Raw genomic sequence first — 57,671 nt, forward strand, 5'->3', positions numbered from 1 at the left:
CTCTTTGCCTCCGCTCCGGTCGGTGCGATTAAACGCTTGCTAGAGCGAACCAACTGGTCAATGCAGGATGTTGATCTCTTTGAGATCAATGAGGCCTTTGCCGTGGTGCCCATGGTTGTTATCCGAGACTTGAACGTCGGACATGAGCAATTAAATGTCCACGGTGGGGCATGCGCTTTGGGGCACCCGATTGGCGCGTCAGGCGCGCGCGTTGTTGTTACGTTGGTAAATGCCTTGAGGCAGAACACGCTAAAGCGTGGCATCGCTTCTGTGTGCATTGGTGGCGGCGAGTCGACCGCGATTGCTATCGAACTCCTCTCATAGAGGAGCGTTGACTGGCTGTAACAAGTCTCCCGCTGCGCCTCGAAAATCTTTTTTTGCGCAAAGGATTTGTCTGTGAACTACCGGCCCCTAATAGTTGATCATGTCGAAGGGGCTGGCTTGATCTCGCTTAACCGCCCAGTTGCGCTGAATGCGATCCACGCAACGCCTGGCCAGAAAGAAGGGATGCGAGCATTTGTGGAGAAACGCGCAGCTAAGTTTTGAGCGTCAGTGTCGCGAGTTTAACGCTGCAGAACCCAGGAGATACCGTGGCAGAGAAAGAACTGTATTGGGAAGACCTCACCCCAGGTAGAACTTGGACAGCCAAGCAATCAGTTCCTATCACAACGGAACAAATTATCGCCTTTGCTGCCGAGTACGATCCTCTCGATATTCATATAGATCCTGACCTTGCCCGTTCGAGTCCGCTTGGGGTGCACTGTGCCAGCGGGGTACAAACCTTCGGTATCTCGCAGCGGTTGATGTGTGATGCCCTACTGCTTCAATCAAATGTCGTGGCGGGTGGGAAGATCGATGGTTTCAGGATGGTTGCTCCAGTAGTGCCAGGAGACATTCTCAAGCTCTCAGCTCAAGTCGTTCGATCACTCATCCACGCGGGAAACCATGAACGAGGGTGGGTTGTGTTTAAAGTCGACGTCGCTACGACGGGGGGAAAAACCGTCCTTGTTTATGAGGTGACAGTATTGATACTGCGCAGGAGCGGTCAGGGTGGGTCTGTACCTGGAAGCGTTGGCCAGCATTGATACTCGTGTGGCCCTCTTTTGGCCAGAAGCGCATGGTAGCGCCAGCCAGGCGTTACTCAAGAGACCCAGGAGATGCTTGATCTCTGCGCCGAGAAGAACACCCGCCTCTCTCGAATGAGATACAAGGAGGCCCTTATCGGGCCTTTTTTGTACTCAAACCAAACTCACTTGGTCAGCCAGGATTCGACGGTGTCGGAGCCATATGTCGCTTTCCACTCTTTCAAGGTTCGGTGATCCCCGTCCATTGTCTCAACGACAACATCTCTCGCAACACCTTCAATGCCCGGCCAAATGTTCAAGATCTGCCAGAAAGCGTCCATCTATGCGTTCCCCTGCGGCTCACTGACTGGCGACAACGGCAATGACGCAATTATCTCAGCGTGGCAAACCTCGAGTATTTCATCAGCCAGAGAAGAATCATCTGGGCAGGCGCGCGACAACATGACTGCACCGATTGCATGCGCCAGCATGTCGATCATTTTTGCCCGTACCCCATCCTGCGGCGCCTCTTGCCTCGCTTTGTACTTTACTTCGAGCGCTGCCAGCGTGCTTTCTACCCCGCTGGCAAAGGTGGCTTTCAACTCATCTGATTGACGCGCAGCGTCTCCACAAAGGGCCGCCATGGTGCAACCACTGCCCCTGCCGTCTCGGTGATCCCTCGACACATACAGATCGATGAACTCAGCAACCTCGAGACCTTCGGAACTGGTCAGCGAATGCGAAAGGCTGTTCGCTGCCGCTTCAGCCATCAAATCGGCCTTGGAGCCGAAGTGCTTGTAGAAACCGCCTTGCGTAAATCCGGCTGCTGCCATGAGTTCAGCCACCCCCACGCCATCGTAGCCACGCTCGCGAAACAGCTCTGAAGCCGTCTCAACGATGTGAGCTCTATTGGCGAGTGATTGCGCCTTGGTGATCTTCATTTCCTGCGCCTCTGCATCTCAAAGCAATGCCTCCATCATACTCTGATGTCGATCATAATCAAAAGCATTGACAGCTTTGAGTATGATCGACATCATAAATGTGCCAACGCGAATCTTCCCTGGCACGGCGCACGTCGCCTTTCATTAATCAACGAGTATGGAAACGATATGAACGATAAGACGTTATTTGAGCCGTACACGCTCGGCTCGCTGACACTTTCCAACAGAATCGTGATGGCTCCGCTGACGCGTAACCGTGCGGCAGAAGGCCTCGTCCCGAGCGAGTTCGCTGCAACCTATTACAGCCAGAGAGCCTCTACAGGCCTGTTGATCTCCGAAGCCTCGCAGATCTCGCAGCAGGGACAGGGCTACCAGGACACGCCCGGTATCTACACGCAGGCGCAGATTGATGGCTGGCGCAAGGTCACCGATGCTGTCCACGCAAAAGGCGGACGAATTTTCCTGCAACTGTGGCATGTCGGACGCGTATCGCACGTTGACCTGCAGGAGAACGGTGCCGCTCCGGTAGCACCCTCCGCTCTGCGTCCCGCGACCAAGGTGTTCGTCAACAATAGCTTCGTGGACGTTTCAGAGCCGCGAGCGCTTGATATCAGCGAACTTCCCGGGATCGTTAATGATTTTCGCCAAGCGGCGGCAAACGCCATCGCTGCGGGATTCGATGGCGTAGAGATCCACGGCGCAAACGGCTATTTGCTGGATCAGTTCGTCAAGGACGGTGCCAATATCCGCACCGATGCCTACGGTGGCTCGATTGAAAACCGCGCTCGCCTACTGCTGGAAGTGACGGCGGCGGTAGTAGCCGAGGTCGGTGCCGGACGCACAGGCATCCGTATATCGCCAGTTTCGCCAGCCAATGGTGTCTCCAGCAGCGAACCGCAGGCCCAGTTTGACTACATTGTCGACCAACTCGATGCCTTGGGCATTGTGTACCTCCATGTGGTCGAAGGCGCGACTGGCGGGCCGCGCGATGTTGCGCCCTTCGACTTTGGTTCTTTGCGCCAACGCTTCAAAAACACTTACATCGCCAACAATGGCTACGACGTGAATCTGGCCACCTCTCAACTCAACGATGACAAGGCTGACTTGATCGCCTTTGGGCGTCCCTTCATCGGTAACCCGGACTTGGTGGAGCGCCTTAAAACCGCTGCCTCTTTGTCGACATTCGATCCTGCGACCCTGTATGGCGGCGGTGCAGAAGGCTACATCGACTACCCAACCCTTGCTGAGTCCAGTACCCGGCACGGCTAACAATCACGTCCGTGCACGTCCTCCGGACACCGCGCACGACTCGCCTATCGATATCCGAAACCGAGGATCAATTCATGAGCATCCCTACCACCGTTCTCATTACCGGCGCCTCCACTGGCATCGGCGCCACCTATGCCGAGCGCTTTGCACAGCGCGGGCACGACCTCGTACTGGTTGCCCGCGACAAAGGGCGGCTGGATGCTCTTGCAGCCCGGCTGCGTGAGAAACACAACATCACCATTGATGTTCTCCAGGCTGACCTGACCCAAATCAGCGATTTGACCACGGTCGAGGCTCGCCTGCGCGACGACGCCAGTATTGGCATCCTGGTGAACAATGCAGGCGCCGCACAATCCGGCAGCTTTATCGAACAATCCACCGACAGCGTTGCTCAGTTGGTTACGCTCAACACTACCGCACTGGTACGGCTTGCCAGCGCCATCGCCCCACGGCTGGCACAAGCCGGGGACGGAGCGATTATCAACATAGGCTCGGTCGTTGGCCTGGCACCGGAGTTCGGGATGACGGTCTACGGCGCGACCAAGGCGTTTGTACTGTTTCTCTCTCAAGGTATGAGCCTGGAGCTGACGCCCAAAGGCGTCTACGTGCAAGCCGTCTTGCCAGCAGCCACTCGTACCGAAATCTGGGAGCGAGCGGGCGTCGATATCAATACCCTCAGTGACATCATGGAAGTGGGTGATCTGGTCGATGCGGCGCTGGTCGGTTTTGATCGTCGCGAGCCAGTGACCATTCCACCCTTGCAGGACGCCGCGCGTTGGGATGCCTTGCAGGGTGCACGTCAGGGCTTGCTGTCGCAGATCAGGCAATCCGATGTCGCCGAGCGTTATCAAGCCAAGGCGTAATCATCGTGCAGCAGGCGCTGGTGCGCAGCACTCGATTTAAAAGCGCCTGCAACACAGTCTCACTTGCAGCTTTTCGACCCGCATCACGGGGCCAACATGAATATTCAAGACACAAAACTTCATCCCGGATCGCGCACGCCGTTCGTCAATGCAGCGAACCAATGGATCAAGGTCGAAGGAACAGCGTTCGCTTACCGTGACATCGGCCCCAAGGGTGAGTTGCCGCTCGTTCTGCTTAACCATTGGGGCGCAGTGCTGGACAACTTCGACCCACGGATCATGGATGGGCTCGCAAGCACCAGGCGCATCATCGCCACTGACTATCGGGGAATCGGCGCCTCGGATGGCACCGCCCCTGCAACGGTCAGCGAAATGGCAAACGATGCCATCGCTGTGATTCGTGCGCTGGGGTTTAAAAAGGTCGACCTGCTGGGTTTTTCACTCGGAGGATTCGTGGCCCAGGAAATTGCTCTGAGCGCCCCTGACCTGGTGCGCAGACTGATTCTGACCGGTACGGGGCCTGCTGGCGGTAGTGGCATCGACAAGCTCTGGTCAGTGTCATGGCCATTGATGCTTAAAGGTTTGCTGACGTTGCGCGATCCGAAGACCTACCTATTCTTCACCTCTACGGTCAATGGCCGGCGAGCCGCCAAGGATTTTCTGAATCGCCTGAAGGAGCGCAGGAAAGATCGCGACAAAAATCCAACACCAACCGCTTTTTGGCGGCAGTTGAAAGCCATTCACGCATGGGGCAGACAACCCCCACAAAATCTCGGTCGCATACAGATACCGACGCTGATCGCGAACGGTGACAACGACATCATGGTGCCCACGATGARCTCTACCGACTTGGCAAACCGGATCCCGAATTCACAACTGATCATTTACGAAGACGCAGGGCATGGCGGAATTTTCCAACATCATGCCGACTTCGTGGCGAAAGCAACGGCATTCCTGGATGCCTGAGCGTGTTCTGCCATTCCCATTTGAAACTATGAGAGTTGAATCAACATGAAGGCATTTCTAATCGACCGTTACGGCAAGCATAATGGCCGTTTCGCCGAGGTGCCCGCACCTGAGGTGGGTGCACATGACGTCCTGGTTCAAGTGCATGCCACAAGCGTCAACGTGCTTGATTCAAAGATCAGTACAGGCGAATTCAAACTGATCTTGCCGTACTCATTCCCGTTGATATTGGGCAATGACCTGGCTGGGGTCGTGGTCAGCGTTGGATCCGGTGTGCGGCGCTTCAAGCCAGGTGACGAAGTCTACGCGCGCCCTCCTCAAGAGCGCATAGGCACTTTCGCCGAGCTTATTGCGGTGGAAGAAAATGCACTCGCGTTGAAACCCGAAAATATCAGCATGGAAGAAGCTGCTTCCCTCCCCCTGGTCGCTCTGACGGCCTGGCAGGTGTTGGTTGAAACAGCCAGGTTGCAAAAAGGGCAGAAGGTCTTTATTCACGCCGGTTCCGGCGGTGTTGGCACCATCGCCATCCAGCTCGCCAAGCATCTGGGCGCCTTCGTTGCGACAACCACCAGCACAAACAATGTTGAATGGGTTAAAGCGCTGGGAGCGGACGTCGTCATCGACTACAAGAAGCAAAACTTCGAAAGCGTTTTGCAGGACTACGATGTCGTATTGAACAGCTTGGGCGCGGATGAACTGGAAAAGTCGCTCAGCATTTTGAAGCCTGGTGGCCAGCTCATTTCCATCTCGGGGCCGCCGACGCCGCAATTCGCTGAAGAGCAAAAACTGTTCTGGGGATTGGGTTGGGTGATGCGTTTGTTGAGCAGCGGTATCCGCAGAAAAGCTCGCAAAAAGGATGTCAGCTATGCGTTCGTTTTCATGCGTGCGAGCGGTGCTCAACTGGGTGAAATTACTGCTCTCGTCGAGTCCGGCATTATCAAACCGGTGGTCGACCGATCCTTCCCTTTCGAGTCAACAGCGGATGCTTTGAGCTATGTCGAACAAGGACGATCCAAAGGTAAGGTAATCATTAAGCTCACGGGAAGTTCGCTATCGCCAGGAGTATTGCCGACGGCGCAAACGGGCTGAAAACCGAGCAAAAAAAGGGCCCTTCACTGGCCCTTTTGTACTCAATCCAGATTCACTGGGTCAGCCAGGACTCGACGGTCGCGAAGCCGTGTTCTGCTTTCCATTTTTCAAGCAGGGGTAGCCTGGAGTCACAGTCCAGTCGTTACGCACATGCCCTCTCAAACACCTTCAATGCAGGCTCGCATTTGAACCCGGTGACTCCACTGGGTAGATCAATCGAGGCTCAATTGTTGGCGTATCTATCTCAAGAGGAGCCAGCGCGACTGGAAGCTTGAAGCGTCGTCGGCCCGACTTACCCACGTAGACTGCAGTGCCGACGAAACAATCCTGACCAGATATCAATCCAACTGATGCCGAAAAGGTAAGTCCGGCCCGGTTTTACCGCAGGTCAGGGCAGCGGCGCTGACGGCAAAGGTGAGCATTGCGTCGATCTGTTCACGGCCCAAGCGTTGCAAGCCCTCTACCGAATCCAGCTGCTGCTCGGTCAGCCAAGCGATCAATGCCGCCTGGAAGGTATCGCCGGCGCCCACGGTATCGACCATCACCACGGCACGGGCCGGCACCGACCAAGTGCCATGGCGGCGGCTGAAAACTGTCGCTCCCTGACCGCCACGGGTGAGGAATACCAGTTGGCAGCGGTGTTCCAGCCAGCCCTCGATCACGCTCTGCGCATCACGCTCGGGGTAGAGCAGGTTCAGGTCTTCGTCACTGACCTTGATCAGATCGGCATGTTCGACCAGAGCGCCGATACGTTCGCGCCACAATTCGATATTCGGCTCTGGGTTGAGTCGCACATTGGGGTCAAGGCTGATCAGGCGTTTGCCACTTTCCCGGCAGACCAGAGCCAGCAGGGTATCGGCAATCGGCTGCACCACCAACGAGAACGAGCCGATATGCAGCCCTCGCACCTCAGCGCCCAACTCAGGCAAATGCCCCGGCAACAGCTGACGATCAGCGCAGCCTTCACCGCGAAAGCTGTAATGCGGCGAGCCATCGGCACCAACGGCGACCATGGCAAGGGTGGTCGGTGCGTCGAAATCCTGAAGGTAGTCCAGGCGCACGCCCTCCTCCTGCAATACTTGCTGTAAACGCCGGCCCAGGTAGTCGGTGGACAACCCGGCAAACAGCGCCACGTCGATACCCAGCCGCCGCAGCCCGACGGCGACGTTGAACGGTGAACCGCCGGCAATGGCCTTGTAGTTTATTTTTGAAGCTTGAGCTCCGGGGTCGTTTTCACTAAAGAAATCGAACAGCGCTTCGCCACATACCAGATACATAGTCGTTTGCTCTTTAAAGGTTCGCTACAGGTTGTTGATAGCGTCAATAGGCCTGTTGATAGGCAGCCATGCTGGCTGCGACACTCTCGCTCAAGGAGAAGAAGTGGGTTCTTCATCTGTGATCGTGAAGTCAGCTCTACTGCTGGCCGAAATCACAAATTCGGCATTCGGAAGGTCGTTGCAACGAACTTTTTCATAGGAAGCAGACTCATCGAACCCGAATGATCGCCATCGATCAAGCAGTCGCGTCTCCAGGGTTTTACGGTCAACCTGCAGCATAATGGTGGTATCAAAACAGTCCCTTAAGGACGACCATGGGGCAAGATTCAATAGAAGGTAGTTTCCTTCTACGATGAGATATTTCACATCAGAGGAAACCAATCGTCCTGCGGCACGGGATATCTCCAGGTTACGATCGAATACTGGAACGGCAACCGTTGGTTCGTTGTTCGCACGAAGCCGCAGCAGCAGACTCCTGAAGCCACCCACATCGAATGTATCGGGGGAGCCCTTGCGGTCTAAAAGGTTCAAGGATCCAAGAACCGCGTCATCATAGTGAAAGCCATCCCCGGGAATGACCGCTGCACTCCCCGGCATAATACTATTAAGGGCCTCTACCAAGGCCTCAGAGACGGTGGACTTACCTGCACCAGGCGGCCCCGCTAGCGCAACGACAATTCGATTACCAGACAGAGACGTGACGTAGTCAAGTAGCTCTATGCTTACTATTGTGTTTGCGTTGGAAAACATGCCAGGTTTCTCGTCAGCAAGCGTTGCTCAGCCCCCCATACCGAGATACGTGAAGCTTGAACAATACTCATGGATACATAATGACAACAGGATCAGCAAACCTCTAAGAGGCCAATGACTGTTCGGCTACTGCGAGTACCTCGCAGCAGCCATTACCCGCATTCCAGATGTGGCTGGATACCCCTATGCCACCCGACTAAGCCGCCTATGAGTCATTGGTCAGCTTGCCAGCCTTTGTACTCCATAACATTAGTTCGGGTTACAAGTGAGGGTTGAAGCAGTACCGTTGTGCTTTCCAGGGATTTGCCATTCAGCAGGTCGTTACCCATCGTTACGGCCTGTTGTGCCTGGCCCCAAGGGGACTGAGAGGCAGAAGCCTGGATCTGTGTATCGCTTTTGAGTGCTGTCTCTATATCGGGAGCCCCATCCACCGATGCGATAATGATGCCTTTACGCTTGAGTTGTTTTGCTGCCAGGTCTGCACCTATGGCTTGGGGATCATTGATAGCGAACACCGCGTCGATTTTTGCAAAGCGAGTCAGGTCGCCTTGCATCACGCTGTAGCCACCTTCTCGCGAGCCTTTGGCATCCTGATTATCGGACAGTACCTTAATGTCAGGTGCCTGTGCGAAAACACTCTTACACCCATTGACACGATCCAGGACTGCTGAAGTCTGCGTACCATTCTGGATAATAACGTTACCCTTGCCACCAAGCTGCTCGGCAATGTACTGACAGACTATCTTGCCGGCTTCAACGTTATCTGTCTGTACCGTGGCGTTGGCACCCTGCACCATGACATCAACCCCCACAACCACTATGCCGGCCTTTCTGGCTTTGGCAATCGCAGGTGCAATCGCTACAGGGTCGACGGCATTGACAAGAATCAGGTTTACGCCCGCCGAAATGAAGTTATCGATCTGGGTGAACTGTTTGTTTAGATCGTAGTCGGCCGAAACTGAGGTGAATTTTGCGGCGGGGTTGATCTGCAATGCCTGCGCTTTGGCGCCATTTACCATCGCTACGAAATACGGATTTCCCAGCGAGCCAACGGTTATCCCGACGGATTTCAATTCTTGCGCTTGAGCGGTATTAAATGCCAGGAGTGCACAAGCAGCGGCCAATATTGTTTTTTTCATGAGCACAGTCTCTTATTGTTGGAGTATTAGAGGAGTTTTATAGAGTTCAGGTTCGTGCGCCGGTCTGCCGAAAACGATCGAGTGCTACCGCCCCGATGATGACGACGCCCTTGATGATGTATTGCCAGATATCCGAAACGCCCAGCAATATCAGACCGTTGGAAAGTGTCGCGATGATCAGGGCGCCAATCAGCGTACCGACGATGGTGCCGACGCCGCCGGTGAAACGTGTGCCACCCAGGATGACGGCGGCGATAGCGTCGAGTTCATAGGACTGGCCCATTTGCAGACCGTTGGCCGCCATCAAACGAGCGGAAGTCATGATGGCCCCCACACCTGCCAGCAAACCGGATATGGCGTAAACGAAGAGCAGGACTTTCCAGACCTTGATTCCCGATAACCGCGCGGCCTCAGGATTGCCACCCACTGCGTAAATCTGTACGCCTAAAACCGTCCGACGAAGAATGAGCCACGAAAGAGTCACCACTACCAGCGCGATGACAACCAGCCATGGCACCCCGAACAACGTATCGTTTCCAATGAAGGCAAATGACAAGTCGGGGTTGAACACCGTTTTGTCTTCGCCGATGAGGCGTGCGATCCCACGCATCGCCGTCAATCCGCCCAGTGTGACTATAAACGCAGGCAGCTTGCCAAAAGCGACCAATACGCCATTGACGAGCCCGAGCAACAGGCCGATTCCAAGCCCCGCAGGGATGGCCAGAGAGGACAATCCGGGAACTTGCGATACCAACAGCGCCACTACCGCGGAAACAGCCAGGATCGAACCCACTGAAAGGTCGATGCCCCCGGTCAAAATCACGAAAGTCAGGCCGGATGCCAATACCACATTGATAGAGGCTTGTTGGCTGATGATCGAGAAGTTCTGCGCCGAGAAAAAGCTGTCGCTCATCAGGCTGAAGCCCACACACAGGAGCAACAATACGGGGAGCATGCCCGCTACCCTCATCAGTTGGCGCATTTTTTCCTGTGCGCCAGGTCCGGCAATGTTCCGCGCATTGGGTGTGATGAAGTCACTTGCCACTTTGCGTTGCAGTGGGGAAGTCATTGAACTAAGTCTCCGTTGGCTAGAGTCAAGCTGTCGCTGCCTGTGGCAAACGCGATAATGGTTTCGGGTGTAATATCAACACCGCTGCGGCCACCGAGTTCGGCGACAAGTTTCCCTTCACACATGACCAATACACGGTCAGCGATTCCAACAATCTCTGGCAGTTCACTTGAAATCATCACTACACACACGCCGGAGGCGGCCAATGCATTGATTATTTTATATATCTCTGTTTTGGCTCCAATATCGACACCCGAGGTGGGTTCGTCCAGGAACAGCACTTTGGGCTTCATCTCAAGCAGACGAGCCAGCAAAACCTTTTGTTGGTTGCCTCCAGACAGCGCGCCGACATTGATGTCTGGAGATGCTTTGATATTGAGTGCCTGAATGGCTTGTTCGGTGCGTCCGGTTCCAGCCGTCCGGTCCACAAAACCCGTCAATGAAGCATCATTTCCCAATACACAAACATTGATATTGTCGTGGACACTCATATCGAGAAAGAGGCCCAAGGCTTTACGGTCTTCTGTCAGATAGGCGATACCTGCATTGCCTGCATCGCGAGGGGAGCGTATGGCTACAACTTCGCCGTCCAGTTCAATGTGTCCACCCGAGTATGCATCGACACCTGCAATTAATCGGGCAAGTTCTGTTCTCCCTGAGCCCACCAGCCCTGCAATCCCGAGAATTTCGCCGGCATACAGATCGAAACTGCAATCTCGAATTTTTAAACCGTCAGTAAGTTTGCGGACACGTAGTACCGGTTGCTCGTAAGAACACGTAGCACGCTCATGGGCATAGAAACCGGAAACATCGCGACCCACCATCATCCGGACCAGGGTTTCAGCCGATAACGTGCCACGGTCCAGCGAACCCACGTAACGGCCGTCCCGGAGCACCGAAACGAAATCGGACAATGCGTATATCTCAGCCATTCGATGGCTGATATAGATGATTGCGACACCGTCATCACGTAACTGGCGAATCAACGCAAATAGACTTTCAGTCTCTTTTGAAGACAGCGGCGTTGTAGGCTCATCCATCACCAGGATTCGCGTATCGGCATGAATTGCACGGGCGATTTCAACAAGTTGTTGGTCGGCGATCGACAATGTACCGACCAGCGCGTGCGGATCAAATGTGACGCCAAGTCGCTTTAGTACAACCTGCGCGCCTTCGGTCATTGCCTTGTGGTTTACAACTCCACATCGACGAATTTCCCTACCCAGGTAGATGTTCTCGACCACGCTCATATTCGCGCACAAGCTGAGCTCTTGATAGATAACTGAAATGCCATGGCGCTTCGCATCGTTCAGGCCATAGTTTCGAATATCACATCCATCGATTCGGATAGTGCCACTGTCGGCTATATAGGCTCCCGACAGGATTTTCATCAGCGTGGATTTTCCGGCGCCGTTTTCGCCCATTAACGCGTGGATTTGTCCAGGGAAAATATTGAGATCGATGTCATGCAGGACGCGTACCCCATTGAATGACTTCGAGATGGAGCGCATTTCCAATAGGGCAAGAGGTGGACTTTCAGATCCAGTGCTCAGCATAGCGGTTAACTCCTTATCTACCGATTTGAGAAGCAGTTGAAACCTCTCATCGGTGTTCTTGTTCGAGAAACATAGTCCAAAGGAAAGCGCTTGCGCAAGCGCTTTCCTTTGCGCTCGAAGGAAAGGTGAAAATGTTAGGAAAGCGCTTGCGCAAGCGTTTTCGTCTCGGCTATGCTTTTTTCAACAGCGTCCCTGCGTGCCGTAAACGGTTCGCCATGTGATCGCGACAATAATAAAAAAGGAGTGCCCGGCTATGCTGCATAGCGGATTCCACCATCTCGCCTCAGCCACTTCAGGTGCACAGCGCACCTCGCTGGGTCTCTCTCGAAATTACGGGCCCGTCCCGGCATCAATTCCTGGAGCCTGCGACACATTTTCTCGCCGTGAGCTTTACAATGGCTTACCGCTGGGCATGAGTTCAGCGCTATCCATGAAATCACGTGAGAAAGGAGTGGTGCACAGTGGGCGCAAAGATGAGTGATGTAGCGCGAGCCGCGAACGTATCAATGTCTACGGTATCCCACGTACTCAACGGTACTCGCAAAGTACATCCCGACACCGTCCGTAGCGTGAATCAGGCTGTAGAGTCCGTAGGCTATATTCGAAACTCGCTCGCTCGATCTCTGGCTCGCTCCTCTTCAGGTGCTATAGGGGTGGCGATTGCTACGCTGTCAAACTATTACTTCAGTGAAACAGTACGTGCCATCGAAGCGGCATGTGCGAAAAGCGGCTTGATGATGATTCTGGTCAATACGCAAAAAGATCCTGAACAAGAGCTTAAAGCGGTCAAAGCACTGCATGAGAGACGTGTTGACGGCATTGTACTCGCCTCGGAGCATGATCCAGAAAATAGAGTATTTAATTACTTAAAGGCCAACAAGATACCCACGGTTCTCATCGATCGACTTCTGTCGACGTCTTTCGATCAGGTGGGGGTAGAGAATAAGCAATCATCTCAAGAGTTGATTGCACACTTGATTAAACTTGGACATCGGCGTATCGGGATGGTATCCGGACGGTTGACTCAGTCTTCTTCTCATGAGCGAATTGACGGTTACCGTGCGGCCTTGGTTGAGGCAGGAATCCAGTACGAAGATCAATTAGTTTGCTGTGGTGAATCGGAGATTGCGCCGGCAATGGAGGCGACTCGCCGTCTACTGGCGCTAGAGCACCCGCCTACCGCAATAATGACCGCTAACAACTTGATGACCATTGGTGCTATGCAGGCCCTTCGTGAAGCCCGGCTTGAGGTGCCAAAGGACATCGCACTGGTCGGCTTTGATGACTTCGACTGGGCAGATGCTTTTAGCCCCCGACTGACAGTTATAGCGCAACCTCTCGAGGAGCTCGGAGCCCAGGCTGTGAAGCTTTTATTGAAGCGTATCAAGCAACCTGATGGGAGACGTCAGACTATTCGATTGAAACCCTCATTAATCCAGCGAGATTCTGGCGGCGTTCCCAAATGACTGTACTCAGGGATTTATCCTGAGGATCTAGCGGTTGCAGGCGTGAATTATTTTACTTTTGTCCACGTCTCGCCGCCTGGACAACTTTTAAACTAAATGACCAGCATCTGGTTTCAATTCGTCGTGCACGCATATGTATGTTTGCTTTTTCACTTAAGCGACCGGCTTTCGGTTTTTTTGAGCTTTCAATAATTTCGCCAAAGAGATAAGCGTCTATTTAGATCGCGATTAAAAATCGCTGACCTCGTGGAACGGAGTCCGATAGCCGATTATAACAACAAACCGCAGAACCTGTTTCTGTCGGGGCGTTTCTGCGTGTGCAGATTTACAAAACTCCCAAATTTGAATCGTTGATTGAGACGGCTGAAGCCGTATTGGCAAAGAGAGGCTGAGCATGAATAACTACAACAAAACGAATGATGTGACTGCATTGCCGGCATGGCGCAATCTGCTCGACCATCGGGAGAGCATGAAAAACTTTAGTATGCGCGATGCCTTTCAAGATGACAGTAAACGCTTTCAAGACTTCTCCTTGGCGGGCTGCGGGCTGTTTCTGGATTACTCCAAAAACCTGATCACTCACGAGACGCGCTCATTGCTGGTAAACCTTGCTCGCGAGGCTGGCGTGGAGCAGGCAGCGCATGCCATGTTCAGTGGCGAAAAAATCAACTGTTCCGAGGGGCGTCCTGTGCTGCATACCGCGCTGCGGCGACCAGTGGGGGAACCTTTGATGGTCGATGGCCGCAACTTGATGCGCGATGTGCATGGTGCTCTGGCGCAGATGACTGACGTTGTGAGTCGTATCCATAGCCATCTTTGGCGTGGTTACAACGATAAGGTCATCACTGATGTCGTAAACATTGGTATTGGTGGCTCATTTCTGGGCCCTGAGCTTGTCTCTGAAGCACTCGCGCCTTTCGCTCGGCATGGGGTGCGGTGCCATTACCTGGCTAACATCGACGGCAATGAATTCCGAGAGGTTACAGCCGATCTGAACGTAGAAACAACGCTGTTCATTATCTCAAGCAAAACCTTCGGTACTCTTGAAACGCTGAAGAACGCGCAAGCTTGTCGAAGCTGGTATCTGGCCAAGGGCGGGACGGAAGAGAAGCTGTATCGCCACTTCATTGCTGTGACAAGTAATCGTCAAGCTGCGCTGGATTTCGGCATCCGTGAAGCAAACATTTTTCCTATGTGGGACTGGGTCGGTGGCCGTTACTCACTATGGTCGGCAATTGGCCTGCCGATTGCTCTGGCCATTGGCATCGCTAACTTTAAGGAACTGCTGTCCGGCGCGTACGCTATGGATCAACATTTCCTGAATGAACCATTGGAACAGAACCTTCCCGTTCTTTTAGCAGTACTCGGCGTTTGGTATCACAACTTTTGGGGTGCGCAAAGCTATGCGTTCTTGCCCTATGACCATAACCTGCGCAACTTCGTGAAACATCTGCAGCAGATGGACATGGAGTCCAATGGCAAAAGTGTTCGTCATGACGGCACGTCAGTTTCCTACACCACTGGCCCAGTAATCTGGGGCGGCGTGGGATGTAACGGACAGCACGCTTACCACCAGTTATTGCATCAAGGGACGCCTCTAATTCCAGCCGACTTCATTGTGCCTGTGGTCAGCCACAACCCAGTGGCTGATCATCAGGAATGGCTGTACGCCAATTGCTTGTCTCAAAGCCAAGCGCTGATGCGAGGCAAAACCCGCGCTGAAGCTGAGGCAGAGCTAAAAGCCAAAGGCCTTTCGTCCAGTGAGATTGAACGACTGGCGCCGCATAAGGTGATTCCCGGCAACCGGCCAAGCAATACAGTTGCTCTTGAGATCATCAATCCACATAGCCTTGGTGCGTTGATCGCCCTTTATGAACACAAGGTCTTTGTCCAGGGTGTAATTTGGGGAGTCAATTCGTTTGATCAATGGGGCGTGGAGTTGGGCAAGGAGCTAGGCAACAGCGTCTACAACCTTCTGACTCGCTATGACGCGGAACCGGCAGATGATTCCTCGACGCAGGGCCTTATAGATTTCTTCCGGGGACGTCATCGTGGTTAGAGCCTCATAAGATTGGGTGGGACTAATGCCTTCCAGTCTTGGAGAAAACGAATGCCATGTAGTCGTGCCTCCGCGCATGTATTCACTCCTGTTGTACTTCTGAGGCTACAGGGTGATCGATCGGCCCTGCACCGTGATTAAGGAAGTTTGGGCTTCCAGGTTCGCGGCCTGAAAATACATTCCAAAGGGTAAAACTTACGACGATCAACTAACTCATTGGTTAAGTAATCGCTTGCTTACCGTAGTCACTCCGCACTGGCACTGCCTGGGTTCTTCTCATACTTTGGCTCAGGTAATACGGTGCGCTTTCTATTCGATTTAACCTATTTCCCATTCGGGAACTTGTGCGTGGAGCTAGCTGCGTACCTGGTTACAAAGCGTGCTGACTCGCGTTATCGACCTTGTCCAATAAATATAAAAAACAAAAGGTGTTATGAATGAACGTTAAAACTCTCAGTGCAGTTCTGGGTGTGTCCTTTGCTGTCGGCTTTCTGCCTGTTGACGCGTATTCAACAGACTTCAGTGGTTATTTCAGAACCGGAGTGGGGGATTCTACTCAAGGAGGGAAACAGTCGTGTTTTCAGCTACCGGGCGCGCAGTCCAAATATCGCCTTGGCAACGAATGTGAGCAGTACATAGAGCTGGATTTGCGCCAGGATCTGCTTTCACTGGACGACGGCTCGATGCTTAGCGTTGAAGGCATGGCACAGTTTTACAACGAGTATGGCCATGAACCAAAATTTGACGGAGAGCACGGCTATACGCGGATGAGCCAGCTCTACGCAGAGTGGAGCAAGATGCCGGCATTGAATGGCGGTTCTTTCTGGGCGGGCCGTCGTTACTACAACCGAAACGACATCAATATTTCCGACTACTTCTACTGGAACCAAAGCTCAACGGGCTTTGGGTTCGACCAGGTCGCATTGGGAGATCTGAAATACAGCTACGTGCTTTCACGCAAGGACAACGTCTTCCAAAAGGATTTTGTTACCCGGCATGATTTGACCGTCAGCGGATTCAACACAAATCCCGGTGGCGAGGTTAAGCTGGGCGTCAGTTATCTGGACAAGCCGAGCCGCGAGGATGCTCATCAGGGCTGGTCGGTGGTTGCCCAGCACAAGCAGGTCGCGTTCCTGGGCGGAGTCAACAAGTTCGCTGTTCAATACGGCCGAGGACCAGGCACCGCATTGGGGTATACCGGTGATACCACGCTGGATGAGAGCAACAAGAGCTGGCGGCTCGTGGAGTTTTTCGATTGGCAATTGACTCATGCTTTCAGTGGTCAAGTTGAACTGGTCTATCAAAAAGACACGCGCCCTGGAGGTGATGATCAGAACTGGTTATCCATTGGTGTTCGGCCAATTTATGCGTTCACGGATCAGTTCAAGCTGATCACCGAGGTTGGGCGCGACCAGGTTGAAGCCGCAGACGGTACCCGAAAACTCACTAAGTACACCATCGCGCCGACTTGGTCACCGAACGGCCCGGGATTCTGGGACAGGCCGGAATTTCGTCTGTATTACACCTACGCTACCTGGAACAAGGCTGCGCAACGCGCCGCCAGCTTGCAATCTCCGGGATCGGCTCTGTCTGATACCGGTGCGTTTGGTACAGACCTGCAAGGCTCCAACGTAGGGGTTCAGATCGAGTATTGGTGGAAATAAACTCCCTTGTTGACGCCGATGCCGAATTGAACCACGTGCCGACGCAAGACCGACCCACCTCAAAATCAGCACAAATCCGGCACAGACAACGGTTTGTGAGGAATCAGACGGGGTCAGTGACATCTCGGCAACTGGGTGTATTCGGCATCGGCACCAACAACGCTGACCTCTCCACGGAGCAATCACGATGTCGAATGCAGACCTGCTCCCTTCCCTACTCTTCAAGATCAATCAGAACCAGCTAGCCCTCGAAGCCGCGATCATGGCGCTTGCCCTTTGGGTCGAGCAGCGCAGTTCGGGTGAGGCTGGAGGCAATGTGCGCAGTGCGCTGGCAACGATCAGCACGAACGAAGAGTTGATCAACATGTCGTTAGCGGTGCTCGCGACGCCAGAGTGATCCCACCAACGGTGCTGCTCAATGCATCATCTGATTGCTGAAACGGGTAGGCAGTTGCTCTCTCTGGATATCTGGTGTGGGTCAGTTGATACCCATCGTGCTGCAACGGACACTGTATTTCAGAACTCTTAAGGTTTGCTTAAGGACTTTAAATGTCGCCGGCGGACAGACTTTCCTGAACGATCAGGAGAGCCGCCATGAACCCGCAATCGGTGATATCAAACCATCCATGCACCCTGGTACGGCCGCTGGGTGCCCTGTCCGGCTGGCAGGAGCGCCGCGCCAAGGAGCTGATGCTGCGTGACATGGGCAGCTGCGTTCGCATCAGCGAGATTGCCGAACACTGCAACCTGTCCCGTAGCCATTTTTCCCGGGCGTTCAAAAAGGTTACCGGCCACTCGCCGCAAGGCTGGCTGGTGATGATGAAAATCGAAAAAGCCAAAAGCCTGCTGATCACCTCAATGCCGATCACCGATGTCGTCTATGAATGCGGTTTCGCAGACCACTCGCATTTCACCCGCACCTTCAGCCGCCTGGAAGGGATGACACCCAAGGCATGGCGCCGGGCCTTTGATCATGTAGCGAGCCACCCTGGCCAGCCACCAGTAATTGATCGGGACATACCCGACTGGAGAATTCACGATAGCCTGGTCGACGGCGTGGGACAGTCGCGCGCACAGGAGCTGCACGCGTGAACTGATCGAGGTCGACAAAACGAACGCCTCCCCTTTGGCCGCTCATGCGGCCCTTTTTTATCAAGTGCTGGCCGGTGCCAGTGGCAGGTTGAAGCAAATCCGGGCGCCCTGCTCGCTATCCTGGACCACCAGCGTCCCGCCGTGCGCGCCGATCACCGACCTGCAGATGGCCAGGCCCATTCCCATGCCGCTGCCTTTGGTGGTGTAGAACGCATCGAAGATCTGCTCGCGCTGGTGCGCGTCAATTCCGGGCCCGTTGTCCTGGAAGCAGACCTGGACATGAGCGTCCTTCACCGCTGAGCCGATGATGATGCGTCCATTGGGCAACCCTGCTCCGGCGATGGCCTCCAGCGCATTGGTGATCAGGTTGAACACCACCTGCTGGATCTGTACCGCGTCGACCGACACCGGGCATTGCGCATCGAGCCGGGTTTCCAGGCGCACGTTGCGGTTCGCCAGGTCGGTGGCAGTCAGGCGCACGACCTCACCGATCAAGTGATCGATTTGCATCGGCAACCGTTGCAACGGCGTCTGTTTGGCGAGTGCGCGCAGCGCCTGGACAATGTCGGCGGCGCGGGCGCTGTCCGAGCGAATGTCTTCCAGCCCCTGAATCGCCTCTTCCAGATCGGGCTGATCACGCTTGAGCCAGCGCAGGCTGGCCGAGGCATTGGACACGATGCCCAGCAACGGCTGGCTGATTTCATGGGCAATCGAAGCAGAAAGCTCACCCATGACCTTGAGGTGCGAGCTGCGCGCCAGCTCCGCGCGGGAACTGCGCAAGTCCGCTTCCATCTGCGCGCGTAGCTGGTTGTCCTCGACCAGCTGTTCATACAGCTTGGCGGTTTGCAGTGACACCGCGGCCTGAGAGGCGAGAATTTCCAGCATGGTCAGGCGCTGGGCGCTGAATAGCTTGGGGACCAGGCTGTTTTCCAGATAGACCAGGCCGATCAACGTGCCTTGTTTGAGCAACGGCAGGCATAACACCGACCGCACCTGGCGCTGTTGCAGATCGGCGCTGTAGGCCTCGGGACAATCGGCCCGGGCATCGTCGAGCACCAGGGTCGTGCGCGTGCGCATCGTGGCGTTGAGCACCGAGGCCGGCGCCATCTGTTCGAGCGGTTGCCCGGCGTCCAGAGCGACCCGTACATTGCCGGCTTCGACCGAAGCCGTCGCCGCCAGTTGCAGTTCGGCGCCGCTGACCATCATCAGCACGCCATTGTCGGCACCGGCCTGAATCATCAAGTGATTCATCAGGGTTTCGACCAGTCGTTCGAGCAGAACCTCCTGCGACAGTGCACGCGCCGCTTCGATCCCCACTTCAAGATCGAGGCGGACCTGGGTCACAGGCCGGACCGGCTCGAACGACGGCTCCGCACTCAGAAACGGGTGCAAGGTTTCCAATTGACGCGCCTTGCCTTCGGCGCCCCACAGGTTGTAGCAGTCGCGCGCGACACGCAGGTGGTGGCTGGCACCCGACACCAGCCCGTTGGGTAGGCAGATATCGGCCAGCTGTTCATGGGCCAGCGCCTGCTCATGGATGAAACCGGCCGCCGCCGCCGCGATCTGCGACTGATCGAAACAGCGGATAGCTACCAGTTCCTGACCGCGCAAACGGGCGATGACTCCCTCGATCAGCAGCAATTTGTTGCGGAACGTTGTCGGATTGAGTTCGACCCACGGCAGGAACCGCTGGCGTTGCCGCTCGAGTTTTTCCAGTTTTTCCGCCACCTCGCCCGGCGCTTGCATGCTGCCCAGCGCCAGGCTGTAGAACAGGTGGTAATCGGCGAGATTGATATGCGCCGGAATGGACCAGGCCAGCGCGGCGGCTTCTTCGAAACGTCGCAATGCGTAAGGGATATCGCCGAAATAAAACGCTGACATGCCTGAATACAGCCAGGACCAGAACAGCGTCGGCTGCGACACACGGGTACGGTCGATGGGGCCGAAACGGTCATGTTCGATGCCATCCAGTTCGTCCAACGGCCGATGCAGGCGCCCGTCGCGCAGATCGGTGGCGAATGCCTGTTGCGCCAGCAGGATGCGCTCGATATCGATGTAATGAAATTGCTGCACCCACGCCAACCCATGCTCCAGTTCGTTCAACACCCCTTGCAAGGGTTCGCCCATGAACAGCAGGTCGGAACCGATGTGGTTGCAGGCGTAACAGGACATGCCCAGGTCGCCGCCGGCCTGGCCGCACTCGAATGCGGCGAACGCCTTCTGTCGAGCGTACGCCATCGGTCGGGTCCACGGGCTGACCTGATCGAGCGCCACCAGCGTGCCTGTGCGCCCTGCTTCGTAGCCGTGCTTGTCGGTGAGTTCAAGCGCCACTTCGGCGAAGGCCTGCCCGTCCACATATTCGCCATAGCGCTCGGCAATCATCACGCCAAACCAGGCAAAACCGTAACCGCTGCTTGGCGTGGTGCCATGCAGCAGTGTGAGTTCGACCATTTTCGCCAAATGCAGAAAACGAATGTCGTCGTCGACGAAGAACGAAGAAATCAACGTACTGAGCAACTCCATGGCCGCTTCGACAGACGGGTCTTCGGCCTTGGGCAAATGCACCAGATCGGCGATGCGGCGTGCGCCGACAAGCTCACGAACCTGGGTAAATGCCAGGGTCAAATCGTTCTGTGAGGGCCTGCGCTGAAGGGGAATATCCAGCAAGGCCAGACCGTTCAGCGCCTCGGTGATCGCCCCCTCGTAATCGGAGTGCAGCGTGCGCAAGGTGGCCCGTAACCGATAGGTCTTCGCGCGGTCGAGCACTGTGGTGGCGTGGGTCAGGCAATCGTCGAGGCGGCGCTGGGCGCCTTCCAGATCGGCCAGGAGCATGTCGCACTCGGCAGCCAGCCATTGGGTGGCAAACGTCTGGCTGTAGAGGCTCGACCAACCTGTCTGGTCGAGCAGACTCTCGGCCGTGCGAAGATAGCCCACGGCCTGCTCGACAGCGGCGGTGTCCCGGGCGCGTTCGGCGGCTTCGACCAACAGCTCGACGAACGCGGCGCGGCGATGCGCCTCCAGTTCATCGGCGTCAATGCGCTGGACCTGACTGGCGACTTCGAACACACGCTCATGGATCTGCTCGCCCCAATGATCAAGCATGGTGCCAGCGATACGCGCATGCTCGGCGGCGCGTCCCGCTGGCGCCGCAAGCTGACAGGCCGCCTCAAGCACACGGTCATGGGGAAACACCAGTTGCTCGCGCTCACGCAGCAGAAAACCTGCATCGACCAGGCTTTGCACATCATGGGTGATCTGTTGCGGCTCACACGGCAACAGCCGATGCAGCAGTGATTCATCACAGCGCCCGCCGACGAAGCCGGCCGTGCGCAGCACTTCGCGTTCCATCGGTGACAGGCGTTCGAGTCGCAGTACCATCAAGTCCGCGACGTTGTCGGCGTAGCGATAACCGTCCACCTCCTGTTGATTCCAGACCCAGCGGCGACCCTGCACGTCAAAGCGCACCAGACATTCATCGATCAATGCGCGCAACACCTGGCTGACGAACAGAGGATTGCCGGCCGTCTTGTAATGCACGACTTGCGCGAGCGCCTCAATCTCCTTGGGGTCGGCGTCCAGTTCAGCGGCGATCAGCTCCGCGACCGCGGGCACCGACAATGGCCCCAGCATGACGCTTGCACAGGGCAACGATTGCTCGCGACCCAGCACCTCCAGCACTCCCCCCTCGCGCTCGAGGGCTTGCGACTCGGCCTCGCGATACGCCAGGATCAACACCAGATGCCGGGGCCGCCGGGCGACGAAGGCCTGTAAAAACGACAGCGTCGAATCGTCCGCCCATTGCACGTCATCCACGAACAGCACCAGGGGGCGTCCCGGCTGAGCGAAGACTTCCAATACATCGAGCAGGGTCCGGTTGGCGCGATCGAGCGCATGTCGGGCCGGCATGTTCGGCAGCTCAGGCGTGACCCCGATGACCAGCTCAGCCTCGGGCGCCAGCTCCACCAGAAGCCTGCCCCGCCCCTTAAGCCGTTCGACCAGTTGCTCACCCAGCGTCTGCAACTCCAGAGCCGGCTTGCCCAGCAACTGGGTCATCAGCGACTTGAAGATTTCTGCCAAGGGTGCAAATGGAATTTCCTGCTGCAGCAGATTACTCTTGCCGCTGGCCCAGTAGCCGGGGGCCAGGGGCCGGACACCCTGATGGATCAGCGTCGACTTGCCGGCGCCCGGCGCGCCACCGACCAGCAGAACCCGGGCAATGCCATCGCCGCCCACCTGATGCATCAGCTCGACCAACTGCGTACGTTCGGCCTCTCGACCAAACAGTACATCGCTGCAGGCCAAGGAAGGCAACGCATCGAAAGCGCCCAGGCGGAACGCGTCGATATGCTCATGCTCCAGCCACTGCTGTTGACACCAGGCCAGATCCGCGGCCATTGATTCGGCACTCTGGTAGCGGGTGCCCGGTTCTTTCGCCAGGCCTTTGAGCAGTACTCGGCAGATGCCTTCCGGTAGATCGGTGACATGAATCGCCGGTGATTGCGGCTGGACAGCCGCGTGCACGTGCAGCCATTGGGACGGGTCGCGGGCGGTGAGCGGCAGTCGGCCGGTCAGTGCCTGATAAAGAATTGTGGTCAGCGCATAGATATCACTGCGCGCATCAAAACTGACGGCATCGCGTCGGACCTGCTCGGGGGCCAGATAAGGCCATTGTTCCAGGCCGGGCAGTTCAACCGCGGGCGCCTCCCCGGCATGGCGGTGAAAATTCAGCAGTCTGACCGAGTCGGCAGCATCCACCACCAAGTGGTGGGGTAGCAGACTGGCATGTCGCACACCCATCTTCTGGACGCTCGCCAACGCGTTGGCCGCGGCTACGGCGATGGTCAACAAGCGCGCCAGTGGCAGCCCTGTGTCACTGATCAAATCAGTCAGCGGCACCCCAGACGCGGGATAGATCAACAAAGGCCCCTCGGCCGAGCGGATGAACGCGACAGGGGCAATCGCCAAGGCCGGATCCAGGCGCAGGTGAAAATCGCGCTCCAGCCGCTGGCATATGACAGGCCGCTGAATCGGCGCCCGGGCGGCGAGCCAGCGTGTGCCCGATGCCCGATCCCGGAGCGTGAACCAGGTCAGGTCGTTTTCCCGGCGCAGTATTGTGAAGGTGCAACGCTCCAGCCAGGCTTCATCGTGTACGACATCGAGACTGTGGGAACCGGATGCTGAGAGAGGGTTGCTGGGCATGAACAATCACCGCTGAAGATTCGTTTCGGGCAGAGCCTGGGAGTATACGCAAGGCTCTGGCCCGCGGGCTGCGCTCGAGCAATCCTGTCCGTCATTGGCACCAGAATGGCAGTTGAGGGCCCCCGTCGCCTGTGGTTTTTGCGCACTGAAATCGCCGCGTGTTATCCCTCGGGATAATTGCATTATGCGAGGCCGTCCCCTAGGGTGCGTTCTCAGTTAGTTTTCCCGTGAAAACTAACTGAGAACGCACCCTAGCGTGTAGCCCTGATGAAACGACGTTCCGGCGTCACTCCCCGTCAACGCAGTGCAGAGGAACGTATGATCCGACTCGGCCAAGCCACTATTTCCCTGGAACGGCGTGAAGCCTTTCTTGATGGACGGCCGCTGCGTGTCGGGGGCCGGGCGTTCGAAATCCTCTCGGTGCTGATGCAGGCCGATGGCCGAATCGTCAGCAAAGATGAATTGATCACACAGGTCTGGCCTGACACCGTCGTCGAGGAAAACAATCTGCAGGTGCAGATTTCCTCGCTGCGCAAGTTGCTCGGAGAAAAAGAGCTCATCCAGACGGTCCCGCGCCGAGGTTACCGATTATTGAAAGAACGTGAACCGCCCCTGCCCCTGTTCCATCCTGCGGTCCCGGACCTCTTGGCGTCCGAGGATCCGCAGCGGATCGATCCTGACAGCGTGCCGGTGTTCATCGTGGACGATGAGGCCTCCGTGCGCACAGCGCTGAGCCGACTGCTGCGGGCCGAAGGCATCGTGCACCGGATATTCGCCTCGGCCGAAGAATTGCTCAGCGCTGACCTCGACATCGGCCCCGCTTGCTTGTTGCTGGACGTCAGCCTGCCCGAGGCGACAGGCCTGGAACTGCAATCCACACTCGGGCGGCGCGGACTTCCGTGGCCGGTTATTTTCATGACCGGTTTCGGCACCATCCCGATGTCGGTGCAGGCCATGAAAGCGGGAGCGGTCGAGTTCCTGACCAAGCCTTTCAACGACGGCCAGTTGCTGGACATCCTGCGCACCACCCGTCAGCGTGCAGCGACGGCGTTCGAGCAATGGCAACGCACTCAGAGTGCCCGTCAAAGGGCCGCCCTGTTGACCCCCCGCGAACACGAAGTGCTGCCGCTGATCGTCGCGGGTCTGTCCAACAAGCACATCGCCAACCGATTGGGCACCAGTGAAGTCACAGCCAAAGTCCACCGCAAACACATCATGGAGAAGATGCAGACGCGCTCGCTGGTCAGTCTGGTCAGCCTGTATGGCTTGATCAGCGCCGAGCCGGCGTTTGGCACGCAGGGTTCTTCATGACGATCGACACTGGCTGCACCGCCCCCGGATCATCCGGCAGCGTCATGATCATCGTCTGCATCGTGGACGACGATGCGTCCGTGCGCAAAAGCCTGGCCAACCTGCTTCGGTCGGCCGGATACCGCGCCCGGGTATTCGCCTCGGGCGAGGAATTCCTGGCCCTCGAAAACTTCAATGACATCGCCTGTCTGTTGCTGGATTTGAAAATGAACGGCCTGTCAGGGATAGACGTCATGCACGCACTGACGCTCAAGGACAGAAAACTCCCGGTGATTTGCATGTCGGCACATTGGGATGAAGCGACACTGGCTGAATCCAACCGCTATGAGCCCATCGAATGCTTGCGTAAACCGTTCAGCAGCGATGCCTTGCTGAGCGCCGTCGAGTTAGCGCTTCAATGCGAGCGTTGAACAGTCACGTGTTGGACGGCGATTGCGGCGTATCAGGATTGAGTTGCTGACGCCTGAATTGCCCTGGAGGCTGGCCGTGGATCTGGCGGAAGCGTCGCGAAAAATAAGCCTCGTCAGCGAAACCGCACAACCTCGCCACCTCCCCCACCGGCCGCGTGCCATTGAGCAGATAATTGCGCGCCGCGTGCATCCGGCGTTCGAGCACCAGTTCGGTGAAGGTCTTGCCGATTTCCTTGCGCAACCAGTGCGTCAGGTACGTCGGTGACAGGTAGGTCGCGGCAGCAACCTTGATCAGGTTGAGGTCGGGGTCAGCGATGTTCTTGCGCAAATACTCGGACATTCGGCTCAGTGCGTCGCGTCGGCTGACTTCGGCGGCATTCTCTTCGGCCAGCCGTTTGAGCGGCTCGGCATACAGGGCACAGACGCTCCCCACCAATTGCAGCAGCAGGCCCTTGAGGATCTCGCGGGTGCCGAAGTGACGGTTTTCATCGAGCACGCGCATCTGCTCGATCAAGCCACAGACTTTGCTGAAATCCTCATCGGCCAGAATGAAATCCAGATGCTCCTGAAAGCGGAACGGCGACAACTCCGGCGCCAGCAGAATCGAGACTTCCTCGAGGTCCATCGGGTCGCACTGCAAGTGCGGCAGCAGGAAGGTCTGGGAAAAATTGATCACCATGAAATTGCTGTCGGCCGGATGCGGAATCACGTGCACGCGATGCGGCAGGATGAAGGCGAGTGTATTGCGCGGAAACGGACGTTCGACGCTGCCGATGTGCTGCACGGTATCGCCACCGAGGTTGACCTGGATCTGGAAATACTCATGGCGATGCGGGCTGGTTTCGGCGTGCCGGCCCTTTTTGTCGCGAATGTAGAAGTCCGTCAATTCGCTGCGTTGCTGCATGACGTAGGTGGGTACTCGGCTCGGAGACGACATTTCCTGAGGATCCTCGACAGGTACATGGATAGGTTGTCGTCGCGCCGCGACGCAGGCGGCGACCGCGATGATTGTGAAGGCAGACACCGTTGGCTTCAACACGTCATAGGATGACAACAACATACAGAGAGTTAATTGTATCCATGTGTGATGTGTCGTCTGTCCAAAAAACTACGCGCACACAAAAATAATTAATCATTTAAAAACATATAGTTACTAAACAGATGAGGCAGAACGGTGGAAATGAGCTGATTTGTTTTTTCTTGGACACCTGCATGAATCGCCTTTTTAAGGAGAAAAAACGATCTAACGCCTCCGTTGATTTTGAGAGGTTGTACGACCACTGTGACAACCAATGCAGCCCGACCCGTCCAAAAACAATCAAAAGGTGCGCCCCCATGAATCCGCTTTTTCTCCTCGCGACCCCTCCCCCGAACGCCTCTGACCGAAGGCGTATCTGAGCGCCCGACAGCGGCTGTCCGCGTCTCTCGTTCACGTAGCGATTGCTCTGCCCCGGCACTGGAGGCAACGGCTTCGGCTGCGCGCAAACATCTCGATTCTGCTAACAATAAAAAGGTCTACTCATGTCGAACTCGCAAACCTCCCCGTCCACCGCGCCGTCGGTGAGCGTCGGCGCCCGGGACGCCGCACTGCCTCAGCGCCTGCCAACGCGCCGGCGCTGGTTCATGCTGTCGTTGCTGCTGATTGCGACCATCATCAACTACATCGACCGCGTGAACATCTCGATTGCCGCACCGTTCATGGCCAAGGATCTGGGCCTGGACAAGATCGAAATGGGCCTGATTTTTTCCGCGTTTGCCTGGACCTACGCACTCGCCTTGGTCCCCGCCGGGTTCATCGCCGATCGCTTCGGTTCCCGGTTCACCTACGGGGTGTCGCTGATCAGTTGGTCGACCGTCACCGTGTGCCAGGGCTTTGCCACGGGATTCGCTTCGCTGTTCGGGCTGCGCCTGGCCGTGGGTGCCATGGAAGCTCCGGCATTTCCCGCCAACAGCCGCGCGGTCACGGTGTGGTTCCCGGCCCGCGAACGGGGCATGGCCAGCAGCATCTACGTGTGCGGCCAGTATCTGGGCACCGCGCTGTTTACCGGCGTGCTGTTATGGCTGGCGACGACCTATGACTGGCGCCATGTGTTCTACAGCACCGGGATTCTCGGGATAGTATTCGGTGTGATCTGGCTGTACCTGTACCGCGATCCGCTGAGCTGCAAGAACGTCAGCCAGGAAGAACTGAAGTACATCGAAGCCGGGGGCGGACTGGTCAAGAGCAGTCAGGAACGCACCAGGTTCAACTGGCGGCAGATCGCCGAGCTGTTCAGCTATCGGCAGATCTGGGCGATTTGCATCGGCAAGTTCGCCAGTACCTCGGCGTTGTACTTTTTCCTGACCTGGTTCCCGACGTACCTGATCGAAGAACGCAAGCTGACCATGATCAAGGCCGGGGTCTTCGCGGTGCTGCCGTTCGTGGGCGCAACCGTCGGCATTCTGCTGGCCGGCATCGTCTCCGACTTGCTGATCCGCCGCGGCTATTCGATGTCCTTCGCTCGCAAGTTGCCCTTGGTGGTCGGATCGATGCTGGGCATGTCGATTGTGCTGGTGAATTTCACCGACTCGAACGTGATCTGCATTGCCGTGCTGACCATTGCCTTCTTCGCCCAGGGAATCGCTTCGTCGTCGTGGGCAGCCGTATCGGAAGTCGCGCCCAAGGAGCTGATCGGCCTGACCGGCGGGATCACCAGCCTCGCCGCCAACATCGGCGGGATCGTCACCCCGATCGTGATTGGCGCCATCGTCCACGCGACGGGCTCGTTTGCCTACGCCTTCTGGTTCATTGGCGCCGTGGCGCTGATTGGCACCCTGTCCTATTCGTTGTTGCTCGGTCGCTTGTATCGCATCGAGCTCAAGGCACGCTGAGCCCGGAAAACATGTGCGCAGAAAAGCGTTTTTCTCCAACACGAGGCGGCTTTCGTCCAACTTCGCAAAACGAAGCCGCCGTAGGCTGATGCTTCCAACAGGACCACGACAAAAATGACTATGACCGAATACGTTTTCACTCCGGATTTACCCGTGACCTTGCCAGTTGCCGGCAGCCAGCAGCGTTTCCCCGTTGGCCGGGTATTTTGCGTCGGCCGCAACTACCCTTGGCCAGACACCCAGGGCCAGTCCCGCCAGCCGCCCGTGTTTTTCATGAAGCCGGCGAGCAACGTGGTGGATGCGTTGGGTGAAGTGGCGTTCCCGCCGCTGACCGAAGAGTTTGCCCACGAAATCGAATTGGTCGTCGCCATTGGTGAAGGTGGCGCCAATATTCCGCAGAGTCAGGCGCTGGCCTATGTCTGGGGCTACGCCGTCGGGCTTGACCTGACTCGTCGTGATGTCCAGCGCGCGGCCAAGAGCAATGGCTTGCCGTGGGAAGGTGCCAAGGTGTTCGACGGCGCCGCGCCGATGACCGCCATCGTGCCAGTCACTCGCGCCGGACACCCGGACGGCGATTTGTGGCTGAACGTCAACGGCGAAGAGCGCCAGCGCGACAGCCTCGACAGCCAGATCTGGTCGGTCAGTGAAATCATCAGCCGCATCTCGCAGTCGGTGGCGCTGCGGGCCGGTGACCTGATCATGACCGGCAGCCCGGCAGGCGTCGATGTGCTGCAACCCGGCGACATCATCAACGCCGGGATCGACGGCATCGGCCAACTGGAAATGCGCGTCGGTCAGCGACCTTGAACCCGGGCTACGCCCTCGTGAATTGAAGAAGGAGATAACAACATGAACAGTCCTTTGAAAGTGGCCCTGGTCACCGGCGCCGGTAGCGGAATCGGCCGCGCCGTGGCCCTGGCCCTGATGGCCGACGGCTTCACCCTGGTATTGGCCGGGCGCCGGCCGGAGCCGTTGCAGACATTGGTCGAATTGGCGGTCAGCGAGGGACACGAAGCCTTGGCAGTGCCCACTGATGTGCGCGATCCGGCCAGTGTCGATGCGCTGTTTGCAACCATTGTCGAGGTATACGGACGCCTCGACGTGGTGTTCAACAACGCCGGGGTCAACGCCCCCGCCGTGCCGCTGGATGAGCTGACGTTCGAGCAGTGGCGCAACGTGATCGACACCAACCTCAACGGCGTTTTCCTCTGCGCCCGTGGCGCCTTCGCACTGATGCGCCGACAACAGCCACAGGGCGGACGCATCATCAACAACGGCTCGATCTCGGCCCATACCCCACGCCCGTTCAGCAGCGCCTACACCGCCAGCAAACACGCGGTGTTGGGACTGACCAAATCCCTGGCCCTGGACGGGCGCGAATTCAACATCGCCTGCAGCCAGATCGACATCGGCAACGCCCTCACCGAGATGTCGGTGCGCATGACCAGAGGCGTGCGCCAGGCCAACGGCACCATCGCCGTGGAGCCGATGGTGGACGTCAAGCATGTGGCCGATGCCGTGCGCTACATCGCCGGTCTGCCGCTGGAGGCGAACGTCTTGAACATGACCGTCATGGCCAGCGCCATGCCGTTTGCCGGTCGCGGTTGAACCGGCCTTTTTATTGCGCTACACGAGGTTTACATGAAGCCAGAAGTCTTGCAGCTCAGCCCGATCCTGATCCCTGAAATCAACGCGCGGCTCGATGAGTTGTTTACCGTCAGACGTTACTTCCAGCAGGCCGACAAGTCGGCTTATTTGCAGGCGCACGGCGCGAACATTCGCGGGGTGATCACCGGCGGCCATACCGGTATCAGCCAGGCACTCATGGCGCAACTGCCGAAACTGGAAGTGGTGGCGGTCAATGGCGTGGGCACCGATGCGGTCGATCTGGCTTACGCCAGGGATCGCGGAATTCGCGTGACTGCGACCATCGGTGCGCTGACCGAAGATGTTGCCGACCTGGCCATCGGCTTGTTGATTGCCGTCTGCCGGGGCCTGTGCACCAGCGATCGTTACGTGCGTTCGGGCCAGTGGCCCCATAGCCCGACGCCGTTGGCCCCGCTGCCGTTGGCGCGTCAGGTGTCAGGCATGCGCATCGGCATCGTCGGCATGGGCCGGGTCGGCCGTGCCGTGGCGACCCGGGCCGCAGCGTTCGGCTGCCCGATCAGTTACACCGATTTGCAGCCAATGAGCGATGTGAACCACACCTTCGTTGCCGATCTGAAACAACTCGCGGCCAACAGTGACGCGCTGATTCTCGCCGCCGCTGCCGACAAGGCTGAAGCCATCATCAATGCCGAAGTGCTGCAAGCGTTGGGCACAAGTGGGTATCTGATCAACGTGGCGCGGGGCAAGCTGGTCAACGAGGTCGATCTGGTGGCAGCGCTTGCCGCCGGTGAGATCGCGGGTGCGGCGCTGGATGTGTTTGTCGATGAACCGAACGTGCCCGAGCCACTGTTTGGTAAAGAGAACGTAGTGCTGCAGCCCCATCGCGCGAGTGCGACGCTGCAGACCCGCACGCGGATGGGCGAGATGGTGGTGGCGAGCCTGGTGGACAGTTTCGCCGGGAGAATACCGCAGGGTTCTGTGACTGACTGAAGGGTGGCTACCGAGGGGACCTTGCGTCCCCTCGACGGCTCGATATCAGGTGAACAGATCGACGCCCAACTGGAGGGCATCGGTAATCAGCATCGGGACGCGGTGGTCTTGCCTGAAATACTGGCAAACAGCGTCGCGAATACGCCGATGAAGAATACGTACCAACCGATCGGGCCGAAGAAAATTTCCAGTGCCTTGCCCAGAGTTCATGAAAGGGCTGCAAACCCGCGCTRCAAATCCTCAATCAACGCGTCGACATCCTCCAACCCGATATGCAATCGCAGCACCGGGTTCAACCCTCGATCCTCAGCGCTGTTGCGATCCTGGGTGTCGGCGACGGTGATCAGGCTTTCATAGCCGCCCCAAGAGGCCCCCAGACCAAACAACTGAAGCGCATCGATGAATCGCTCGACGTATCCAGCTTGCGCGCCGCGCAGTTCGAACGAGAGCAAACCGTTGCTGCCATTGAAGTCCCGTCGCCACAAGGCGTGACCGGGATGATCGGGCAAGGCCGGATGAAGTACCCGTTTCACTTGCGGTTGCTCTTGCAGCCAAAGAGCGATTTGCAGGGTTTGCCGCTCGTGCACTTCCAGGCGTGGCGCCAGGGTGCGTGCGCCGCGCAGCACCAGATAGGCATCGTCGGGGCTGACGGTGCTGCCGAAGGTGTCGCTCATGGCCGCCAACGGTTGCCAGACCTCTTGCCGGGTGCAGACACTGCCCATGACCACGTCGCTGTGGCCGCACAGGTATTTGGTCAGCGCCATGATCGAGATGTCCGCGCCCAGGGCCAGCGGCCGGTACAGGTAGCCGGAACCCCAGGTGTTGTCCACGGCCAGCAGAATGCCCCGTGGTTTGCACAGGGCGGCGATCGCCGGCAAGTCACAAAGCTCATAGAGCAGCGACCCCGGCACTTCGGTGTAGACCATTTTGGTGTTGGTTTGCAGCTGCGCTTGCAGGCCACTGCCGTCCGGCGCGAAGTAGCTGACCTGAATGCCGAAAGGTTCGAGAAACTCCCGGGCCAGACGCCGTACCGGCGAATACACCGCGTCGGTGATCAGCACATGATCGCCGGGTCGCAGGTAGGCCAGAAAAGTCTGCGCCACCGCCGCCAGCCCGGTGCCGAACAAGCGGGTGCGATAGCCGCCCTCCAGTTCGGTGACCAGATCTTCCAGAGCGAAGGCCGTCGGGTTGCCCCGGGCGCCATAGCTCAAGACCCGTTCGCAGTCACGACGGGCGCGGGCATCGCGCATCTGTGCAAGATTGTCGAACAACACCGTGCTCAAGCGGGTGACCGGCACGTTGACAGCCCGACCGCCGCTGCCCTGTTCGGTCCGCGCGCAATGGACCAGACGCGTGCGGACCCGCGCATGCCGGCTCGCTTGAGGTTGCGCGTGCAGCGGCTTGAGACTGGCGATTTCGTCTTCATTCATCTGCGCCAGCAAGCCGATTTCCCAGGCCAGGTATTGACGCGCCGCGTCCTTGTTTCCGGAATGGCGATCATGGGTAAAAAACAGAAAATCGATGCATTGCTCATCAGGCGGTGTGTTGGCGTCCTCCTGCACCGCACGACCTGCCGCGCGCCAGGCAGCAAGACCGCCATCCAGCAATCGAGCCTGTGCACGCTGAGCGTCAGGCAATTCCAGCGTCGTGAAAGCGGCCAGCAACGGGTCATCGGCCAGCAACACCAGCGGCCGCTGTTCACCGGCAACCTCGGCCGCCAGCAACGAACGAATCGACCAGCGCGCCTCGGCAATATGACCTTTGCGATAGACCATGCTCGCACGCAAATCAATCAGCGCCACTGCGTCATCCTTCAGCGCATCAGCCAGGGCCTGTGCGGTGATCAACGGCAAAGCCTCGTAAGGCGCAGTCTTCAGCGCGGGCAACGCCAGACCACTGTTCACCCCTCCCGCCAGTACATACGCGTCGTGCCCCAACTGACGCAGCCAACTGGCAACGATTGGCGCACGCACGCCATCGCTGTCGATCAGCACCAACCGTGCCTGACGCACGCCGACGTACAGATCGGTGGATTGAATCAACTGCCCGCCCGGCGTGTGTTGAGCGCCCGGCAGGCTGCCCTCGGCAAACTCCTCGGCGGTCCGCACATCACACAGGAACAGACTGCGCCCGACTTCCCCGGCCCACTGCTCGACCTGAACGGTTTCAACGGTTTCCACCCCGGCCCGTTCCGCCAGTTGCGCGGCCGCCAGACGGCGCGCCGGCAGCGTCCCCGATGACACCTCATCGGCATACCGTCGGGTGCTGCCATGTTCTAGCTGAAAGTCTTCCAGAAACCAGCCCTGAGTTCCGTTTTCCAAAGCGTAGATCGGGTTCTTCAGGCCCAGATTGATCAGCGTCTGGGCGCCGATGATGCTGCGGGTTCGACCGGCGCAGTTGACCACGATCGGTGTGTGCTCGTCCCGCACCAGATCGTGCACTCGATACCCCAGTTCGCCGTTCGGACAGCAGATGGAACCGGGTATGGTCATCTTGCGGTATTCATCGAATGGCCGACCGTCGAGCACCACCAGCGGCTCGCCCCGGGCTAGCCAAACGGCCAGTTGCTGCGCGGTGACATGGGGCGTATGGCTGGCCTGCTCTACCAACTCACCAAAGGCCTTGGACGGTACATGCACGCCGGCAAACAGCTGAAAACCAGCGGCCTGCCAACCCTCGGCGCCGCCGTCGAGAACATGAACGCGGGCATACCCCAAGGCATGAAGACGCTCAGCGGAACGCGACGCGACGCTCCCACCGTCCTGGTCATAAACGACCAGCCGCACCTGTGGATTCGGCGCCAGGCGCCGGGCCTCCAGTTCCAGACGGCTGTAAGGCAAATTCACCCCGAAAAACAGATGCGCTTCGCCATATTGGCCGTGCTCACGCACGTCAAACAGGGCAATTTCCTGCCCGTCGAACAGCCACTGCTGCAGTTGTCCTGGGGTTACGGTCTGGCTCATGGAAGTCCCGTGTGCAAAATAAAATTATTGAAGCGCCAGGGAGCGCTCTTCGGCCGCGACGTCCCGTCCCTTCGTATACGCACGCTGGACGGCCGGGCGTGCCTTGATTCGCTCGCGCCAGGCATGGATGTGCGGATAGATCGCCAAGTCGAGGGCGAACAGGCTCAGCGGCTCGCTTAAGCCCAGTGGCGCAGGGTCGACGATCGCCGCAATCCTCCCGTTGGCGCTGATGCGCTGGAACGCGGCTTGCTTCTGTTCGCCTTCACGGATGTTGATCGCAATGGTGCGGTACGGGAGCGCCAATTCTTCGAGAAGGATGCCGATCTTCAGGCCATTGCCAGTCGGCCAGTAATAAAAATCGATCATGCGTAGGCCTTGATCGACGGTGCCATTTGCGAGGCGTTGTAATTGAGAATGCGCCCGTCAGCCTCGATGCCGTAACGACCGTTGAGGGACTCCAGCGGCAAGCCATATAGATGGAAATGCAGGGTCGGTTGTTCGCCTTCGACCCGAATGCCATGCAGGTCTTCGCCGAGAAACGAGATGGAGGTGCCCGGCTGCACAATCACTTCCTTTTCCAGGTGCAAGCTGGTGAAACCGGGCTCGCGACCCTCGTCATCCCGACGGTAGACGTAGTTGATTTCCTGGCCCTCGACGGCACTGATGATCGCCCAGGTTTCATGGTTGTGAGGGATGGTGTTTTTGCCCGGTAACAGCGAGTTCAGGTACAGCGTCGGGGTATCACCGTCGTCATTGAGACGGTAGCGGAACGCGGTGCTGCCCTGCCCCGGCACGGGGGCCGGGAACTCGTCGAAATTGAACAGATCGCGGCGCTGGGCAAGGGCTTCAAGCAAGGAAACGATTTCTGCCAGCGCGGCACGGTCGACGCCCCGTTGATGGATGACACGGATTTTCTTCAGGAAATCCTCGATGACGGCGGCACGGTTAACGGTACTCATGAACAGGCTCCTCGGTATTAGACGGACAGGCTGTAGCGACTCAGGTTGCTCAACAGATACGGATCATTGGCGATGGGCGGCCGGCGTCCCGAATCACCCAGGGCGTGGCGCAAAAACGCCCGGGTACGTTCGCTGGTGGGCTGCTGGAAGATCTGCACGGCGCTGCCGTGTTCGACGATCACGCCGTTTTCCGTGAAGTAGACGATGTCGCTGATCTCTTCGGCGAAGCGCATCTCGTGGGTCACCAGCACGCAGGTCATGCCCTCTTCGGTCAACTCGCGAATCACCGTCAGCACCTCACCGACCGTTTCCGGGTCGAGGGCCGAGGTCACCTCATCAAACAGAATCAGTTCCGGACGCATCGCCAGGGCGCGGGCAATCGCCACGCGCTGCTGCTGACCGCCCGAGAGTTGGCCCGGATAAGCATCGGCCTTGTGTTCCATACGCACCTTGGCCAACAAGGCGCGGGCGTCTTTCTCGGCCTCGATCCGGTTGCGCCCCAGCACCTTGCGCGGGGCAATCACCAGGTTTTCCAACACCGACAAATGAGGGAACAGGTTGTATTGCTGGAATACAAATCCCACGCGCTTGCGCAACTCGATGCGCTGGGCTTCCTGGGCCAGGGCGTGAACCTCGGTCGTGCCCACGCGGATGGTGCCGCGCTGGGACTGCAACAGGCCGGTGATGCAGCGCAGGATGGTCGATTTGCCCGAGCCGGACGGGCCGATGATCGACACGGCCTGACCGCGATGCACATCGAGATCGATGCCTTTGAGCACCGGGTTATTACCAAACGACAGGTGCAGGTCGCGCAGGCTGATCAAGGGCTCGGCGACGGTTTCAGGAGAAGGCATAACGTCGCTCCAGGCGTTGGGTGAGTCGGGAAATCGGGTAGCAATAGGCAAAGAACAGCACCAACAGGCTCAGGTAAATCACCACGGTGAAGCCGGTCATGTTCACGGTGTTGCTGGCGATCTGAGCGGTGTCGATCACGTCATGCACGCCCACCAGTGACGCCAGCGCCGTGCCCATGGTGATCACCGCATAAAGGTTCATCCACGGCGGCAACATGCGTTTGAAGCACTGCGGCAAGATGATCGAGCGGAAAATCTGCCCGCGAGTGAACGCCAGGGAACGTGCGGCTTCCCATTGGGTGCTGGGGATCGAGGCAATGGCGCCACGGAAAATTTCCGCGACGTTGGCACTCGCCGGCAACGCCAGGCCAATCGTGACCTTGACCCAGTCCGGGAAAGCGACATAGGCGCTGCCGATGTGGATCTCGAACGGGAACACATAGGTGGTGAAATAAATCAGCACCAGCCAGGGTGCGTTACGGAAAACCTGCACCCAGATCCGAGCCGGCAAACGCAGCAGACGCAGGGGCGACAGCGCCAACGCACCGACAAACGACCCCAACACAGACCCCAGGCCGATGGCGACGAGACTGATCAGAATGTTTTGGCCGAAGCCTGCAACCAGTGCCGGCGACCATTGCAGCAAGGCCTTGAGCACCGGGCTTTGCGGGGCGATCCAGATCAGCCAGAACACGGCGAAAATCAACAGCGACAGTTTCCCGACATGCCGACGAGGCCAGGCCACCGGCGCGGTGACGGACGATTCAATGGCCATAGCCGGGCATCCTCAGGCGCGCTTCCAGGTAGCGCCCCACACAATTGACGATAAAACTCAGCAGGCCGAAAAAACTCAGAATCAGAATCATCAGTTCCAGCACGTTGTCGCTCTGGGTCCAGATCATGATCGCCGCGTAAGTGATGTCCCCCACGGCAATGGCCGAGGCCACGGTGGTCATCTTCACCAGGTCGATCAGGTTGTTGATCAGCGACGGCAAGGCGAAGCGCACCGCCAGCGGCAGTTGCACATTCCACAGCAATTGGCGGCTGCTGAACGCAAGGGAACTGGCGGCTTCCAGTGTCACGGTCGGCACCGCTTCGATGCCGGCGCGCAAGGCTTCGGCATGGAACGCGCCCTTGTGCAGCGAGATCACGATCACCACCCAGGCGAACGGCGTCAGCGGGTTCGCCGCGCCGACCGCCTGGGTCAGCAGCATGTTCAGCACCAGGAACGCGCAATACAGCTGCACCAGCGTCGGCGTGTTGCGGGTGACTTCAACGAACACCCGTGCAGGTTTAGCCAGCCAGGGTTTCCCCGAGGTCAACATTGCCGCCAACCCGACACCGGCCAGCAGGCTGCCGACGATGGTGAACAGACATAGCAGCATTGTGGTCAGCGCGCCCTGCTCCAGGGTTGCGCGTTGATAGGCGTCCAGCAGAAAGCTGTAGTTCAGGCCGAACCCGGCGGTCCAGCGGACAAATGTTTCCAGCCAATGAATCATGCATTGCCCCGCAATTGATCACAGGCATGGGCGATCCGGCGCCCCGCTTCCGCGACGCTCTCGGTCGCAGTGGCGATAGACAAGCGAAACCACGGTGACAAGCCATAAGCGCTGCCCGCCACACCGGCCACGCCCTCCTCCAGCAGATAAGCCACGACATCGGCGTCGTTTTCCAGACGCTGACCGTCCGGGCGATAGCGGCCCAACAACCCGGCGCAGCGCACAAACACGAAGAAACCGCCCCGGGGTTCGAGCACTTCAAGGCCGTCCACGTTGCGTAAGGCGCTCATCAGTAAGTCCCGTCGTTGCTGATACGCCGCGACCTGCTCCGGCAAGAAACCCAGGCCACCCTCGAAGGCGGCCAACGCTGCGGCCTGTCCCACCGAGGAAGCTCCCGAAGTGGATTGCGACTGCACGACGGCCATGGCCTGGGTCAGCACCTGCGGCCCGGCACCGAAACCGATGCGCCAGCCCGTCATGGCGTAGGTCTTGGAAACACCGCCCACCAGCAGGCAGCGCGGCTGCAAATCCGGCGCAACGTTGAGCAGGCTCTGGGCCGGCTGACCGTCAAAGCGAATATGTTCATAGAGTTCATCCAGCAGAATCAGCACCTGCGGATGACGACGCAACACCTCGGCCAACCCTTGCAGTTCAGCCATGCTGTACACCGCGCCACTGGGGTTGCCGGGTCCGTTGAGGATCAGCCAGCGAGTGCGCTCGCCAATGTGTTGCGCCAGTTGTTGCGCGGTGAGCTTGCAGCCTTGCGCCAATCCGCATTCGATAAACACCGGCTCGCCGCCATTGAAGCGCACGCTGTCCGGGAAGGACGGCCAGTACGGGGTCGGCACCAGCACTTCATCGCCGTCGTCGAGGGTCGCGGCGAAGGCATTGAAGATGATCTGTTTGGCACCGTTGGCAATCACGATGGATTCCAGCGGATAGTCCAGACGGTTTTCCTGTTGGAGCTTGCGCTGCACAGCGACCCGCAAAGCCTTCACGCCTGGCATCGGGGTGTATTTGGTGGCACCGCCAGCGATGGCGGCATAAGCGGCCTGCTTGATGTGTTCGGGCGTGTCGAAATCCGGCTCGCCGGTGGTCAGGTCGAGAATGTCGCGACCGGCATCACGCAACGCCGTGGCTTGGGACTTCGCGGCAGCATTGGCCGACAGCGAAACACGCTGAACGCGTTTGGACAGGTGAAGATTCATGACTGAGCCACCTCCAATACCTTGCCCGGATTGAGCAGGTTTTTCGGGTCCAGCGCCTGCTTGATGCGGCGCATCAGGTCCAGTTCCACCGGACTTTTGTAGCGCTTGAGCATGTCCCGTTTGCGCTGGCCGGTGCCATGTTCGGCACTGATGGAGCCGCCATGGGCATGGGCGCTGTCATGAACCAGCAAGCTGAGCGCAGCGTAGTGAGCCATATGCGCCTCAACCGTCGAGTCAAGTGGATGAGCGACGTTGTAGTGAAGGTTGCCATCGCCCAAATGGCCGAACGTGAAATGGCGGACACCGGGAAAATGCGTCTGCAACAACGCATCGGTATGAGCGACAAACGCCACGACCTGGGAAATCGGCACTGAAATGTCGTGCTTCATGTTGCGACCGGCGCGTTTTTGCGCCTCGCTCATGTTCTCCCGTAACAGCCACAGGGCTTCGCTCTGGGCCAGACTTTCGGCGATCAACGCATCGGCCAGCAACTCGCGTTCGAAGGCCTCACTCAGCACTTCTTCAAACGCTTGACGGGCATGGCTTTCGCTGTGGTTGTCGGACAGTTCCAACAGTGCAAACCAAGGCTGCCCAGCACCGAGAAAAGGTTGCGGACCTTCTGGAAATTGCTCGCGCAGCAGCGCGAGACAGTTGGCACTGAGCAGTTCGAACGCGGTGAGGCTGGCGCCGAAACCGGCGCGGGCATGGGACAGCAATTGCACCGCCTGAGCCAAAGAATCGAAGGCCAGAAGTGCCGTCGACTGCGCCTTGGGCAAAGGGAAGAGTTTCAGGGTCGCGGCGGTGATAATCCCGAGTGTGCCTTCGCTGCCGATGAAAAGGTCACGCAGGTCGTAGCCGGTGTTGTCCTTGCGCAACCCACGCAGGCCATTCCAGATTTCACCCTCGGCAGTGACCACTTCCAGACCCAGGGTCAGCTCACGGGTATTGCCATAACGCAACACGGCGGTGCCACCGGCATTGGTGCCCAGATTGCCGCCGATGGTGCAACTGCCTTCGGCGCCCAGACTCAGGGGAAACAGCCGGCCGGCGTCACGGGCAACGTCCTGCACGGTTTGTAGAATGCAGCCCGCTTCGGCGGTCAGGGTGTCGTTGTCCGTGTCCACGGCTCGTACGCGATTCATCCGGTCGAGCAGCAGCAACACGGCGCGACCGCTGGCGTCCGGGGTGGCGCCACCCATCAACCCCGTGTTGCCGCCCTGCACCACCACCGGCGTATCGCAGGCCACGCAGGAACGAACCACCGCCGCGACTTCCTCGGTATTTCCCGGGTGCACGGCGGCGATCACCTGCCCCACGTAACGGCCCTGTTTGTCGGTCAGGTACGGCGCAGCCTCTTCGCTGCTCTGCACATGGCTGGCGCCAAGCAGCTGCTGCAAGGCCACAAACAACGGCCGACTCATGGCTGCACGGCCTGCGGCGCGGCGTTACGATATTGCTCGTGCAGGTCACGCAATGCCTGTGATGGCGCCATGCCGGTGCGCTCGCCCAACGCAATCAACCAGCCACTGCGGTGCCAGTCGCGCACAATGGCGTCCAGCTTTGCCTGGATATCGTGCTCGCCTTTACGTAACCAGATCACTGAGTTGGACGGGATCAAATCTCCCGGCAGCGGGATCTCATACCCGGCCCATTCGGCATCCCTCAACAACGCATGCATGGTCGGGCTGACATGCACCGCCGCCACACAACCATTGCCACGCAGTGACAACAAGGATTCGGACTGGCTACGGAAAGCCTTGATCTGTGCGCCGTAGGTTTCCTGCAACGGTTTGATGAAGTTGCTGCCCTGGGACACGCACACAGGCTTGCCCTTGAGGTCGGCCCACTGAGTGATGCCTGCGCCCTTGCGAATCAGCGCGGCACCACCGACTTCCTCATAGGGCGTGGGCACGTAATCGAGAATCTCGCCGCGCTCTTCAGTGAACTGCATGTTGGCGATCAGGATGTCGACCTTGCCCTGCTGCAGAAACTGCACCCGGTTCGGCGCCAGTACCGAGACGGTGTTGACCTCGACGCCCAGCGCCTTGGCGATGCCCTTGGCCAGTTCCACGTTATAGCCCAGATGCTCGCCGGTCTTGGGGTCGATGGTGCCGAACGGCGGACCACTGAGAATCACCCCAACGCTGATCGCGTGACGTTGCTCGATCTTCTCCAGCGTTGCATCGGCCTGGACGAACGTGGCAACCAGCCCGGCACACCCTGCCAGGCACAACGTGGTCAGGGTTCTAGCGGAAAAAACACGATTCATGCGCAGCTACCTTGTACGACCGTCGGGCAAGCGACGGTCTGTGAGAAACGATGGGGGGGCCGGACTCAGGCACCGTTGGCCTGGAATTGCTTTTGCAATTCCACCAAGGCCGGTGACGCGGGCGTAATGCGGTTGCGGGTCTGGGCCTCGATCAACCAGCCGCTGCGGTGCAGTTCCTTGACGATGGGATCGAGTCTGGCCTGAGTGTCGATTTCTCCGCGGCGGGTCCAGATCACCGAAGGCGCCGGGTTGAGTTCCGGTGTGAGCGTGCGATAGCCCTGCCATTCGGTACTGTCGGTGATCAACGGGTTGACCAGCGTGGCGTCATGCACGGCCGCGACGCAGTTGTTGCCGCGTAGCGCCAGCAAGGACTCCGACGAACTTTTGAACGCCTTGATCTCGACACCCAGTTCAGTGAGCGGCTTGATGTAGCTGCTGCCCTGAGAAGTGCAGACGGGTTGATTCTTCAAGTCTTCCCAGCGGGTAATCTTGCTGTCCTTGAGCACCGCTGCGGTGCCGCCCACGCGATAGAACGGCGTCGGCACGAACCCGAGGATCTCGCCGCGTTCGGCCGTCCATTCCATGTTGGCAATCAGCAAATCAACTTTGCCCTGCTGCAGAAACTGCACGCGGTTGGCGGGCAATACCGGCACCAGCTCCACCTCGGCGCCCAGTTGCCGACCCAGTTCCTGCGCGAGGTCGACGTTCAAACCACGTGGCTTCTGGGTTGTCGGATCGATCCCGCCAAAGGGACCGCCGGACAGCATTACGCCGACCACCAGCACGTGACGCTGCTGGATCTTGTCCAGCGTGGAATCGGCCTGAACACCGGCACTGGTCGCCAGCGAGATCAAGGCGCCCAGCATCACAGGCAACAATCGTTTTACAGGCGTGCGCTCAAGCAACATGGTTTTACCCTTCTGGATGATCGGCGTTCCCCGACCTGATGTGTGAGCATGCTAGGTATCACGATGACGTAACGGAAATTCAAATATCTAATATCGTTATAACTTGCGCATCACCCTCGAATAAAAAACTTTGATAATTCCAGCATTCATTGACCTCTTTAGCTTTCTCGTTAAAAAACCGGCAACAACACATAAAGCCATGTAATGTTTATGTTTGCGACTTTGATGTAAAAAACAGCCTTTGGAGCTGACATGTCGACCTCACCCACGCTCGATCTCGAATTGCTGCGCACCTTCATTGCCGTGGTGGATCACCACAGTTTTGCCGAGGCCGGCGCGCAGCTGGCCCGCACGCAATCGTCGGTCACCCAACACATGCAACGCCTGGAACAACTTGTCGGGGTGAACCTGTTCGAAAAACGCGGGCGGCAAAAACAGCTCACCGAAGCGGGCCTGCAGTTACTGCGCCATGCGCGGCAGATGCTTTCGCTCAACGACGATGCCCTGAGCTCCCTGCGAGAAAGCAGCCTGAGCGGCGTGCTGCGCATCGGTTCGCCCCACGACATCGCCGACACCATCCTGCCGCCGATCCTCAGCCGCATCGCCCGCTCGGCACCGCGCTTGCGCCTGGAGATCGACGTGGGTCGCAGTCCGTTCCTGATGGACGACCTGCACCGGGGCAAGGTCGACATGGTGATTTCCACCCGCGCAGACCCGACCCTTGAAGGCTTCGCCTTGCGCACCTCGCCGGTGTGGTGGATTTGCTCGGCCCAATACATCCATACTCCGGGCGAACCCTTGCCACTGATTCTCGTCGAGGAACCGAGTATCTATCGCCGCTACGCGCTGGAGGCCCTGGAGCGCGCCAACATTCCCTGGCGCCAGGCTTACCTGGCATCGAACCTGATCGGCATCAAAGCGGCGACGCGCGCGGGACTGGGCGTCACCCCCAGAAGTATGGAAATGCTCGGCCCGGACATGCGCGTACTGGGTGAAAATGACGGATTGCCGCGACTGCCAGACGTGACCTATCACTTGTGGATTCGCCCGAACACCGTAAACCCGCTAGTGCGTCGGGCGTATGAGTTGATTAAAAGCAGTCAAGGGCACTGATGCCCCGGTTCAGCTGCCCGCACCGCCGTGGGCTTCTTCAAAGAAGTAGTCCTTCCAGCTGGCCGCCTTGTTTTTCAGTACACCTAACTCCTGCAATTTCTCGGCATAGATGAAGGTGCGCTGTGGCACGACGGTAAAGTCGATTTCGGGGTCGGCGACGATTTTCTCAACCAGCGGCAAGGCCAGCTTCGACTGTTCCACCCGGATATAGGTCTGGGCTGCTGCAGGCTTGTCGGCCTTGATTATTTTCTCGGCCTCGGCCAGCGCGTCGTAGAACGCCTTGTAGGTTTTCGGGTTTTCGTCGTGGAATTTTTCAGTGGTGTACAGCACGTTAAACGTGGCCTGCCCGCCGAGTACGTCGTAGGAGCTCAGTACCTTGTGCACGTTGGGATTCTGCAGTTCCTGGTACTGGAACGGCGGACTGGAAAAATGTGAATTGATCTCTGAACCGCCAGCAATCAGCGCCGCCGTTGCATCCGGGTGCGCAAGGCTGATCGAGATATCGTCAAATTTCTTGAAATTGTCTTTGCCGAACTGTTTGGCCGTTTCGATCTGCAGCGTGCGCGACTGGAAACCGACCCCCGCCGCCGGTACGGCGATGCGATCTTTCTCAGTGAGGTCCTTGAGGCTCTTCACATTCGGATTATTCGTCAGCAGGTAATTGGGCATCGAGCCCAGCGAAGCAATGGCCTTGACGTTCTGCTTGCCTTTTGTCCGATCCCAGATCGTGAGCATCGGCGGCACGCCGGCTGACACCACATCCAGCGCGCCGGCCAATAGTGCCTCGTTCATCGCCGTGGCACCGGAGATGCTGTTCCAGTCGACCTTGATATCGAGGCCCTGCTCCTCGCCATGCTTCTCGATGAGCTGCTGATCCCGTACCACATCCAATATCAGGTAACCGATACCAAATTGCTGGGCAATGCTGATTTTGCCTTCGGCGTGAACGCCGGAGCTCAGTAACATACCCGCCGCAGTCAGTGAGGCCGCCAACACTGTCAACGCTGAACGCTTGAAGGGAGTTGCCATGAAATCCTCAAAGTCATTGCAAGATTCAAGAAACAAGAACGATAAAAAAGCGGCCGGGGCCGCGTTTTTTTTACTCAAGCCTGAGTCCGATAATCTCAGAGCTTGGCGATCGAGACTTCTGTGGATTTGACGAAGGCAATGACCTCGCTGCCGATTTTCAGTTCGAGATCACGCACTGAACGGGTGGTAATCACCGAGGTGACAATGCCGGACGCGGTTTGCACATCGATTTCAGAAACTACTTCACCTTCCACAATCTCCTTGATAACGCCCTTGAATTGGTTCCGAACGTTGATGGCTTTGATGGTCATGTGGGCTACCTGTCTGAGAGTGGGCAAATCAGCACTCATGTGCATGCCGTCAAAGTGCACCTCTTGCCTTGATATTAAAAAGAATAAATAACGATTTATTTATTCATTAAAAGAATATCAAATTTGACGAATACCAACCCTTCCCAAACGATGACTACGCGAGGCTGGCATGTCCCCAGCGCCATCGCCATCGCCATCGCCATCGCCATCACCATCAGCTCCGAGCACGTCCGGCAATGTCCTGAATGACGCCTCAGCGCCCCAAAAACAGCCGGCACCAAAAGTCGCCTGCTCAACCAGTGTTTCCTGTTGAAGATCGCTCATGTTCCAGCGCCCCCACTGTCCGCCAACAAGTGCAGGTGCAACTGCGCGATGTGCTCTGGGCCGATGCCACAGCATCCTCCAACAATACTGGCGCCAGCCGCTACCCAGGATCTGGACCAACGCAAGTATGACTCGGGATCCAGATCGCTACGAATCTCCAGCAACGTACTATTGGCTTTGGCCTCTGTGCTGACGGGAGGAAATGCGTTGGCGTAAACCCCTAGCTCAATGCTCTGGTCGAGGCTATCAAGAACATCTCGGGCTTCGGCCAGTGCCGCTGCCATTACTTCCGGCTGACTGCAATTGAACAGCACGACTCTCGCACCCAACTCGGCCGCCACGCGTACCGCCTCGCCGACTGGCTCAGTGGAACGCAGTTGCGGTGACTCATTGACCTCATCCAGAAGCGTAAACGACACCCACAGCGGTTTGAGCTCTGCGCCCAGCGCCTCCGCTACCGCCCTGACTTCAGCCGTAGAACTCTGAGTTTCCGCTAACCAGACATCGACATGCGCCCGCAACCCAACAATAAGCTCTCGATGGATCGTGACAGAACGTTGATGATCGAACAGGTCCGGCCGATAGGATCCGAGAGCCGGCGGTAACGAGCCGGCCACGGTCACCGGCTCGGCACTCTCAGACGCCGCCTGACGAGCGAGCCGCCCAGCCCGTTCAGCCAGCACTCGCCCCTTCGCGGCAAAGCGCTCTTCACCTATATGAAAAGGCACAACCGCGTAGCTGTTGGTGGTGATTATCCGGGCACCGGCATCCACGAACGCCCTATGAGCCCGAAGCACAAACTCGGGTGCCTCGATCAGTGCGAGCGCTGACCATTCAGGCTGACGAAACGGCGCCCCGATACGTTTCAGCTCGCGCCCCATACCGCCATCGAGTAAACGCAAAGAGACTTGACTCATTGGCTTGCACTCACTTTAGGYGCCGACGCGGACAGCCATTGATCAACCTTGGCGGTGTTCGCCTGAACCCACTCTTTGGCCGCGACGTCAGCCGGCAGTTTTTCCTTTTCGATCTTCAGGATCAGCTCATTGAGCTGCGCCGGGTCGATGGCGACATTCTTCAGGAACTCGGCAATTTTCGGGGCGCGTGTCTGCAAGGCTGCGGACGCCAGGACATGAACCTTGGCATCCGGGAAGGCACAGGTAATCTGACTTTTGTTCAGCCAGTCGGGATCGACCGTCGGGCTGATGAATTTCCAGCAGCCATCGACCTTGTAAAGCGGGTCACCTTTTTTGTTGTCCTGGGCGTAGCCGTCGAATGCGGGCTCTTCCAGGCGACGCAGGTCATAGGCCGAGAAGATCCAGTCCGGGGTGTAGGCATAAAACACCACGCCACGTTGCGCCTTGTAGGCCGAGGCCAGCTTGGCATAGGTCACCGAAGCTTCCGTGGACACCGACTCGAATTTATCGGCAAACCCGTAATCCTTGGCCTTGATCTGGCCAATGTAAGTCGACTCCCAGCCCGCCGGCCCCACCAGCAACTCAGCCTTGCCGCCACCCAGTGGCTCAAACAGCTTGGCCACTTCGGGCTTTTTCAGGTCGTAGATGGATTTAACGCCGTATTTGTCCTGCAAATACCCGGGGATATAGAACCCTTGTTCGCCCGCATAAGGCTTGACGTTTGGCACCAGTGAACGGGGGCCGCCCGTGACGTACCTGGCCCAGGCAGCCGACTGGTTGGGCAGCCAGATGTCGGTCAACACATCAACCGAGCCGTCGCCTTTCGCGGCGGCACTGAACAGCACCGCGACATCCCCGGCCAGGTACGATACATCGCCGTCCAGTCGGGTTTTGATCACCTCTGCGAGGATGCTCTGAATGGCGATTGCACCTGTCCAGTTCTGCTCGCCAATGACGATCTTGTCCTTGGCCAACACGGTTGCCGGGAGAATCAGGGAGGCCAGCAGCGCGGCTGCGCCCACAGTGCGCGATAAGTGTGTCTTCATGACAAGTCTCACGTTAGTTGTGCAGGTGATCTTGCTTGCGCAAGCTCGATTGAATGATTCGGTCAGGGATCAGCGCGCACAGGACAATCGCCACGCCGGCGAGCATGCCCTCGCCACCCTTGATATTGCGCAGTGCTGTCATCACGTCATAACCCAGTCCGCCGGCGCCGATCAGCGCGGCCACAACCACCATCGACAGGCTCATGACGATCGTCTGGTTAATCCCCAGCAACAGCGAGCGGCGAGCGAGCGGCAGCTGCACCTTGATCAGGGTTTGCCAAGGGCTGGCGCCGTGCGCGACGGCGGCCTCGACAGCGTCCTTCGGTACTTCCTGAATACCCAACGAGGTCAAACGGATCATCGGCGCCAGCGCGAAAATCACCGTCGCGATCACGGCCGGGGTCTTGCCCACCGAGAAGAACGCCACGGCAGGAATCAGGTAGACAAAGGTTGGCAGCGTCTGCATGACATCCAGCAAAGGTGTGAGCAGCCGTCGTACCAGCGCCCGCTTCGCCAGCAGAATGCCGGTGGGCACACCGATGACCAGCGCAATCAGTACCGACGAACCGACCAGCGCCAGCGTAGCGATGGTTCGCTCCCAGAAGCCGAACAGGCCGATGTACAACAACGCCGCGCTGCTGGTCAGCGCCAACGCGACGCCAGCCGAACGCCAGGCCAGTAACACCAGCGCCAGCGCCGACACCGTCCAGGGCAGCCAGCCCAGCAGGTTTTCAATCCCTTCGATGACGGTGCGAACGGCAACGATCACGCCGATAAACGCCCCCTCGAACGTGACCTGAGACCAACCGATAAATTCGTCAATGCTCTGCGCTGCCAGCAGTAGCGCCTGGCGATTGGCCGGGAACTGCAGCACCGCATTCGTCGTGTCAGGCGTAATGACTCGCCAGACCACCAAGGCCTGACTGACCAGCAGTACCACCAAGGGCAGAACCCAACCCGATGCGTTTCGTCGCACGGGCGCGCGGCTCAGCGAGAACGCAGTGAAGCGGCTGGCAGCGAACACGGCGACTGCCGCCAGCACCGCAAACAACGATGAATTGGCAATGCCTTGACCCAGGACGGCCAATGCCGCGAGTTCGCTGGCAAACGTAAGCCAGAACAATCCGCCCTTACCCCGCGCCGCCAGGGCCGCCGGCCCCAGCAAAAGAGTTTGCCACCCACGCAAGCCAGGGGAAGCGGACTGCTCGCGCAGTTCACTTTCTGGAGCCTTGAAGCTAACGCTGTCCACGCTGTACAGAGGGGATGGTGTGGATGTGCAATCCCGAAAAAAGTCCGCGACTTCGGCGTCAGCGGGATGTTCAAGCAACTGTTCTGGAGTGCCCAACTGCACCAGACGGCCATGGCGCAGCACAGCTATTCGGTCTGCCAGGCGTATGGCTTCGGCCGGATCATGCGTGACTAGCAAGGTGCTGATGCCGCGCTCGCGGGCCAGTGCAAGGAAATGGCTTTGCAGATCACGGCGGATGGTTGGGTCCAGAGCACTGAAAGGCTCGTCCATCAGCAGAATTTCAGGCTCCGTCACCAAGGCCCGTGCCAGGCCGACACGTTGCTGCATGCCGCCGGAGAGCTCATGCGGATAATGCTCACCCCAACCTTCCAGCCCTACCGCCTGCAACTGCAGGGAGGCTGCCGCGTGACGAATCGACTCACGTTCGCCGCGCAACTCCAATGGAAGCGCGACGTTATCCAGCACTGTGCGGTGAGGTAACAAACCAAAATGCTGAAACACCATACCGATGCGTCGCGACCTCAAATCACGTAAAGCCTTGTGGCTCAACCCGCTGATCGCTTGACCTTCGATCAAGACTTCACCACTCGTGGGTTCGATCAAGCGGTTGATGTGACGCAACAACGTCGACTTGCCGCTTCCAGACGTCCCCATCAAGCACAAGACCTCGCCCCGACGCACCTTCAAGCTGACATTGCTCACTGCCGGTGGCGCAGAAGAACCTTTTTTTCGCAGATAAGCTTTGGTGACGTTTCGCAGCTCGAGGACAACATCATCCTCATTGGCTTGATCGTCGCAGGGTTTCGGAAGTCGTGGAGCAGACTCGGGCCGGGCAGTCGCAAAAGAGGATTGAATGATAGTCACAGGAGCTCCCGGCACACTTTCTAAGGTCTATAAAGCTAATAGATCTTAAAAAGCACAAACAAATATCTTTTTGGAATTAGCTTAAGCTGCTCCGTTCCGTCCCTTGGGTCAGACCTCGGTCCAATTGCTTGAATTTAAAATAACCAAAAAGAATTAATAAATAAAAAATCAGTATTTATAGTTATATAACTATCCGGGTACTCTTCAGTTCATCCCGTCATTTACCTTCACAGTGAAGTGCCCCATGAATCCGACAGCCAACGTCATCGACTTCGCCAGCTACCGCAAACGCAAACAGGCTCAGCAACGGGCGCGGGCCATGTGGGAAATGTACGCACGCAATGCAGGTTTGCAGGCCGCTCAGTGGGTGCAAGCCGCTAAAGCCAGCGAGACGCGTCACGCGTGAATGCGCAAGAACCCTCGCGCTTTCTGGCGAGCGCCGACGAACCCGTGCTGAATTTGAACAACCAGGAGCCGTTGGAAGAAGACCCGATCTGCGAACGGGTCGCACAGAACTTGCAACGCCTGCGGGGCAAGCGTCATCTTTCCCTTGACGCCCTGGCCCGGCAGTGTGGTGTGAGCCGGGCGATGCTGGCGCAGATCGAGTCCGGGCGCAGCGTGCCGTCCATCAAGGTGCTGTGCAAAATCGCCAAGGGCTTGAAGGTGTCGGTGGCCGCCTTTCTGGAGCATCGGGCCTTCGAAGGGGTGGCGGTGCTGGCGGCCAGCCAGAGCAAACGCCTGGTCAGTGCCAGCGGCGCCTTTGTCAGCCGCGCGCTGTTTCCGTTCGACGTGGCGCGCCAATCGGAGTTTTACGAACTGCGCCTGAGCCCGTTGGGAGTGGATCAGTCCGAAGGGCATGGCCCGGGCGTGCAGGAAAACCTGGTGGTGGCTCAGGGTGTGCTGGAGATCAGCGTCAACGACGAGCGCTACCTGCTCTCCACCGGCGACTCGATCCTGTTCTATGCGGACCAGCCCCACCGCTACCGCAACCCGGCCGACAGTGAGGCGGTGGCGTATCTAGTGGTGACTTACCCGGAACGCCTGGACTGAAAAGCAGACATTAAAAAGGTTCTTCACGGAATCCCGGGGAACACATATAACGAAATATCTGTAGGGGCTGCCGAAGGTTCGGGCCGCGTTCTGACGATCTTTTTGATCTTAATCTTCAGYAATCTCCAGATCGCAAAAGCAAGATCAAAAGATCGTCCGAACGCGGCCCGAACCTCCGGCAGCTCCTACAGGGGAACGCGTGCACCACCAAACAACGAGGTCGAGCGCTAGCTCGCCTCGCGGTGCTGTTGCGGTGCACGCCCCCTCGTGAGGCCGAGCGCAGGTTCTGCGCAGTGGGCAACCCGGCATGGATGCCGGGTTAGCCGCGCACGGCCATGGATGGCCGATCGCGGCGGGCCCTGTAGGAGCGAGCTTGCTCGCGAAAAACCTGAGAGCACCGCGGGGTGTCAGGCTCCCCGCGTCATCGTTGACCTCCATCGCGAGCAAGCTCGCTCCTACAGGCTYTTCCAAGTGACCCGCCGTMAGGGCGGAACCCTAAGTGGCCGTTACCGCAGCAATGAATATGTACACCAGGAAGAAAATGCTCGGCCGTCAGTTGCCATCGCTGGCAAGTCGGATCGCCGCACCGCAGCTTCTATAGGTATCGATGTTCCCCGGGATTCCGTGAAGAACCATTAAAAAGCCCGGCAGGGTTAACCTGCCGGGCTTTTTAATGTCTGATGCCAAGGATCAGCAGGTGCAGCACATCAGCGGCATGCCATTGCAGCTCATCATCATCGGCATGCTGCAGTCGTTCATCATTTTCATCATCAGGGCGCAGCAGCTTTTCATCATGTCCATGTCCATGCCTGCCATCGGCATGATTTTGCACATCATGCAGTCATCCATCATGGTGCACTCCATCACGCACTTCATCGATGGCATCGGCATGCCCATCATCGGCATTGGCATCATCATGTTCATCATCGGCATGGCCATGCTCGCCGGGGACATGCACATCATGCTCATGTTGCCGCAATGCATCATCATCGGCATGCCGCAGTTCATCATCATCTGCATCATTTCGGCGCTGTTCTTGAACATCGCCATGTCCATGCCAGCGGCCGGCATCATCTTGCACATCATGCCGTCGTCCATCATGTTGCAGGTCATGGTCGCCATCATCATCGGCATGCCCATCATCGGCATGTTGGTGTTCATTGGCATTTGCATCTGCATGGCGTTCATCATGGTGTTGTTCCCCGGAGGATTTGAGAGTTGGACGAAGCTGATGGAGGGGATTCTAAGGATTGGCGGATGGCCGGCAAGAGGGTGATCCAGCAGCAAAAACGGACGTCGGAGCCAGATTAATGAAGTACCAGGGGGAGTTACGACTGTTTTAGCAGCCGCTTAATTGCCATTGCAGATTTCTTTAAAGCCATCACGCCGTTTCATCGGCTTTGGATATGCAACTTAAATCTTTTTACATAACTGAAAGAAATAAACGATCTAACCAGTGTCGACTTGTTTTTCTTCTCCGCCGGGAGACGGACCAAACGCCCCCCCATCATGTAAAAACTCGAGAGACTTCAACGTTTCTTACTTCGCCGTAATCACCGACAGCCTGGTAATCCCCGCCCGTTCGATCGAAGCCATCGCCCGCGCCACTTCGCCATAATTCACCCCGTTGTCGGCTTGCAATTGCACGCGCACGTCAGAGTTTTTCGCCTTGGCGGCCTGCAGGTTGAACTCGAGCAAATCAGGCTGGATTTCGTCTTTGTTGATGAACACCTTGCCCTTGTCGTCGATGCTCACCACCAGCGGATCTTTCTGCTCCACCGGCGCCACCGCTTCGGTCTTCGGCAGGTTGATCGGAATCGAGTTGGTCAGCAGCGGCGCAGTGACGATGAACACCACCAGCAGCACCAACATGACGTCCACCAGGGGTGTGACGTTGATCTCGCTGAGCACTTCATCGCTGTCTTGTGTGGAGAATGCCATTTCAGGAGGCCTCCTTGACTTTCTGAGCGGCGACGGTGGCGCCGGACTTGCTCAATACCGGGTGCAACAGCACACGGAACGAATGCTTCTGCGCCAGGCTGTAGAAGTCGTGGGCAAAGTCGTCGAGGTCGGCGGCAGTCAGTTTCAGGCGACGCAGAAAGTAGTTGTAAACCAGCACCGCCGGTACGGCGACGGCGATGCCGACGCCAGTGGCGACCAGTGCCGCACCAATCGGCCCGGCCACGGTTTCCAGGCTCGCCGAGCCCGCCGCACTGATGCCTTTGAGCGCCGACATGATTCCCCACACAGTCCCGAACAGTCCGATAAAGGGCGACGTGCTGCCAATGCTGGCGAGGATGGCCAGGCCGCTTTCCAGCGAGCGCCGCTCACGCACGATCTGCTGACGCAAGGCGCGCTCGAGACGGTCCTGGTGGTTGATCGACTGACTGAGATCGGTGTTCTGGTTGTCGCTCACCTGAATCGCTGCATAACCGGCCAGTGCCACACGGGCTGCCGCTCCAGGCTGGTCATGGGATAGTTCGGCGGCCGAATCCAGGCTGGAAGCGGCCCAGAATTGTTTATGGAACTTGCGGTCTTGCGTCTTCAGGCGGGTGAACTGCAAACCCTTGAGCAAGGCCAGGCCCCAGGTCGCGACGGAAAAGAGGATCAGCAGCCAGATGACGGCGTGTTCGATGGATTCGAAAGGGGATGCGATCAGGTTCATGGTCAGGCTCTCCAGCAAGGCATTGGATCGGTTGTAGCGATGCGCCTTGTGTCAGGTAGCCCGCGGTGTAATTCAGAAGGGTTGAGTCACTTGATTTTGAAGTCGATCGGCACGCTGACCCAGCCGTCCTGGGCGACATCGCCCTGTTTGGCCGGCACGAAACTCCAGCGCTTTACCGCTGCCAGCGCCGCGTCATCGAGTTGATCGCGGCCACTGCTTTTCTGGATCTGGATTTCACCCGGTTTGCCGCTGGCCAATACATGTACCCGGAGCAACACCGTGCCTTCCCAGCCACGACGCATCGCCAGCGACGGATACTCCGGTGCCGGATTGCGCAAGTAAGCAGCGCTGGCCGAGGCCGGCGTCACCGGTTTCGGTGCAGGCGGTGCAGCAGGAGCTGGCGCGGCGACCGGTTGTAGTGGCGCAGGCGGCGCCGGTGGCTGCTCCACAGGTTTTGCCACGGGTTTAGGTACAGGTTTGACCACCGGTTTTGGTTTGGGGACCGGTTTGGGTGGCGGTGGTTTCACGGCCAGTTCATCTTCCACCGGCGGTGGCGGTTCGACCACCGGCTGCGGGATCGGCTCGGGCGGCGGCGGTACCACCACCGGTGGTGCCGGTTGCGAGAACTCGATGGTCATCGGTGGAATCTGCGGCGGCACCACGGGCAGTTGAGGCGCAGGTGCCTGGTTGATCCAGACAATGACCGCACCATGCAACACCAGCGCGAGCACACCCAACAAGACCACTTCGCGACGACTCAACACGCGCTTGGGCGTGCTGTGCAGCCGCGACAACGCCAGGGGTTCGCGAAAAACCCGACCGATGTCGAGAAGTTCACCGCCGGGTAGCGGGTGTCGGAACACCTCTAGGGCACTGGCGGCGCTCTGGACATTGCCCATTGATAGACTCCTGTAATTCATCAAATTGAACACGCGCCGCGACCCGGACTACCGCGCCGTCTCTGACTGCGTCACCGTCAACGGTGCCGCGGAAAACACCGCAGTGTCCGTGAGCTTCTCCACGTCGACGCGATGGGGAAAGATGTTCTTTTCCACGAACAAATCATCGACTTGCTGCAAGGCCTGGACATCCCGCGACTCGACCGGCAACAGCGACTCGTCGCCCCAGCTGCGCAGGCGTTGCGAGACATCCAGCGGTATGTCGTTGACCTTGGCGAAGACCCGGGCGTACTCGTCAGGGTTCTGCCGGGCCCACTCGAACGCCTTGGCGAAACGCTGCAGCACGTCACTGAGCGCCTTGCGCTTGAGCGGGTCGGTGAGGACTTCATCCGAGGCGGTAATGAAGGTCAGCCCGGTGTTGATGCCCTCGCCGCTGATCAGCACTCGAGCACCCTGCTGCTCGGCAAACGCCTGATAGATACCGAACGTGGCCCAGGCTTCGATCTTGCCGGCGTTGAAGGCTGCCAGGGCGTCGGTCGGCATGACGAACCCGATGTTGACGTCTTTCTCGTCGACCCCGGCATTGGCCAGCGCACGAATCAACAGGTACTGGGAAATGCTGCCTCGGGCCGAAGACACCACAACGTTTCGGCCTTTCAGATCCGCCACGCCATGAATGGCCGAATCGGCGGGTACCAGGATCGCAATCCCTCTTGATTGACTGCGCCGAACGGCGACGATGCGCAACGGTGTCCCGCCGGTGGCGGCCGCAAGCACCGGAGTATCACCGGCTGGGGCCAGATCGACGGCGCCGGCGCGCAGGGCTTCGAACAAGGGCGCCGCGCCCTGGAAGTTCGCCCACTCGACCTTGTAGTCGATGCCCTCCAGCGCGTTCGCTGCCTCGACCACGGTGCGCAAGCCTTTGGCTTGATCGCCCAGCACCAGCGTCACACCGGACAAGTCAGACTGAACAGCGGATGCCGTTTTGTTGTCGACCGTTTCACCGCAACCGCTGAGCAGCAGTGCGGCTCCCGAGAGCAACACCGCTGCAGATTTCCATACGCGTAACGACATGGCGGACCTTCCCTGATTCAAAAGACTGGAAGCGAAATCAGCCATGGGCGAAACGCCGGACCGAAGTGTTGGGTGCCCGGCGCTCAGCGACGGCAACGGCTTCCACTTCAACCCCCAACAGACCCAGCAACCGCGCGCGGATGGCCTGAAAACCTTCCTGGCCGGAGTCTCGGGCCCGGGGCAGATCGATGGTCAATTGGTCGGCGATCTTGCCATTGGCCAGCACGATGACCCGGTCAGCCAACAGGATGGCTTCATCCACATCGTGGGTCACCAGCAACACCGCCGGCGTGTGTTTACGCCACAACTCGATGATCAGCCGATGCATGCGAATCCGGGTCAACGCATCGAGTGCAGCGAACGGTTCATCCAGCAGCAACAGTTTGGGTTCGCGGACCAAACCACGGGCCAGCGCCACGCGTTGCGCTTCACCGCCGGAGAGCGTGGCCGGATAGGCTTCGAGCCGATGAGCCAGCCCCACTTCGGTCAGGGCCTGTACCGCGCGCGCCTTGGCGTCCGGGATATGCAGGCCGAGAATCACGTTCTTCCAGGCGCGCTTCCAGGGCATCAGACGAGGTTCCTGAAACACCGCCGCCCTCGCCTTCGGCACCAGCAATTGACCACTGTCGATACTGTCGAGCCCGGCCAGGCTGCGCAGCAAAGTGGTCTTGCCCGAACCGCTGGCCCCCAGCAACGCGACGAATTCGCCGGGAGCGATATCCAGATCCAGGCCATCGATGACCCGTTGCTGGCCAAACTGGCGCACCACATTGCGCAGTTGTACCGGTGCTGCCGAATGTATTGCTTTGGACGCGTCCAGAAGATCGATGCTCGACATATCAATTCCTCACAAAAGTTGGGCGCCAGGCCAGGGCGAAACGCTCCAGCGTGCGGATCAGTCCGTCGATCAACAGACCGAGGACGCTGTAAATCAGCAGGCAAATGACGATCACATCGGTGCGCATGAAATCCCGTGCATCACTGGCCAGGAAACCGATGCCGGCGGTGGTATTGATTTGTTCGACGAACACCAGCGCCAACCAGGAAATCCCCAGTGAGTAGCGCAGGCCGACAAAGAATGAGGGCAAGGAACCCGGCAGAATCACGTGCCAGATCAACTCGCGGCGGCTCAGGCCCAGGGTGTTGGCGGCCTCGATCAGTTTGGGGTCGATATTGCGAATCCCGGCGAACAGGTTCAGGTACACCGGGAACGTCGTACCGGTCACGATCAGCGCAATCTTGGTGAATTCGCCGATGCCGAACCAGAGGATAAACAGCGGTACCAGCGCCAGCGAAGGAATGGTGCGCAGCATTTGCAACGGTGAATCGAGTATCACCTCGCCGCGCTTGGACAGCCCGCTGATCAGGGCCGCAACCACACCAATACTGACGCCGATACTCAAGCCCACCAGCGCCCGTTGCAGTGACACCAGCAAGTGCTTGCCCAGTTCGCCGGACGCGATCATGGCCCAGAGTGTGCCGCCGATCTGCGAGGGCGCCGCGATGACACGCTGCGGAATCAGCCCCGCTTGCGACGCCAGTTCCCATAACAGCAACAGCGCGATCGGGCTGAGCAAACGCAGCAACACTTCAGGTGTCCGCCAGTTGCGCAGCCAATTGGGGAGCAGCCTCGACGCGCCCTGCAACTCACCTGTGTGGCGAGCAGCCTTGGTGACGGAAAACGAGCTGCTGGCGCTCGATGTATCGAAGGTCTTTTCAGTCATCAGGCTTCCTTCCTCATAAAGAACATGGCCAGAGGTGCCATGCGTCAGCTTCGGTTTTCATGCTATTCGCATAAAAAACCTCAGTGAAATTCTTTTTGGGAATAACCTAATATGATTAAAAATCAGATAGAAGACCAACCTGATAAATTGTTTGCATGATAAGTGCAGCCGCTGCGGGCTGCATGGAAGGCGCCGCTTAAAATGCGCATTACTCATACAAGACAATTTAAGTCATTCATTATTTTAATAATTAACTTAGAACCAAACGGCATTTCACAGCCACAGCCGCTACGCCTATTTTTGGCCCTACAGACCGACCCCAATGCCAGGTGGAGGCTTGAATCACACCTATTCAATGAAAAGGAACTCCCCATGACGATTGAATTCATCGGCTACATCGGCGGTCACCAATCTTCGGAAATCCACCCTCGCAGCGGTCCTGTCCTGCAGCCCGACTATGTGGAAACAGTGGCACGCGCCCATGACGAGGCCGGGTTCGACCGTGCCCTGATAGCCTTCCACTCCAACAGCCCGGACAGCACGCTGATTGCCTCGCACGCCGCCAGCGTGACGAAAAACCTCAAGTTCCTGATTGCCCATCGACCGGGTTTTGCCGCGCCGACCCTGGCCGCACGACAGTTCACCACCCTCGACGTCTTCAATGGCGGGCGCACCGCCGTCCACATCATCACCGGCGGCGATGATCGCGAACTGCGCGCCGATGGCAGCCACATCGACAAGGACGAGCGCTACGCGCGCACTGATGAATACCTCAGTGTGTTGCGCCAGGAATGGACCAGCGAAAAGCCTTTCGACCATGAGGGCAAGTATTACCAGGTCGAGGGTGCGCACTCCGCTGTGAAGTCACCGCAACTGCCGCACATTCCGTTGTATTTCGGCGGTTCATCGACGGCGGCCATCGAAGTCGCGGGCAAGCATGCGGACGTGTATGCGCTGTGGGGCGAAACCTACGAACAAGTGCGCGACGTGGTGAAGCAAGTGCGCGCCGAGGCCGCCAAACACGGTCGCAGCATTCGCTTCAGTTTGTCGCTGCGCCCGATTCTGGCAGACACCGAGGACCAGGCCTGGGAACGCGCCGAGCGCATCCTGCAACAGGCCACCGCGCTGGCCGAACAGAACGGATTTGTGCGCCGCGAACCACCCAACGAGGGCTCTCGCCGACTGCTCGCCGCTGCCGCCCAAGGCGCACGCCTGGACAAGCGACTGTGGACCGGCATCGCCGGGCTGCTGGGCGCACAAGGCAACTCGACCTCACTGGTCGGCACTCCAGAACAAGTGGCCGAAGCCTTGCTCGACTACTACGACCTGGGCATCACCACGTTCCTCATTCGTGGCTTCGATCCGCTTGAAGACGCCATCGACTACGGCAAGCGCCTGATCCCGCTGACCCGCAAACTGGTGGCAGAGCGTGAGCGGCAAAACGCAGAAAAAGTCGCTTAACCGCGATGAATAACCAATGTGGGAGCGAGCTTGCTCGCGATGAGGCCGGCACTTCCAACATCTACTTCGCCTGACACACCGCTATCGCGATCAGGCTCGCTCCTACAAGGTTATTGGGCGTTTCCAGGATTTGTGTCCGGCTGCAATCCCCTGTGGGAGCGAGCCTGCTCGCGATGAGGCCGGCACATCCGACATCTACTTCGCCTGACACACCGATATCGCGAGCAAGCTCGCTCCCACATTTGCTCCGGGTGTCCACAAGGGCTGTGTTCACCACGGAGTACTGTGGGAGAGGCTCAGTTTTTGTAGTCGCTGTCGCTACGCTCCAACTGACGGATCAGTGCATCCCAGTGCCGCGCCACGCCCGGTCCTTCACCGCTCTTGAACACCTCAGCCTGTTTCTCGACCTTGGCCACCACTTCGGCTGGCGGGAAGATCAACTCGACGTTACCAGCAGCCTGCGCCGCGATCTGGATATTGCAGGCCCGCTCCAGTCCGTGCAGCTGTTGAAACGCATGCTCGACGCTGATGCCCGCAGTGAGCAAGCCGTGATTGCGCAGGATCAACACATTTTTATCACCGAGATCCGCCACCAGACGCTCGCGCTCGTCCAGATCCAGCGCGACGCCTTC

Annotated in this window: 52 protein-coding genes and 3 pseudogenes (1 of these 55 running past the window's edge); 21 read left to right on the forward strand and 34 right to left on the reverse strand. The window is 58.2% G+C overall.

Annotation, left to right across the window (positions count from 1 at the left end):
* Positions 1-324: pseudogene (locus tag AC1DXW_RS18715) on the forward strand (acetyl-CoA C-acetyltransferase); the annotation flags it as partial.
* A 266-nt stretch (positions 325-590) separates the two neighbouring features.
* Positions 591-1,085 (forward strand): MaoC/PaaZ C-terminal domain-containing protein, encoded by a 495-nt coding sequence (locus tag AC1DXW_RS18720; protein WP_477760303.1) that lies wholly within the window; start codon positions 591-593, stop codon positions 1,083-1,085.
* A gap of 164 nt (positions 1,086-1,249) precedes the next feature.
* Here the strand turns inward: AC1DXW_RS18720 and AC1DXW_RS18725 are convergent.
* Positions 1,250-1,342 (reverse strand): annotated as a pseudogene (locus tag AC1DXW_RS18725) (transcriptional regulator); the annotation flags it as partial.
* A 63-nt stretch (positions 1,343-1,405) separates the two neighbouring features.
* The gene (locus tag AC1DXW_RS18730) at positions 1,406-2,005 is read right to left on the reverse strand and encodes a TetR/AcrR family transcriptional regulator (RefSeq protein WP_477755572.1); all 600 of its coding nucleotides are present in this window, start codon (positions 2,003-2,005) and stop codon (positions 1,406-1,408) included.
* Positions 2,006-2,173: 168 nt separating this feature from the next.
* On the opposite strand from AC1DXW_RS18730, the gene AC1DXW_RS18735 reads away from it, so the two are divergent.
* The 4 genes from AC1DXW_RS18735 to AC1DXW_RS18750 all read left to right on the forward strand — a co-directional run bounded on the left by AC1DXW_RS18735 (position 2,174) and on the right by AC1DXW_RS18750 (position 6,192).
* Positions 2,174-3,274, forward strand: a complete 1,101-nt coding sequence (locus AC1DXW_RS18735) for an alkene reductase (protein ID WP_477755571.1) — start codon at positions 2,174-2,176, stop codon at positions 3,272-3,274.
* Between the two features lie 74 nt (positions 3,275-3,348).
* On the forward strand, positions 3,349-4,137 hold the full coding sequence (locus AC1DXW_RS18740) for an SDR family NAD(P)-dependent oxidoreductase (protein WP_477755570.1): 789 nt from the start codon (positions 3,349-3,351) through the stop codon (positions 4,135-4,137).
* Between the two features lie 96 nt (positions 4,138-4,233).
* Entirely contained in the window at positions 4,234-5,103 is an 870-nt protein-coding gene (locus AC1DXW_RS18745) for an alpha/beta fold hydrolase (protein WP_477760304.1), read from the forward strand.
* A 45-nt stretch (positions 5,104-5,148) separates the two neighbouring features.
* Positions 5,149-6,192, forward strand: coding sequence for an NADP-dependent oxidoreductase (locus tag AC1DXW_RS18750; RefSeq protein WP_477760305.1), 1,044 nt, complete (start codon positions 5,149-5,151; stop codon positions 6,190-6,192).
* 338 nt (positions 6,193-6,530) lie between these two features.
* On the opposite strand, the gene AC1DXW_RS18755 is transcribed toward AC1DXW_RS18750, so the two are convergent.
* From AC1DXW_RS18755 to AC1DXW_RS18775, 5 genes are all read right to left on the reverse strand, one after another.
* On the reverse strand, positions 6,531-7,469 hold the full coding sequence (locus AC1DXW_RS18755; RefSeq protein ID WP_477755567.1) for a carbohydrate kinase family protein: 939 nt from the start codon (positions 7,467-7,469) through the stop codon (positions 6,531-6,533).
* A 90-nt stretch (positions 7,470-7,559) separates the two neighbouring features.
* Positions 7,560-8,219 carry a nucleoside/nucleotide kinase family protein gene (locus AC1DXW_RS18760; RefSeq protein WP_477755566.1) on the reverse strand — a complete coding sequence of 220 codons (660 nt, stop codon included), beginning with the start codon at positions 8,217-8,219 and terminating at the stop codon, positions 7,560-7,562.
* Between the two features lie 212 nt (positions 8,220-8,431).
* On the reverse strand, positions 8,432-9,358 hold the full coding sequence (locus AC1DXW_RS18765; protein WP_477755565.1) for an ABC transporter substrate-binding protein: 927 nt from the start codon (positions 9,356-9,358) through the stop codon (positions 8,432-8,434).
* Between the two features lie 46 nt (positions 9,359-9,404).
* On the reverse strand, positions 9,405-10,427 hold the full coding sequence (locus AC1DXW_RS18770; protein WP_477760306.1) for an ABC transporter permease subunit: 1,023 nt from the start codon (positions 10,425-10,427) through the stop codon (positions 9,405-9,407).
* Complete coding sequence (locus tag AC1DXW_RS18775) at positions 10,424-11,983, reverse strand: sugar ABC transporter ATP-binding protein (protein ID WP_477756696.1); 1,560 nt, start codon at positions 11,981-11,983, stop codon at positions 10,424-10,426. The genes AC1DXW_RS18770 and AC1DXW_RS18775 overlap by 4 nt, the downstream gene beginning before the upstream one ends.
* 461 nt (positions 11,984-12,444) lie before the next feature.
* On the opposite strand from AC1DXW_RS18775, the gene AC1DXW_RS18780 reads away from it, so the two are divergent.
* From AC1DXW_RS18780 to AC1DXW_RS18800, 5 genes are all read left to right on the forward strand, one after another.
* Positions 12,445-13,449, forward strand: coding sequence for a LacI family DNA-binding transcriptional regulator (locus AC1DXW_RS18780; RefSeq protein ID WP_477760307.1), 1,005 nt, complete (start codon positions 12,445-12,447; stop codon positions 13,447-13,449).
* A 394-nt stretch (positions 13,450-13,843) separates the two neighbouring features.
* Positions 13,844-15,508 (forward strand): glucose-6-phosphate isomerase, encoded by a 1,665-nt coding sequence (pgi, locus tag AC1DXW_RS18785; RefSeq protein ID WP_477755877.1) that lies wholly within the window; start codon positions 13,844-13,846, stop codon positions 15,506-15,508.
* A 437-nt stretch (positions 15,509-15,945) separates the two neighbouring features.
* A complete protein-coding gene (locus tag AC1DXW_RS18790) occupies positions 15,946-17,172 on the forward strand; it encodes a carbohydrate porin (RefSeq protein ID WP_477755876.1) in 1,227 nt (408 codons plus the stop codon).
* Between the two features lie 187 nt (positions 17,173-17,359).
* Positions 17,360-17,569, forward strand: coding sequence for a hypothetical protein (locus AC1DXW_RS18795; RefSeq protein WP_477755875.1), 210 nt, complete (start codon positions 17,360-17,362; stop codon positions 17,567-17,569).
* Positions 17,570-17,766: 197 nt separating this feature from the next.
* A complete protein-coding gene (locus AC1DXW_RS18800) occupies positions 17,767-18,264 on the forward strand; it encodes a helix-turn-helix transcriptional regulator (protein ID WP_477755874.1) in 498 nt (165 codons plus the stop codon).
* A 60-nt stretch (positions 18,265-18,324) separates the two neighbouring features.
* On the opposite strand, the gene AC1DXW_RS18805 is transcribed toward AC1DXW_RS18800, so the two are convergent.
* Complete coding sequence (locus AC1DXW_RS18805; RefSeq protein WP_477760319.1) at positions 18,325-23,376, reverse strand: trifunctional serine/threonine-protein kinase/ATP-binding protein/sensor histidine kinase; 5,052 nt, start codon at positions 23,374-23,376, stop codon at positions 18,325-18,327.
* A 405-nt stretch (positions 23,377-23,781) separates the two neighbouring features.
* On the opposite strand from AC1DXW_RS18805, the gene AC1DXW_RS18810 reads away from it, so the two are divergent.
* Complete coding sequence (locus tag AC1DXW_RS18810) at positions 23,782-24,774, forward strand: response regulator (RefSeq protein ID WP_477755469.1); 993 nt, start codon at positions 23,782-23,784, stop codon at positions 24,772-24,774.
* A gap of 44 nt (positions 24,775-24,818) precedes the next feature.
* Positions 24,819-25,184 (forward strand): response regulator transcription factor, encoded by a 366-nt coding sequence (locus tag AC1DXW_RS18815; protein ID WP_477755476.1) that lies wholly within the window; start codon positions 24,819-24,821, stop codon positions 25,182-25,184.
* A 4-nt stretch (positions 25,185-25,188) separates the two neighbouring features.
* Here AC1DXW_RS18815 and AC1DXW_RS18820 read toward each other — a convergent pair whose 3' ends face one another.
* Positions 25,189-26,121, reverse strand: coding sequence for a helix-turn-helix transcriptional regulator (locus tag AC1DXW_RS18820; RefSeq protein ID WP_477755470.1), 933 nt, complete (start codon positions 26,119-26,121; stop codon positions 25,189-25,191).
* Between the two features lie 584 nt (positions 26,122-26,705).
* On the opposite strand from AC1DXW_RS18820, the gene AC1DXW_RS18825 reads away from it, so the two are divergent.
* The 4 genes from AC1DXW_RS18825 (at position 26,706) to AC1DXW_RS18840 (ending at position 30,653) form a co-directional block, all read left to right on the forward strand.
* Positions 26,706-28,055, forward strand: coding sequence for an MFS transporter (locus tag AC1DXW_RS18825; protein ID WP_477755471.1), 1,350 nt, complete (start codon positions 26,706-26,708; stop codon positions 28,053-28,055).
* A gap of 114 nt (positions 28,056-28,169) precedes the next feature.
* Positions 28,170-28,862 (forward strand): fumarylacetoacetate hydrolase family protein, encoded by a 693-nt coding sequence (locus AC1DXW_RS18830; protein ID WP_477755472.1) that lies wholly within the window; start codon positions 28,170-28,172, stop codon positions 28,860-28,862.
* A gap of 42 nt (positions 28,863-28,904) precedes the next feature.
* Complete coding sequence (locus AC1DXW_RS18835) at positions 28,905-29,663, forward strand: SDR family oxidoreductase (RefSeq protein ID WP_477755473.1); 759 nt, start codon at positions 28,905-28,907, stop codon at positions 29,661-29,663.
* Between the two features lie 33 nt (positions 29,664-29,696).
* Positions 29,697-30,653 (forward strand): 2-hydroxyacid dehydrogenase, encoded by a 957-nt coding sequence (locus tag AC1DXW_RS18840; protein ID WP_477755474.1) that lies wholly within the window; start codon positions 29,697-29,699, stop codon positions 30,651-30,653.
* A 69-nt stretch (positions 30,654-30,722) separates the two neighbouring features.
* Here AC1DXW_RS18840 and AC1DXW_RS18845 read toward each other — a convergent pair.
* The 11 genes and pseudogenes from AC1DXW_RS18845 to AC1DXW_RS18895 all read right to left on the reverse strand — a co-directional run.
* A pseudogene (locus tag AC1DXW_RS18845) lies at positions 30,723-30,856 on the reverse strand (Nramp family divalent metal transporter); the annotation flags it as partial.
* A gap of 3 nt (positions 30,857-30,859) precedes the next feature.
* Complete coding sequence (metC, locus tag AC1DXW_RS18850; RefSeq protein ID WP_477760308.1) at positions 30,860-33,616, reverse strand: cystathionine beta-lyase; 2,757 nt, start codon at positions 33,614-33,616, stop codon at positions 30,860-30,862.
* Positions 33,617-33,640: 24 nt separating this feature from the next.
* Positions 33,641-33,982, reverse strand: a complete 342-nt coding sequence (locus tag AC1DXW_RS18855) for a thioredoxin domain-containing protein (RefSeq protein WP_477760309.1) — start codon at positions 33,980-33,982, stop codon at positions 33,641-33,643.
* The gene (locus AC1DXW_RS18860) at positions 33,979-34,575 is read right to left on the reverse strand and encodes a cysteine dioxygenase family protein (RefSeq protein ID WP_477760310.1); all 597 of its coding nucleotides are present in this window, start codon (positions 34,573-34,575) and stop codon (positions 33,979-33,981) included. Before AC1DXW_RS18860 ends, AC1DXW_RS18855 begins: the two co-directional genes overlap by 4 nt.
* A gap of 17 nt (positions 34,576-34,592) precedes the next feature.
* Positions 34,593-35,429 (reverse strand): amino acid ABC transporter ATP-binding protein, encoded by an 837-nt coding sequence (locus AC1DXW_RS18865; protein WP_477755411.1) that lies wholly within the window; start codon positions 35,427-35,429, stop codon positions 34,593-34,595.
* Positions 35,416-36,204, reverse strand: a complete 789-nt coding sequence (locus AC1DXW_RS18870) for an amino acid ABC transporter permease (protein WP_477755412.1) — start codon at positions 36,202-36,204, stop codon at positions 35,416-35,418. The genes AC1DXW_RS18865 and AC1DXW_RS18870 overlap by 14 nt, the downstream gene beginning before the upstream one ends.
* Positions 36,194-36,928 carry an amino acid ABC transporter permease gene (locus AC1DXW_RS18875; RefSeq protein WP_477755413.1) on the reverse strand — a complete coding sequence of 245 codons (735 nt, stop codon included), beginning with the start codon at positions 36,926-36,928 and terminating at the stop codon, positions 36,194-36,196. The genes AC1DXW_RS18870 and AC1DXW_RS18875 overlap by 11 nt, the downstream gene beginning before the upstream one ends.
* A complete protein-coding gene (locus AC1DXW_RS18880; RefSeq protein ID WP_477755414.1) occupies positions 36,925-38,136 on the reverse strand; it encodes an aminotransferase class I/II-fold pyridoxal phosphate-dependent enzyme in 1,212 nt (403 codons plus the stop codon). Before AC1DXW_RS18880 ends, AC1DXW_RS18875 begins: the two co-directional genes overlap by 4 nt.
* Positions 38,133-39,557 (reverse strand): FAD-binding oxidoreductase, encoded by a 1,425-nt coding sequence (locus AC1DXW_RS18885; protein WP_477760311.1) that lies wholly within the window; start codon positions 39,555-39,557, stop codon positions 38,133-38,135. The genes AC1DXW_RS18880 and AC1DXW_RS18885 overlap by 4 nt, the downstream gene beginning before the upstream one ends.
* Positions 39,554-40,405, reverse strand: coding sequence for a transporter substrate-binding domain-containing protein (locus tag AC1DXW_RS18890; RefSeq protein ID WP_477755416.1), 852 nt, complete (start codon positions 40,403-40,405; stop codon positions 39,554-39,556). The genes AC1DXW_RS18885 and AC1DXW_RS18890 overlap by 4 nt, the downstream gene beginning before the upstream one ends.
* Before the next feature lie 65 nt (positions 40,406-40,470).
* Positions 40,471-41,313, reverse strand: a complete 843-nt coding sequence (locus tag AC1DXW_RS18895; RefSeq protein ID WP_477760312.1) for a transporter substrate-binding domain-containing protein — start codon at positions 41,311-41,313, stop codon at positions 40,471-40,473.
* Positions 41,314-41,565: 252 nt separating this feature from the next.
* On the opposite strand from AC1DXW_RS18895, the gene AC1DXW_RS18900 reads away from it, so the two are divergent.
* Positions 41,566-42,426: a LysR substrate-binding domain-containing protein gene (locus AC1DXW_RS18900; RefSeq protein ID WP_477760313.1), complete on the forward strand. Its 861-nt coding sequence runs from the start codon at positions 41,566-41,568 to the stop codon at positions 42,424-42,426.
* Positions 42,427-42,435: 9 nt separating this feature from the next.
* On the opposite strand, the gene AC1DXW_RS18905 is transcribed toward AC1DXW_RS18900, so the two are convergent.
* From AC1DXW_RS18905 to AC1DXW_RS18930, 6 genes are all read right to left on the reverse strand, one after another.
* Positions 42,436-43,455 (reverse strand): ABC transporter substrate-binding protein, encoded by a 1,020-nt coding sequence (locus AC1DXW_RS18905; protein WP_477760320.1) that lies wholly within the window; start codon positions 43,453-43,455, stop codon positions 42,436-42,438.
* A gap of 95 nt (positions 43,456-43,550) precedes the next feature.
* Positions 43,551-43,766: a TOBE domain-containing protein gene (locus AC1DXW_RS18910; RefSeq protein ID WP_059404251.1), complete on the reverse strand. Its 216-nt coding sequence runs from the start codon at positions 43,764-43,766 to the stop codon at positions 43,551-43,553.
* Between the two features lie 117 nt (positions 43,767-43,883).
* Positions 43,884-44,090: a hypothetical protein gene (locus AC1DXW_RS18915; protein WP_477756034.1), complete on the reverse strand. Its 207-nt coding sequence runs from the start codon at positions 44,088-44,090 to the stop codon at positions 43,884-43,886.
* Positions 44,087-45,007 (reverse strand): homocysteine S-methyltransferase family protein, encoded by a 921-nt coding sequence (locus AC1DXW_RS18920; protein WP_477760314.1) that lies wholly within the window; start codon positions 45,005-45,007, stop codon positions 44,087-44,089. Before AC1DXW_RS18920 ends, AC1DXW_RS18915 begins: the two co-directional genes overlap by 4 nt.
* Positions 45,004-46,053 carry an ABC transporter substrate-binding protein gene (locus tag AC1DXW_RS18925; RefSeq protein WP_477760315.1) on the reverse strand — a complete coding sequence of 350 codons (1,050 nt, stop codon included), beginning with the start codon at positions 46,051-46,053 and terminating at the stop codon, positions 45,004-45,006. The genes AC1DXW_RS18920 and AC1DXW_RS18925 overlap by 4 nt, the downstream gene beginning before the upstream one ends.
* Positions 46,054-46,066: 13 nt before the next feature.
* On the reverse strand, positions 46,067-47,956 hold the full coding sequence (locus AC1DXW_RS18930) for an ATP-binding cassette domain-containing protein (RefSeq protein ID WP_477756037.1): 1,890 nt from the start codon (positions 47,954-47,956) through the stop codon (positions 46,067-46,069).
* 454 nt (positions 47,957-48,410) lie between these two features.
* On the opposite strand from AC1DXW_RS18930, the gene AC1DXW_RS18935 reads away from it, so the two are divergent.
* Together AC1DXW_RS18935 and AC1DXW_RS18940 are read left to right on the forward strand one after the other, a co-directional pair.
* Positions 48,411-48,572 (forward strand): hypothetical protein, encoded by a 162-nt coding sequence (locus tag AC1DXW_RS18935; protein WP_414873507.1) that lies wholly within the window; start codon positions 48,411-48,413, stop codon positions 48,570-48,572.
* A 53-nt stretch (positions 48,573-48,625) separates the two neighbouring features.
* Complete coding sequence (locus AC1DXW_RS18940; protein WP_477756039.1) at positions 48,626-49,216, forward strand: helix-turn-helix domain-containing protein; 591 nt, start codon at positions 48,626-48,628, stop codon at positions 49,214-49,216.
* Between the two features lie 690 nt (positions 49,217-49,906).
* Here the strand turns inward: AC1DXW_RS18940 and AC1DXW_RS18945 are convergent.
* From AC1DXW_RS18945 to AC1DXW_RS18975, 7 genes are all read right to left on the reverse strand, one after another.
* Positions 49,907-50,407 carry a hypothetical protein gene (locus AC1DXW_RS18945; RefSeq protein ID WP_477755664.1) on the reverse strand — a complete coding sequence of 167 codons (501 nt, stop codon included), beginning with the start codon at positions 50,405-50,407 and terminating at the stop codon, positions 49,907-49,909.
* Between the two features lie 348 nt (positions 50,408-50,755).
* Positions 50,756-51,157, reverse strand: a complete 402-nt coding sequence (locus AC1DXW_RS18950) for an ExbD/TolR family protein (protein WP_477755663.1) — start codon at positions 51,155-51,157, stop codon at positions 50,756-50,758.
* 1 nt (position 51,158) lies between these two features.
* Entirely contained in the window at positions 51,159-51,881 is a 723-nt protein-coding gene (locus AC1DXW_RS18955; RefSeq protein ID WP_477755662.1) for a MotA/TolQ/ExbB proton channel family protein, read from the reverse strand.
* 86 nt (positions 51,882-51,967) lie between these two features.
* Entirely contained in the window at positions 51,968-52,780 is an 813-nt protein-coding gene (locus AC1DXW_RS18960) for an energy transducer TonB (protein WP_477755661.1), read from the reverse strand.
* 48 nt (positions 52,781-52,828) lie between these two features.
* Positions 52,829-53,854 carry an ABC transporter substrate-binding protein gene (locus tag AC1DXW_RS18965; RefSeq protein WP_477760316.1) on the reverse strand — a complete coding sequence of 342 codons (1,026 nt, stop codon included), beginning with the start codon at positions 53,852-53,854 and terminating at the stop codon, positions 52,829-52,831.
* Between the two features lie 37 nt (positions 53,855-53,891).
* The gene (locus AC1DXW_RS18970) at positions 53,892-54,692 is read right to left on the reverse strand and encodes an ABC transporter ATP-binding protein (protein WP_477755659.1); all 801 of its coding nucleotides are present in this window, start codon (positions 54,690-54,692) and stop codon (positions 53,892-53,894) included.
* 1 nt (position 54,693) lies between these two features.
* Positions 54,694-55,578 carry an ABC transporter permease gene (locus AC1DXW_RS18975; protein ID WP_477755658.1) on the reverse strand — a complete coding sequence of 295 codons (885 nt, stop codon included), beginning with the start codon at positions 55,576-55,578 and terminating at the stop codon, positions 54,694-54,696.
* 372 nt (positions 55,579-55,950) lie between these two features.
* On the opposite strand from AC1DXW_RS18975, the gene AC1DXW_RS18980 reads away from it, so the two are divergent.
* Entirely contained in the window at positions 55,951-57,039 is a 1,089-nt protein-coding gene (locus AC1DXW_RS18980) for an LLM class flavin-dependent oxidoreductase (protein ID WP_477755657.1), read from the forward strand.
* A gap of 296 nt (positions 57,040-57,335) precedes the next feature.
* Here the strand turns inward: AC1DXW_RS18980 and AC1DXW_RS18985 are convergent, their stop codons facing one another.
* On the reverse strand, positions 57,336-57,671 hold the end of the coding sequence (locus AC1DXW_RS18985; RefSeq protein ID WP_477760317.1) for a class II aldolase/adducin family protein. Its footprint extends 459 nt past the window's final position; the window shows 336 of its 795 coding nt (coding positions 460-795); its start codon lies off the right edge, out of view; it ends in the stop codon at positions 57,336-57,338.

Source organism: Pseudomonas sp. P4_C4, from assembly GCF_056402055.1.

Bases quoted from the DNA above. Each gene is read 5' to 3' on its own strand.
- AC1DXW_RS18830 (WP_477755472.1), top strand. From the start codon at position 28,170: ATGACTATGACCGAATACGTTTTCACTCCGGATTTACCCGTGACCTTG.
- AC1DXW_RS18835 (WP_477755473.1), top strand. From the start codon at position 28,905: ATGAACAGTCCTTTGAAAGTGGCCCTGGTCACCGGCGCCGGTAGCGGA.
- AC1DXW_RS18960 (WP_477755661.1), bottom strand. From the start codon at position 52,780: ATGGGCAATGTCCAGAGCGCCGCCAGTGCCCTAGAGGTGTTCCGACAC.
- AC1DXW_RS18790 (WP_477755876.1), top strand. From the start codon at position 15,946: ATGAACGTTAAAACTCTCAGTGCAGTTCTGGGTGTGTCCTTTGCTGTC.
- AC1DXW_RS18855 (WP_477760309.1), bottom strand. From the start codon at position 33,982: ATGATCGATTTTTATTACTGGCCGACTGGCAATGGCCTGAAGATCGGC.
- AC1DXW_RS18935 (WP_414873507.1), top strand. From the start codon at position 48,411: ATGAATCCGACAGCCAACGTCATCGACTTCGCCAGCTACCGCAAACGC.
- AC1DXW_RS18750 (WP_477760305.1), top strand. From the start codon at position 5,149: ATGAAGGCATTTCTAATCGACCGTTACGGCAAGCATAATGGCCGTTTC.
- AC1DXW_RS18775 (WP_477756696.1), bottom strand. From the start codon at position 11,983: ATGCTGAGCACTGGATCTGAAAGTCCACCTCTTGCCCTATTGGAAATG.
- AC1DXW_RS18980 (WP_477755657.1), top strand. From the start codon at position 55,951: ATGACGATTGAATTCATCGGCTACATCGGCGGTCACCAATCTTCGGAA.
- AC1DXW_RS18865 (WP_477755411.1), bottom strand. From the start codon at position 35,429: ATGCCTTCTCCTGAAACCGTCGCCGAGCCCTTGATCAGCCTGCGCGAC.
- AC1DXW_RS18955 (WP_477755662.1), bottom strand. From the start codon at position 51,881: ATGAACCTGATCGCATCCCCTTTCGAATCCATCGAACACGCCGTCATC.
- AC1DXW_RS18920 (WP_477760314.1), bottom strand. From the start codon at position 45,007: ATGAGTCAAGTCTCTTTGCGTTTACTCGATGGCGGTATGGGGCGCGAG.
- AC1DXW_RS18740 (WP_477755570.1), top strand. From the start codon at position 3,349: ATGAGCATCCCTACCACCGTTCTCATTACCGGCGCCTCCACTGGCATC.
- pgi (WP_477755877.1), top strand. From the start codon at position 13,844: ATGAATAACTACAACAAAACGAATGATGTGACTGCATTGCCGGCATGG.
- AC1DXW_RS18820 (WP_477755470.1), bottom strand. From the start codon at position 26,121: ATGTCGTCTCCGAGCCGAGTACCCACCTACGTCATGCAGCAACGCAGC.
- AC1DXW_RS18895 (WP_477760312.1), bottom strand. From the start codon at position 41,313: ATGTTGCTTGAGCGCACGCCTGTAAAACGATTGTTGCCTGTGATGCTG.
- AC1DXW_RS18945 (WP_477755664.1), bottom strand. From the start codon at position 50,407: ATGATGAACGCCATGCAGATGCAAATGCCAATGAACACCAACATGCCG.
- AC1DXW_RS18735 (WP_477755571.1), top strand. From the start codon at position 2,174: ATGAACGATAAGACGTTATTTGAGCCGTACACGCTCGGCTCGCTGACA.
- AC1DXW_RS18870 (WP_477755412.1), bottom strand. From the start codon at position 36,204: ATGGCCATTGAATCGTCCGTCACCGCGCCGGTGGCCTGGCCTCGTCGG.
- AC1DXW_RS18880 (WP_477755414.1), bottom strand. From the start codon at position 38,136: ATGAATCTTCACCTGTCCAAACGCGTTCAGCGTGTTTCGCTGTCGGCC.
- AC1DXW_RS18875 (WP_477755413.1), bottom strand. From the start codon at position 36,928: ATGATTCATTGGCTGGAAACATTTGTCCGCTGGACCGCCGGGTTCGGC.
- AC1DXW_RS18760 (WP_477755566.1), bottom strand. From the start codon at position 8,219: ATGTTTTCCAACGCAAACACAATAGTAAGCATAGAGCTACTTGACTAC.
- AC1DXW_RS18800 (WP_477755874.1), top strand. From the start codon at position 17,767: ATGAACCCGCAATCGGTGATATCAAACCATCCATGCACCCTGGTACGG.
- AC1DXW_RS18930 (WP_477756037.1), bottom strand. From the start codon at position 47,956: ATGGGGACGTCTGGAAGCGGCAAGTCGACGTTGTTGCGTCACATCAAC.
- AC1DXW_RS18970 (WP_477755659.1), bottom strand. From the start codon at position 54,692: ATGTCGAGCATCGATCTTCTGGACGCGTCCAAAGCAATACATTCGGCA.
- AC1DXW_RS18950 (WP_477755663.1), bottom strand. From the start codon at position 51,157: ATGGCATTCTCCACACAAGACAGCGATGAAGTGCTCAGCGAGATCAAC.
- AC1DXW_RS18755 (WP_477755567.1), bottom strand. From the start codon at position 7,469: ATGTATCTGGTATGTGGCGAAGCGCTGTTCGATTTCTTTAGTGAAAAC.
- AC1DXW_RS18900 (WP_477760313.1), top strand. From the start codon at position 41,566: ATGTCGACCTCACCCACGCTCGATCTCGAATTGCTGCGCACCTTCATT.
- AC1DXW_RS18910 (WP_059404251.1), bottom strand. From the start codon at position 43,766: ATGACCATCAAAGCCATCAACGTTCGGAACCAATTCAAGGGCGTTATC.
- AC1DXW_RS18810 (WP_477755469.1), top strand. From the start codon at position 23,782: ATGATCCGACTCGGCCAAGCCACTATTTCCCTGGAACGGCGTGAAGCC.
- AC1DXW_RS18965 (WP_477760316.1), bottom strand. From the start codon at position 53,854: ATGTCGTTACGCGTATGGAAATCTGCAGCGGTGTTGCTCTCGGGAGCC.
- AC1DXW_RS18915 (WP_477756034.1), bottom strand. From the start codon at position 44,090: ATGAGCGATCTTCAACAGGAAACACTGGTTGAGCAGGCGACTTTTGGT.
- AC1DXW_RS18905 (WP_477760320.1), bottom strand. From the start codon at position 43,455: ATGGCAACTCCCTTCAAGCGTTCAGCGTTGACAGTGTTGGCGGCCTCA.
- AC1DXW_RS18825 (WP_477755471.1), top strand. From the start codon at position 26,706: ATGTCGAACTCGCAAACCTCCCCGTCCACCGCGCCGTCGGTGAGCGTC.
- AC1DXW_RS18975 (WP_477755658.1), bottom strand. From the start codon at position 55,578: ATGACTGAAAAGACCTTCGATACATCGAGCGCCAGCAGCTCGTTTTCC.
- AC1DXW_RS18890 (WP_477755416.1), bottom strand. From the start codon at position 40,405: ATGAATCGTGTTTTTTCCGCTAGAACCCTGACCACGTTGTGCCTGGCA.
- AC1DXW_RS18815 (WP_477755476.1), top strand. From the start codon at position 24,819: ATGATCATCGTCTGCATCGTGGACGACGATGCGTCCGTGCGCAAAAGC.
- AC1DXW_RS18840 (WP_477755474.1), top strand. From the start codon at position 29,697: ATGAAGCCAGAAGTCTTGCAGCTCAGCCCGATCCTGATCCCTGAAATC.
- AC1DXW_RS18770 (WP_477760306.1), bottom strand. From the start codon at position 10,427: ATGACTTCCCCACTGCAACGCAAAGTGGCAAGTGACTTCATCACACCC.
- AC1DXW_RS18860 (WP_477760310.1), bottom strand. From the start codon at position 34,575: ATGAGTACCGTTAACCGTGCCGCCGTCATCGAGGATTTCCTGAAGAAA.
- AC1DXW_RS18765 (WP_477755565.1), bottom strand. From the start codon at position 9,358: ATGAAAAAAACAATATTGGCCGCTGCTTGTGCACTCCTGGCATTTAAT.
- AC1DXW_RS18730 (WP_477755572.1), bottom strand. From the start codon at position 2,005: ATGAAGATCACCAAGGCGCAATCACTCGCCAATAGAGCTCACATCGTT.
- AC1DXW_RS18795 (WP_477755875.1), top strand. From the start codon at position 17,360: ATGTCGAATGCAGACCTGCTCCCTTCCCTACTCTTCAAGATCAATCAG.
- AC1DXW_RS18885 (WP_477760311.1), bottom strand. From the start codon at position 39,557: ATGAGTCGGCCGTTGTTTGTGGCCTTGCAGCAGCTGCTTGGCGCCAGC.